We start from the raw sequence: 57,671 nt of genomic DNA, 5'->3' as shown, positions 1-57,671 counted from the left end.
TAGGTAATATTTCGATTCAATCTAAAAGTTCTGTTCAGTTTGAGGTTTATACTTGGGCAAAAAAAATGCAAGTTCAGGTTGATGAAGTGACGTTTAAAACCCACTTTTGGGGAGTGGTGATCGGACAAAATCCCTCGATACAAATGTGAGGGGGTTGATTACAAATCAGAGATACTTTACATTATTTAGTCTGACCTTTTCGGAAAGTTTCATGTCACTGAAACGAAGTCACTTAAATTAGCGACACTTAAATTAGCGACTTTTCAAGCCCTATACAAACTCGCTAAAGTTGGAAACAAGAACAAGATATTACTCCTGTTCAATTTCAACGAACAGACAAAAATATCTTGAACTCGCTCATCCAACACAAAGTTTTAAGGAATTATATGCTCGTTTCAACATTTGAGTTACTGTTAAAACCCATTACTCCAGTTGAGGGTAATATTCCCGGTTCAGCTCGTACAGTTATACAAGGTTATTTTCTAACCATTGCTAATCCCAATAATACCCCTTTACGACTGAGACTGGGGTTTTCTGCGACAACGCCTAATCTAAATTTAGATGATACAATCACCATTCGAGATGTTGTTGGTAATAATGTTTTTGGTGACTTAATTCCGACTGCTGATCCGCGAAAATTCAACTATAACATTTCTATTCCTGCTCACGATACCGCTTTAGTCATTTTACAACCCGACATCACTAAACTCAATCCTGATCAGGATCAATTAGAAATTCGGGGTTATGTAGAAATCTTTTTACAAGGACGTTTTGGAAATTTCCAACGTTTCAATGTATTGCTGACTCCTGAACATCGCGGTACTTTTGTCAACAAAGGTCTGATGAATTTATCTGAGTTTGATCAACTGGTTTATAGCCTTCCGACTGCAACCGGAAGCAGTTTGTTTGAACTCACTGGCACACCCAAAGGTTTCAAAGAAATCAAACCGGAAATCAAAGAAATTCCAGACATCAAAGTTCGGGAAATTCCAGACCTTAACAAACCCAATCCCGATAATATTACCATTCCCAATCCTGAAATTCAAGAAACATTGGGTTTAATGGCTCAAACCATTGACAATATTCAACAACGTCTCGAACAAAATGGGGAAGCTTTTATCTCCCCCGATGAACGTCCGACTGTTGGAGATCAAGCCCTAAACGAAGTATAAAAAGGAGGCGAGTAGTGCTTATTGTATTAGCCAGTTGTTACGATGAGGCTGCTCGCTTCTGGGTGGAAAATTGGACGGATGGAGATGTGACGTTACTCACTCCTGATGATTTATCAAAAGTGGGTTGGCGTCACTATCTCGGAAGCCTTCAAGACTCAACGGCGCTCATCAACGATCAAGTGATTTCTGTCGAACAAATTACCGGAGTTTTAACTCGCTTACCCTGTGTATTTGAACAAGAACTCTTGAGTATTGTTGATACGGATCGCCCTTATGTTGCGGCTGAAATGACAGCATTTTTAGGGTCTTGGTTGGCTGATCTTTCCTGTCCAATCCTGAATAAACCAACACCGATTTGCTTAATGGGAACAAATTGGCGACCTCAACAGTGGATTTATGCAGCTTCTCAAGTGGGAATGTCTGTAGAAACTCACCATCAATATATTAGCTTAAAAACTGAACCTAAACAAGCCCAAATTCCTTCGGAGCGAGTTAGTGTAACAGTAATTGGCGATCGCTATATTGGTGAGGTTGATCCAATTTTAGGAACTCAAGCGAAAAAACTTGCTCAATTTGCAGGGATCGAGTTGTTAGTTGTTCACTATAATCATCCAGAAGCTGACGCCCATTTTATCAGTGCAGATTTATGGCCAGATCTCAAATCTTCGGAGATTACCACTGCCATTTTAGAATACTTTAGCGAGATGTAATTTATGTTAACTCTACTGTGGGGATTACCCGGAGATTCACCTTTATATACTGTTTATCAAGAGTTGAATCATCTGGGTTTTCCAACGGTATTTTTAGACCAACGGGAGATTGCACATATTGAAATTTCCCTCTCTGTCGGAAGCACAATTGCAGGTGAAATTTGTACACCTAACTTCAAAATTGATCTCAATCAAGTTACAGGAGTCTATTTACGTCCCTACGAATCTCGCCGTCTTCCGATTGTTGTCGAAGCAGGTTCTAAGAGTCGAATTTGGCAACACGCCGCAGCAGTTGATGATGCGTTACTCTCTTGGGTAGAAATGACCTCTGCATTGGTTTTAAATCGTCCCAGTGCAATGGCTTCTAATAATTCTAAACCCTACCAATTACAAAAGATTCGTCAAGCAGGTTTTCTTGTTCCTGATACTCTTGTAACAACCGATCCTGATGCAGTTTCTGAGTTTTGGAAACAGCATGGAAGTGTAATTTATAAGTCGATTAGTTCGACTCGGAGTAAAGTGTCTCGTCTGAGTCCTGAACATCACAAACGTCTGGCTAATGTGGCTTGGTGTCCGACTCAATTTCAACAATATATTCCCGGACAAGATTATCGGGTTCATGTCGTAGGTGAGGCGGTTTTTGCTTGTGCGATCGCATCAATGGCGGATGATTATCGCTATCCGGGTGATACAACGGATTATCCTCAATTAAACAGTGATGTTTTACCGCTAGAAATTGAACAACGATGCCGACAACTCGCTGCCACCCTGAAACTTCCTCTAGCGGGTATTGACTTACGGCAAACGACTGATGGTCAATGGTATTGTTTTGAGGTTAATCCGTCACCCGGTTATACATTTTATCAGCAAGAAACTCATCAACCGATTAGTTTAGCGATCGCACAGTTACTCACTCAACAACAGACACAAACGATTGAAACAGTCAACAGTATGATCGGTTAACCTCATTCAGTATGAGGCTATAGATCTACTTATTTTTTGGGGGTGTATCTTCCTTGGATTGAGGAGACTTCTTAGCTGTTGTTAAACCTGCCATTGACCAAGTTAGGCTGACCATAAATGCTTTTGCAAGTGCATTTATTTCTTTGGTTTCCTCTTTTAAGTTGTCTTCGGATTTAGAGGTAAAATTTTTGTTGATGTTGTCTTCCATGATCGTTGTCTCCTCGCTTCTAACTTGATTTTTCTCTTATTTTAGTATTATCACCTGCAATGATTAACTTTGCCGTGATAAACTGGGTTAATTTTCGTGATTGACATCACTTTAATTATCTTCAAGTCATTGAACTTTTATTCCGGAAATACTACAATTTTTCTGAAGGCTTGAGGAGGTTCGGTTTTCCGCTACTTGTCTATTTTAGCTGCTTTTATCTTAGATCAGCAACTCTTGAAAAAATATGATAAAAGTCTCATTTTCCCTAAATCCAGCTTGAAAACCACATTCTGATTTTCCATTGTTCAGGAGAGAGGGGAAGACCCAAAAAAATGGGCATCCAAAAGACAAAACCGAGTAAAATTAAACCGAGTATTGTTGCCCCAATCAAGCGTAAGTGAAAGAGATTACTCTGCAACCAGCGATCAATCCACCAAGCGAGTATGAGTCCTGCAAACACAAATGCACTCATATAATGATAGAGAAAAACGCAACGGGTGACAGTCATCCAAGGTGTCCAATTTGCTAACCAATTAACGATCAGATAGAGTAATAGCCAGAACTCCACTTTGGGGAGAAAATGGGTAGAAACATAAACTGAAGTTACAGATAAAATTGATGGGTTATTCTTTATTTTAACCCAAGTGATGATCCGTTGCCATAACACCAAAATTGTTAAAATAATTGCCCCAACAGAAAACCACCACAAGGGAGGATTTCCCATGGCATGAACATCATAAATAACCGGTGTAAAATTTGGGGGAGGAACAGTCGGATCAAGATTGGTGAGGTGATCAATTCTTTCATAAAAATAGGCGAGTGGACGCAGCGTTAAGGGCCAAGTATACCAAGCCGCACAATAGGGATGAATATCTGGCCCATTTCCTAAAGTTTTGTGGTAGTTGAGAATTGTAGTTTGCAGTTCCCAGAGTCCGGGTTCAGGACTAATTTGGAGGTGTGGAATCCAAGCAATCAAGTAAAATAAAATCGGAATCACACCTAAACTTAAAACTAATTGTAGGATTGATAACTGGGTTAAATTTTCGAGGGGAGATTGAGGAGATACAGGAGTGGGTCGATTTTCAGTAGAAGTCTGGGAAAATTGAATGATCCAAGCAATGATTAACAGTAAAACAATTCCTAAAATAAATCCTAAACCATTCCATTTTACCGCTACACTTGCACCAAAGCAGATTCCTGAACTAATTAACAGCAGCCATCGCTTGACTTTTTTTGCTTTCAATGAGAGTATAAATAGGAGTTGAGCAACTAACCCAAAAATGACAATATAAATATTATTGAGTGCATAGCGAGATTCGACTAAGAAAAAACCATCGGTGGCAATTAATAACGTCGCAAGTAAAGTATAAGTTCGACGGGAAGTGAGTTGATAAATGATCGCTCCAGAAATCATGGGAATAAATGCACCTGTTAAAGCATTCATCCAACGATAACTCCAAGTTGAAAGGGTTGAACCTGCCAAATTATTAACCGTATCTTGACCAAAGGGTAAACGAGAACCGATCCAAATTCCAATCGCAATAATGTATTGACTTAAAGGCGGATGAGCATTAAAAAAAGGAGTCTGAGTCAGATAATTGTTTGCAAATTTAGCGTAATAAACTTCATCAAAAACTAATAGATTAAATCGACTTAATCCCCAAAATCGCAACCCTAACGAGACGAGGAAAATAATCATCATTCCTAGTCTAAACCTAAACTGTGAGGAGTTAAAACGTTGTCCGTCTTGGGTCATAAGTCACGACTCAATAATAACTAAGAAAACGTTTGATGTAAGTCAACGACAATGCGACCTTTGATTTTACCCTGAAGGATTTCTGAGATTTTTTCAGGTAACTGTGTGAGAGAAATTGTTGTTGCTAATTCTTCTAAATGGGTCGGTTTCCAAATTTTAGCAAGTTTTGACCAAATTTCCAACCGTTGAGACATCGAACATTGCACCGAATCTATTCCAATTAAACGCACACCCCGCAAAATAAACGGATAAACGGTTAAGTTTAAATCCGCTCCTGCAACCAAGCCACAAGCCGTTATACAACCGCCATATCGAGTTGATTTAATCGCCGTTGCTAGCAGATTTCCACCCACCGTATCAATCACTCCCGCCCAACGTCCTTTTAACATCGATTTGTCTGTGTTATGATCAATTTCTGAGCGATTGATAATTGATTTTGCCCCTAACATTTTCAGGAAATCATGGCAGGTTGATTTTCCCGTTACCGCCACAACAGAATAGCCTAATTTTGCTAAAATTGAAACCGCTAAACTACCAACACCACCCGTTGAACCTGAGACTAAAATCTCTCCTAAATCTGGTGTAATTTCATGTTTAATTAACGCATTAACACTCAAAGCCGCAGTCAATCCTGCTGTTCCCAAAATCATACTTTCTTGTAAGCTTAATTCAGGGGGAAGCGGTACAACCCACTCAGCCGGAACTCGAATATATTCCGCAAAACCGCCCCAGGTATTCATCCCCAAATCATAACCCGTAACAATCACCGCATCATCAGGCTTGAATTGAGACACCTGGCTACTGACAATAATTCCAGCAGCATCAATACCAGGAATATGAGGAAATTGACGAGTTACACCTGGGTTTCCGGTCGCAGAGAGGGCATCTTTGTAATTTAAGCTGGAATAATGCACCCGAATTAAAACGTCTCCAGGGGGTAAATTTTCCCGGTTTAAGTCAACGACTTCTTGGGTAAAATTTTGTTCTGCGGTTTGAGTAATCCGTAAGGCTTTAAAGGTTGCCGACATGAATTTTTTGAATACAGGATGATAGTTTTGAGAAAACTGAGACTTTAACTCAATCAAGATTAAATTATCAAGTTTGCTGTCGAATCTTGTCAGGAATAACAACCGGAGAAAGTTTAGCAATTACCCGTAAATTTTGAGAGCGAATTAACTCCAGAAAATCCAAACTTGTTCGATTTTCAATTTCGGCAACTCGTTCAATTGCTTGTAACAAAGCATGAGCGGCTTCTACTTCAGAATAACCCCGTCGTTGGGCGACACGAATTGCCATTTCATCGGCTTCTAATTCAACTTGAGAACTACGGTTTGATTTCCAAATTTGAGTTAAACCCAAAGCGGCTAAACTCCCGGCTAACATCAATCCGACTGCATCTTGTTGAGAGATTTCAATGACAGTTCCCACAACTCCCGCTAAGACAACACCCTGATTAATATCCAGTTTAATCCAGCGAATATTAGACACCCAACTCACGGTTCTTAACAACAGCAAATCTCGTTGAGACCGAGATAAATTTTGCCATAGTTCAAAGTTGATAAAAATTCGCCGCATGGGTTTCCAGGGAAGCGGAAATGGGCTGTCAATGACTGTTTTTTGTTGGGGTTTACTCACCAACTGAGTCATCATTCGACCCGAAGCAGGCATCAAGTCTAATAGGTGATAAATTTCAGCATCTTGGGTCATGGGTCATCTCAATTGTTAGTTTGGAGTTTTAAGAGGAATGAGTTGTTTTTGCTGAACAGTTTGTTTCACGAATACCTCAGTTTACGGCTGATTTTGTGACGGTTAAATCGGTTTTAAGGTATCCGATAAAGCCGCAATTGCTGCATCAATTTCTGTGGTTTTTTCTTCGGTTGCAGAAACTAACAACAGAAAAATATTATTACCACTTTGACGCGCTAAAATTTTCCCTTGAATGGGTTGAGTTTTAGCCCCCATTTTTAAGGTTCCCGTCCAAGGAAGTCTAACTGAACCTGTGCCTAATTCTTGATAGGAATCGGGCTGAAATCCCTCACCTCGTTCAAAGGTTTCAATGGCAATTTGTGCTAAACTTGCATTCGGAATTTGTCGGTTACTTTCTCGGGTTTTAGCGACAACAGTATAGGCTAAATTGCCTTCGGGTGATTCAATTAATGGAAAATTTCCCGCAAAACCGACATTATATCCCTCTAAAATCCCAATCTGAAATCGACCTTGAGGATCTTTATAGTTACTCTCGCTTAACGGTAGCGGTTGAACTTCGGGAGTCGGAGGAGTGAGTACGGGGGTTGGGGTGGGTGTTGGCGTTGGAGTCGGTGATGGCGAGGGAGAAGCCGCCGGGGAAGGAGATGGTTTGGGCGTGGGAGAGGCTTGTTGGGCTTGAGTCGGTAAACCTATATTGACAACTGCAAAGGAAGATTTTATAACTTTTGAAGGTTGACCGATGAGGATTAAAATTAAAGTGGTAATTGTGGCGATCGCCATCCATGTAAAGCGGCTTTTTTTCATCGTTAAATTCCTGAGTAAAATGTGAGTTTATTTGCCAAATACCATCGGATTTCCAAAGTCAAATACACCCGCAATACACCCAGTCATTAATGTTGCTAAAGTTCCCGCCCATAATGCTTTTAAACCTAAAGCAGAGACTTCTGAACTGCGAGTCGGAATCAGAGAAGATAACCCCCCAACAAAGATACCATAGGAGGCAAAATGAGTAAAACCACACAAGACATAACTAACAATCAGCATTGTGCGATCGCTAATTCCACCGCTTGCATTCAGTTGGGCTAAAGCTTGATAGGGAGGAATATTTGTTTCGAGTAAACGTCTACCAATTAACACCGAAGCTTGCCAAAGTTCTTGCCAATCTAGAGAAACTCCCGTGATAAATGTTAACGGTAAAAATAAAGCACCCAAAATATTTTGTAGCGTAATCACTTGAAAAACATTGCCAAGCGGTTGCAGAATGATCACTTCACTATCAGCCAGACTTGCTAAGGAGGAAAACAGCAAGTTGATCAAAGCAACCATACCCAAAATCGCAATTAATGCAGCGGCAATTCCTACCGCCATTTTCACCCCATCTAATGCACCCCCAATCAAGCTATCCATGGGATTTGGACGTTGTTCTAAATCTTCTTCTGGATCTTGGGGAACCCCACCCATTGTTTTCGGTTCTCCAGTTTCGGGAACGAGGAGTTTTGATAAGACGAAACAAGCCGGAATCGTCATAATAGATGCGGAAACTAAATGTCCGGTAATCGTTGGAAAAGTCGGACGTAAAAAGCCAGCATACAGGGCTAAAACTGAAGATGCTATCGAACCAAAACAACTCGACAAAATGGCACAAAGTTCGCTGCGAGTCATATCCAGCAAGTAGGGTTTAATGGCAATAGCTGACTCAATTCCCACAAAAATATTAGCCGCACCTGCTAGAGATTCGGCTCCACTAATTCCCATTGTTTTCTGAAAAACTTGAGCAAAAACCTTGACAATCGGTTGAATAATATTTAACCGATACAGCAAGCTGATCAAACCTGCAAAGAAAATCACCTGGGGTAAAGCTCGAAACGCCAGAACATAGGTAAATCCGGGGTTAATATTGTCCGGGCCAATGCGATCGCCAGGAACCGCAACATAGGGTGTACCGATAGCCCTGGCAATCCATCGACCAGCCGGCCCAGGACCCGCCGCAAAATTGGGATCACTCACCAAAACTGAATTTGGGCCACCAAATAGAAATCTAGCCCCCGCCTCAGACGCATCTAAAATGGCGTTGAGAAAGGTACTCAGTCCTTCAACCAGTTGAGGGCCAAACACAAAGACGATCAACCCAATAAATAATTGCAAGCCAATCCCCCAAGCAATTACTTTCCAGCGAATCACATCTCTATTTTCAGATCCTAACCAGGCGATTGTACATAAGCCTGCAATTCCTAACAGAGATATCAAGTTCAACAGTGGGTTCATACCATACAACCTCTCCAGCTAAGGGCATATTGCCTTATAAAGGCTTCCATGACAAGCATATTAGCGATAAACGGACTCTAATGGATCTATCTTCTCAAGCTTGAGTCAGGCGATGAGGAGAAATTGAGGAAATTGAGGAGATCGAAAAAACTCCAAAATCCCAAATTCAACTCTTGCATTCCCAATCTTCCAAAATAGGCACACAATAGTAACAGTGTTTCTCAGATGAGCCAATTTTTGACTAATGGATGCTTTTCAGCCAACTCCGCCTGCTTGGACTAATAATGCAATTCATGCTTTTGAATTTTGCTGTCCGAATTGTTCTGCAAATTCTTTAGAAGCACAACAAGTCTGGATTAATCGTCGTTCTCCGGTATATGGTGACAATCATCGTCGTAAATGGCAAGAATTTTATCAGTGTCAATGTGGGGGGACTTGGTGGGCTTGGAGTAGCGATCGCCCGCCTTCTAATCTTAAACCTCGCGATCAGGACTTGCCAATGGAAGATTGAAATTAAGAACAATCCATTTTTTACTAGGATTATCGGTCAAGTTTTGATCAAGAATAATAAATATATTAACTAGCAACGACTGCAACTTTAAACCTTTCGTTGCTATTTTTAATTCTTACATATAGTTACGTGTTTGAGATCAGATTTAAAATCACAAAGTTCGGGGAATCCCCGAAGTTGTCGGAGTTCCCCCACTGCTCAAACTCAATGCTAGAAGCTGATTCAGGCTTTGAATTCTAGATTTGCTTCGGTGCAGTTTCTCAACCTATTCTAGAGCCATACCTCGAAAAAAGGTAACAAGCATCACTCCTTCACCGGATGAACTTGGAACGAGAAATATTAGGGTGAGTTAACATCATGGAAAGAACACTGAAGATTTTTGATGATTATCGAGTCTATGAATTTGAAGGAAATCAACCCCTGCGAGTTGTAGATACTCAAGGAAAAGTATCACAGTTAATCAAAGTATTACAGTTTACCTTAGCAGATACTTTTACTGTGGAACCAACTAACCCCATTCCTCGCGGAGACATGATTCCCCCTCGCAGCAGTCGTCGAAAAATTAATCCAGAAGGAATTAAGCTGATTAAAGCCTTTGAAGGAGTCGAACTTGAAGCTTATCTGGATGCTGTTGGTGTCCCGACCATTGGTTATGGACATACGAAAGATGTGTTTTTAGGAATGACAATTACTCAAGCTGAAGCTGAGGAATTATTGCGTCAAGATATCGAAGAATTTGAAATCGCGGTTGAAGATGCAGTGGAAGTCGAAATTAATGATCATCAATTCTCAGCATTAGTTTCATTTTGCTTTAACTTGGGAGCGGGTTCATTATTCAAGTCAACTCTCCTCAAGTTTTTAAATGTGAGAAAACTGCAAGAAGCAAGCCTTGAATTTCCTCGCTGGAACAAAGCAGGAGGTCAGCCTTTACTGGGGTTAACACGCCGACGCATGGCTGAACGAGCCTTATTTTTGGGCAAACCTTGGCAACCTTTTCTAGAATACGAACTTCTCCAATTAACTCAACCCAAAATTAAAAGTGAATACGTTCGTTATGTTCAACAAGGACTGCAAAAAGCGGGATTTGATATTCAAAAAAATGGTGTTTTTGATCTCGAGACTGATGCAGCGATGAAAAAATTTCAAGCTCAAAAAAGATTAGATCCAGATGGATTAGTTGGGCCAATCACCATCACCGAATTAGGCTTATAACCTCCCTTTAGATCCATCCATTTTCTAAAAAATAGTTGAAACTTTACATCTTGACTAGCAACCTTAAAATGAGTTAATTCAAGAGGGGGTTATTTTTGTAAAAATTAACGTTTTCTCTTGATGACTCACTTCAAATTGTACAGAAAAACAACAACAAAAATAACAAAACCATGCAATATATTCTACACTTCAAAACAGATTCCTACCTGAAACGCTTTCCTTTTACTCCCGAAAAACTCTTACCTGAACATCTCCTCGTCTATAAAGCAGGTGATGAAATTCCGATTAGTGGATACACCCTCAACTTACAAGGAAATCACATTCGAGTCATCTTAGAAGATGTTGATGTGCGTTCAGTTGCGCTCGAAGATATCGATAAACAATACTATTGTTTGGCGAGTGAAGTCGAAATCTTTAACGCAGAAGTTGCTCGCGGAAGTCGTGATGCTCAAAAATTTCCACCAACACTTCTACCCAAAGTTAATTTAGCCGTTCCTTTCCACACCCAACACAATAATAAATATAACCCGGGCGGTTCTTGTAATGTGACTTGTATCGCCATGATCTTGAAATATTACGGAATTGATTCTCGCACTAAAACCGATCTTGATCAAGATGTTCAACTCGAAGATGTTCTCTATCTCAAAACGTCTCAATGGGATAAAGAAAATGGATTTTTTGGAAGCGAACAAGCACGTCATAAACCTCTATTTTTAATGCGATTGTTGCGGGAGTGGGGACAAAAATATGGTCAAGGTGCATTACAAAATTCCCATTTCAAAGAATTCGCGTCTGAAAATGAGATTAAACAGCATATTGCTTCCGGAAATCCAGTTGTCATTCATGGCTACTTCACCCACTCTGGTCATATTATTGTTGTCAAAGGTTATGACGAGACAACCAACGAATGGATTTGTAATGATCCCAACGGAAAATGGTTAGGATATCAAGGCGGATACGATAAAAATGCTAGCGGTGAAAATGTGCGTTATAGCTACGATAATATTAACGAAGTTTGTCATATTGGTGGCGGAATTTGGTGTCATTTTCCGGTTCCTCGGGTGTTGCGTTTGAAGCAAAAATTCATAGAAGGTTCGGACGTTATTCAGGTACAAACCGCATTAAAAAAACTGGGTTACTTGGTAGACCAAAACGGAGTATTTGACAAAAAAACCGATGATGCTATTAAGCAGTTTCAACAAGAAAAAAACTTAACTGTTGATGGTGTTGTTGGCCCCGCAACTTGGGCAAAATTGCTTGTAAGTTTTGCTTAAATTTTGACCTCTCCCCGAAACCCTTCTCCTGCTTTGCAACTTTTAGTTCAATCTTGACCTCTCCCCCAACCCCTCTCCTGCGAGGCGAGGGGAGTAAGGAGAAAGAACTCAAAAAGATTAAAACTGATTTAGAATTGCTACAGATGAATATCCGCTTGTTTAGCAATTTTATTCAATCCAAAAACACTCAAAAGGAACACAAAACATGACCACTAACCTCTACGCTTTACTCATCGGAAATGACTGCTATCTTCCCAACAAATTACCGGATGGTGGTAGCTTTGGAAGTTTAAAAGGTTGCGTTCGAGATATTACGTTAGTTGAGGAATATCTCAAGAATAGCTACAACCTCAAAGACGAGAATTTATTAAAATTAACCTCTACCAATGATCCAAATAATCCCAATCAACCCTTAGAAGATTCGAGCCTATGGCCAAGTTATAAAAACATGATCGCCAAATTCCAACAAATCACAGAAATGGCTCAACCCAATGACCGAGTTTATATTCATTATTCCGGTCATGGGGGACGTACACCAACAAATTATCCAGATTTAAAAGGTGATCAGGGAGTTGATGAAACCTTAGTTCCAAATGATCTTGGTATGGAAGAAGGGCAATATTTGCGGGATTTAGAGTTAGCCGAATTGCTGCAAAACATGGTCAAAAAAGGATTAATTGTTACCGTTGTATTGGATAGTTGTCATTCGGGGGGAGCAAGCCGAGATGAAGAAAATCAAGATTATGATGTTCGCGGTTTAAATATTATTGACACTACTCCACGACCAACAGAAAGTTTAGTTGCTTCTCCCGAAAAATTAATGCAAACTTGGGAGAATTTAACAGCAGGAGGACGCAACGTTACAGCAGCAGGTTTGCTTCCTCAACCCAAAGGTTATACGCTGTTAGCAGCCTGTCAGGATAATCAATCTGCTTACGAGACAACTTTTGAAGGTCAACGTCACGGAGCGATGACCTATTGGCTGATTAATTCCCTCAAAAAATTGGGATCAGAAATCACCTATCAATCCCTTCATAATCGCTTGCTAGCTAATATTAACAGCGATAATAATAAGCAAACTCCGATGTTGCATGGTGAAGGCGATCGCTTATTTTTAAGCAGTGAAGGAACATCCTATCAATTGGCGGTTCCGGTGATGAATATCGATGCCGCTAAAAACCGAGTACAGTTGCAAGTTGGGGAAGCAACGGGTGTGTCTAAAGGTGCAGAATTTGTGATTTATTCACCCGGAATTAGCGATTTTAGTCAAACGGATAAACGAGTCGCAATTGTTAAAATTGCAGAAGTCGGCGCGGTCGAGTCTTGGGCAGAAATTAAACAATTTTTCGGTGAAAATACATTTGAAAACATCGAAAAAGGAGCCAGTTCATTACTTCTAAATCCCGGCGTTAAACTGGTTAAAAAAGTTCGTTTATTACCGACAGCTTCAGACTTCTCTGAACTAGAAAACGTCAAATCAACCGTTCAAGGTCATAATTGTATTGAGTGGGTATCCGGCGATCGCGTTGGCGATGATTTTGCCTATCAAGTTCGTATTAATGAAAGCGGCGAGTATGAAATCCTCAATAAAGTAGGAGAACCAATTTCTAACATTCGACCCGCTTTAAAAGTCGATGAACCCCAAGCCGCAGAAACTCTGATGAAACGTTTAGTTCATCTGGCTAAATATCAAACCGTAATGCAGCTTGATAACAACGATCCAGCATCAAAATTAGCTGGAAAAATTAAAGTCGAATTGTGCAAAGCAGGAGAAGGACGCGAACTTATACCTTTCGATGAACCCGGTAATATTCCCACTGTCGATGTCGATGAGTTCGTCTATCTTCGTATTCGCAATGAGTCTCCTCAAAATCTCAATATTGCTGTACTTGCAATGCAGCCAGATTGGAGTATTGGTAAGCTTCATCCTGATGGTGCAGACTATGAAATTTTAGAACGTGGACAAGAAACTCTTGTTCGTTTCAATACCAGTCTTCCAGAAGGTTATACAGAAGGGGATGACATTCTTAAAGTCTTTGCAACGGCTAAAGGAACGAGTTTTGATTGGTTACAATTACCCGCCTTAGATCAGCCAAAAATTGAAATAACGGGTAAATCAGCGAGTAATCCTCTTGAAGAATTATTCTCTGCGATCGCAGATGAAAACCCCGATCCTAAGAATGTAACTCGTGCAGTTTTTGCGAGTGATGAATGGACAACAGAACAGGTTAAATTAGTGGTCAAAGAAAGTCTCTAATTTCCGTCCAAAAATCCCCCCAAACCCCCTTTTATCCCCCTGGCCATCAAAAGGGGGAGGTTAGGCCATTTCAGTCCCCGATTATTGGCCCCCAGTCAAGAAGGTTTGGGGGGTTCATGGCCAATTTCGGATCAAGTTAATATGTCGCATATTTGTGTGACTTTACCGTTGGAATTAATTTGAAGATACTTAAAGTATTAGCTAGATTAGAGTCCCCGTTTAATTAGGAATTAAGTTTGTGATCAAGAATTTATTTATGAGCGAACAATCCAACCCTAACCAACGTTTAAATATTGATGGTGCATCCATAGAAGGCTCTCAAATTGGCCAGGCTGGACGTGACCTCATTCAGACTGTAACGGTCTATGAAAGTTTGAGTTTTGCAGGTTTATTTCGTCGAGAAGTTAAACCCCCAACCCAACAAGAATATCGCTTCCGACAAAAACTGCTCAACGAAGTTAAAGAGTTTTGGGTGGAGAATGTTTTAGAAAGGTCATTGCATAATAAGGCGATAATTGAACTCGGACTGGAAGAACGACCCGATTTGGTAGAGCGTCCTTTTAGTAATGTTCAAATCTCCCCAGATGAGTCCAAACAATCTTTATCTATACATCGAGGAATCACCACTGCATTTAATCGGATGGGAGAAGGGCGAACGCTGCTGATTTTGGGTGAACCCGGCGCCGGAAAAACAACGGTATTGTTGAAATTAACGCGGGATTTAATCGCTCGAACTTCGGACAATTTGAATCAGCCAATACCTGTGGTTTTTAACTTATCTTCTTGGGCGAAAAAGCAGCAAAAAATCGCCGATTGGTTAGTGGATGAACTTCAGAGCAACTATGGCGTTTCTAAGTCTTTGGGTAAAGCATGGGTAAAAGACCAACAATTGTTACTTTTACTGGATGGTTTGGATGAGGTGCGAGCCAAACATCGAGAAGCTTGTGTAGAAGCCATCAATGAGTTTATGCAAAACTATGGGTTAACTGAGATGGTCGTCTGTAGTCGAATAAAAGACTATCAAGCCCTCTCAAATCGTCTACAAGTGCGGGGTGCTATCTGCGTTCAACCTCTGACATCAAAACATATTAATCAGTATTTAGACGAAGCAGGGGAACAACTTCAGGGAGTCAAAACTCTATTGCAACAAGATACAGCGATGCAGGAAATGATGAAATCTCCCCTGACTCTCAGTATTGTCAGCATGGCTTACAAAGATATCTCTGTTGAAAATTTACAGCAATTCGGTTCCATTGAAGAACGTCGTCGCCATCTTTTTGAAACTTATATTGAGCAAATGTTTCAGCGTCATGGTCGAGCTATGAGGATGAAATATACGCCAGAAAAAACCAAACATTGGATCGGTTGGCTGGCGACTCGGATGGTACAGGAGTCTCAAACTGTATTTCTCATCGAAAAAATACAACCTTCTTGGTTGGAAATAAAAGCAGAACGTATCTTTTATCGGATTACCAGTGGATTAACTTCTGGGGTAATTTTTGCGGTAATTGTTGGGCTAATTTTTGGACCTATTTATAAGCAGATTTCTGGGGGATACTATGGGTCAAGTTCTGCGCCCATTTTAGGAAAGCTTTTAGGAGCAATTCCTGGGCTGATCTTAGGGCTGATTGTAGGACTATATGAAGGAGAAATAAAAACCGTTGAAAGCTTAAAATGGTCGGGTAAAGAATTTCAAAACAGTCTGAAGAAAGGGCTGATTTTGGGAGGGCTTGGATGGGTAACTTTTGGAGTAATTTTTCAGCCAATTGGAGGGCTATGTTATGGGCTAAGTTCTGGACTATTGTACTGTATCAATCAAGGAGTAAAAGGAGCAGAAGTAGAGAACAAAAAGGTTTCAAATCAAGGAATAAAAACATCTGTTTTTAACGCTTTAATTATTGGTAGCATCGGAATGGTTATGGGAGGAGCAGTCGGATTTTTGGCTTCACAATTTTTTTATTATGTAGAGGATAGTTTTTGGATTTGTCTAGGAGGATTTTGCCTGGTTTTGGGACTAATTATCGGAGGCTGGAATGCTTGTATTAAACATTTAACTTTGCGTTCAATGCTATATAAAAAAGGTGTTGCACCCTGGAATTATGCTCGTTTTCTGGACTACGCGACAGAACTAATATTCCTGCAAAAAGTTGGGGGCGGTTACATCTTTATTCACCGGATGCTACTCGAACATTTTGCTCAAGTTGAACCGGAACAAGTTCCAGAAAGTTCGGTGAAAGTTTCTCAGTCAATAGATTTGATTAATGCGGTTAACTCAGAAGAACTTGAGACTTTAAAAACCGTTAAGGCGTTAGAACCCGAATCAGTCTCTAATAAAATTTGTGGAAATTGCCAACATGAAAATCTACCTCACTTTAACTTTTGTTCCAAGTGTGGAACCGCACTAAATTATGATCTTATTTCTAACTAAACTCGTAACATCAAGGAGATTTAACCATGAAGACTATTTTGATTTTATTATCCAATCCCAAAAATTCTGTTCAGTTACGTTTGGGAGAAGAAACACGCGAAATCAAAGAAGCATTGAAACAGTCAAAAAATAGAGAACAATTTCAAGTGGAGAGTGAGTCAGCCGTTCGGGTGAAAGATTTGCGACGAGCATTATTAGAATATGAACCTGCAATTGTTCACTTTTCGGGTCATGGTTCTGGGAGTAACGGACTGATATTAGAAAATGATTCGGGAGAAACTCAACTCGTCAGTAGTGAGGCTTTAGCCAAGCTGTTTAAACAGTTTCAACAAGAAGTTCAATGTGTTGTTCTCAATGCTTGCTACAGCGAAGAACAAGCCCAAGCTATCCATGAATATATTGATTGTGTGGTGGGGATGAATAAAGCGGTTGGAGATGTTGCGGCGATTAACTTTTCGACGGCGTTTTATGAAGCTTTGGGCGCCGGAAAAACCTATGATCAATGTTTCAACTTTGCTTGCAATGCTATTGATTTAGAAGGAATACCGGAGTCGGATACCCCACAAATTCGGTATCGTCCTCGACATTATATTTCCGATATTCAGGACGCTAAAGAAACTCAAAATAAAGATAATTCATCCTCTCAACCTATGTCTGAACAACCTAAATCTCAATCTATGAACTTTAGTGGCGGGACTTTTTCAAAAGTTCAATTGGGTCAAGCCGGACGCGACCTGACTCAAACTCAAAAGTTCAATTCCGATAACTCTGAAAAACAACTAACCGTTACAGAAGTTGTAACGTTAATTCAGAAAATTGAGGCGATTTTTCGCAATTCAGATTTACCCGAAAAACAGCAGGAAAAAGCTCTAAATTACCTAGAAAATACTCAAGAAGCAGTTCGGGAAGACGAACCCGATAAAACTTATGCAGCCAAAAGCTTACAAAAAGCCACCAAAGTTCTCAAAGACTCTAATGTGTGGCTTCAATTCCAGCCCAAATTAGAACCTTTATTCACTGAGTTAGAGCCTTGGTTAGAAGTTGAAGCTAAAACCTTATCTAATTCTTGATTGTCCAGATTTTTACTTTAAAAGCAGGAAATTATGACTCAAGAAACCCACTCAAACCAACGCTTGAATGTTGATGATGCTTCCATAAAAGAGTCCCAGATGGGTCAAGCTGGACGGGATTTAACTCAGACGGTCGTCTACAATTATTATTATGAAAAACGCACCGTTACCACATCCACTGAAGATGATTTCGATGATAACTTAATCTGTCCCTATCAAGGTTTATATCATTTTAGTTACGAGAATTCAGAATATTTCTTTGGGCGGGAAGTCTTTGTCGAAGAACTCTTTGAATATACCGAAACCCGCAATTTTATTCCCGTGTTGGGTGCGTCTGGGAGCGGTAAATCTTCGGTAATTTTAGCGGGATTAGTGCCGAAATTGGTTCAAGCTGGACGCTGGCAATTTACCCATTTTAGACCGGGAAATGACCCTTTTAATGCACTCGCACAAGCGTTAGTTCCGCTCTATGAACCGAATTTGAATAAAACAGAACTCATTGCACAAGCGCGTCAATTAGCGGGATATTTTAAAAACAATACTGTTTTATTATCCGATGTTTTTGCAACAATACAACAGAATAATCCTCAAAATCGGACTTTATTAATAGCCGACCAATTTGAGGAACTTTACACCCTTTGTCCCGACGAAAAAATCCGTCGTCAATTTCTAGATACACTGTTAAACACTTTTAAATCTTTCGCGGAACAATCTTCTTTATCAACGGTGTTAGTTGCCACGATGCGGGCGGATTTTCTCGGAAATGCGCTTTCTTATCGACCTTTAGCTGATGTCTTGCAAAAAGGTAATATTATGCTGGGGCCGATGAATGAAAATGAACTGCGAGATGTGATTGAAAAACCCGCCCAAAAATTGGGGGTGAGTTTTGAACACGGACTGGTTGAACGCATTCTCGATGATGTGGATAAAGAACCGGGAAATTTACCCTTATTAGAATTTGCTTTAACTGAACTTTGGAAAAAACGCCAAGGTAAACAATTAACCCATAAAGCCTACGAAGATATCGGAGAAGTTTCCGGCGCCTTAACGGGTTATGCTGATGAGAAATTTAGTAAACTTAAACCAGAAGAACAGCAACAAGTTCGGCGAATATTTGTGCAGTTAGTGCAACCGGGGGCGGGAACAGAAGACACCCGCAGAGTCGCGACTCAGGCCGATTTCAACGAGAGCAATTGGGATTTGGTCAAACAATTAGCAGATGCGCGGTTAGTTGTCACCAGTCGTACAGAAAATAATGCCGAACAAGAAACCGTTGAAGTCGTCCATGAAGCTTTAATTAGAAATTGGGGGCAACTGAGGAAATGGATGGAAGTAGACCGAGAATTTAGAACCTGGCAAGAACAACTGCGTTCGGCAAAGAAACAATGGGAAGAAAACCATCGAGATCAAGGTTCTTTGTTACGAGGAGCGGCTCTACTAAAAGCAGAAGAAAAACTGCAAGAGCGTCCCGAAGATTTAGAAGCTGAGAAACTTTTTATTCAGGAGAGTATTCAAGATCGCGATCGCCTCCAACAACAGGAGGAAGAACGAAAAGAGCAATTAGCCAAAGCACAGAAAGAAGCTCTAGAAGCATCGCAAGCCAGGGAAGCACAACAAAAACAAGCCAACAAAAAGCTGCGGATAGGAGCAATATTTCTCAGTGTTTTATCAGTGGCCGCGATCGCTGCTGCTGTAGGGGCCTGGTATCAGACTGTACAAGCCCAGAAGCAGACAAAAAATGCACAACTGAATCTAGCAAATTCTCTCGGTCAAACTTCTAAGGCTCAATTGACTGAAGGAAAGGATTTAGAGGCTTTTTTGGAAGCCATTCGAGCCGGGAAAATCTTGCAAAAATACCGAGCCAAAGACCCACAGGTGTTGGGTGCTTTAATCGGTAATGTTTATGAAGGCAGGGAGCGGAACCGTTTGCTGGGACACCGTAGCCCAGCCTATAGCCTCAGCATCAGTAGTGATGGCAAAACCATTGTTTCTGGCAGTTGGGACTACACCATCAAAGTCTGGAATAGAGAAACCGGAGCAGAAATCCGCACTCTCAAAGGACATGATAACTATGTCTGGAGCGTCAGCATCAGCAACGATAGCAAAACCATTGTTTCTGGCAGTGGTGACAACACCATCAAAGTCTGGAATCTTGAAACCGGAGAATTAATCCGCACTCTCACCGGACACCGTTACGGGGTCAGAAGCGTCAGCATCAGCAACGATAGCAAAACCATTGTTTCTGGCAGTGATGACAAAACCATCAAAGTCTGGAATCTTGAAACCGGAGAATTAATCCGCACTCTCAAAGGACACGATAGGGAGGTCAGTAGCGTCAGCATCAGCAACGATAGCAAAACCATTGTTTCTGGCAGTGATGACAAAACCATCAAAGTCTGGAATAGAGAAACCGGAGCAGAAATCCGCACTCTCACCGGACACCGTTACGGGGTCAGAAGCGTCAGCATCAGCAACGATAGCAAAACCATTGTTTCTGGCAGTGGTGACAACACCATCAAAGTCTGGAATCTCCAAACCGGAAAAGAAATCAGCAATCTCACCGGACACAATGGCCAGGTCTGGAGCGTCAGCATCAGCAACGATAGCAAAACCATTGTTTCTGGGAGTGAAGACAGCACCATCAAAGTCTGGAATCTTGAAACCGGAGAAGAAATCCGCACTCTCAAAGGACATGATAACCATGTCTGGAGCGTCAGCATCAGCAACGATGGCACCATTGTTTCTTGCAGTTGGGACAACACCATCAAAGTCTGGAATCTTGAAACCGGAGAAGAAATCCGCACTCTCACCGGACACGGTGGCCAGGTCTATAGCGTCAGCATCAGCAACGATAGCAAAACCATTGTTTCTGGGAGTGATGACAACACCATCAAAGTCTGGAATCTCCAAACCGGAGAAGAAATCCGCACTCTCACCGGACACGATAACCCGGTCACAAGCGTCAGCATCAGCAACGATAGCAAAACCATTGTTTCTGGGAGTGAAGACAACACCATCAAAGTCTGGAATCTTGAAACCGGAGAAGAAATCCGCACTCTCAAAGGACACGGTAGCTATGTCAGAAGCGTCAGCATCAGCAACGATAGCAAAACCATTGTTTCTGGCGGTGATAACAACACCATCAAAGTCTGGAATAGAGAAACCGGAGAATTAATCCGCACTCTCACCGGACACAATAGCCTGGTCTATAGCGTCAGCATCAGCAACGATAGCAAAACCATTGTTTCTGGCAGTTGGGACAACACCATCAAAGTCTGGAATCTGGAAACCGGAGAATTAATCCGCACTCTCACCGGACACGGTAACCCGGTCAATAGCGTCAGCATCAGCAACGATAGCAAAACCATTGTTTCTGGCAGTTGGGACAACACCATCAAAGTTTGGAATAGAGAAACCGGAGAATTAATCCGCACTCTCACCGGACACGGTAGCCGGGTCTCAAGCGTCAGCATCAGCAACGATAGCAAAACCATAGTTTCTGGCAGTTCAGACAACACCATCAAAGTTTGGAATCTGGAAACCGGAGAATTAATCCGCACTCTCACCGGACACGGTAGCCCGGTCTCAAGCGTCAGCATCAGCAACGATAGCAAAACCATTGTTTCTGGCAGTGCAGACAACACCATCAAAGTCTGGAATATAGACTTTGACTGGTTAATGGAGCGTAATTGCGATTGGGTGAGGGATTATTTGCAGCATAATGCTCCAGAGAAGGATAAGGGGGTGTGTGAGGGTGTCGGGAGCTTTTAGAAGTCAGAAGTCTGAAGTAGACGAAAACAAGCTTTCAGCGTCCATGTAGTGCTATAAGTTCTAGTTTTAACTGAGGTACATTGAATCATATCTACTCAAAAAATAAAGGATTAAAAAGGATGATCAAACAACTCACAACTGATATCCAACCAGAAATTACCTACCCAGACAGTGACGGTCAACCGATGGCAGATAATACAAAACAGTTTCGCTGGATCGTGAAAATCAAAGAAAACCTAGAAATATTATTTGCTGAAGTTGCCGATGTATTTGTTGCTGGAGATCTCCTCTGGTATCCCGTCCAGGGCAATAATAAAATTCGGGTTGCTCCTGATATTATGGTGGTTTTTGGCAGACCCAAAGCTGACCGTGGTTCTTATCAACAGTGGGAAGAAGACAATATTGCACCCCAGATCATCTTTGAGATTTTATCGCCGGGAAACCGCCCTCAAGAAATGATGAACAAGCTGCTATTTTACCAATATTATGGCGTAGAAGAATACTACGTTTATGATCCTGATGATATCAATCTTACAGGTTCAATTCGAGTTGAGAATCGCTTAGAAATCATCGAAGAAATCAATGATTGGGTGAGTCCCCGTTTAGGAATTCGCTTTCAACTCACACCCGAAACATTGGAAATTTATAGACCGGATGGAGACAAGTTTCTGACTTCGGTTGAATTAGACCAACTGAGAAGACAAGAAAAACAACGGGCTGACCAACAACAGCAACGGGCTGACCGACTAGCAGCATTACTTCGGGAAAGAGGGATCGATCCGGATGAATTATTGTAGATTTTAGCGACTTTATCTAAATCTTTAGTGTACTCCTTTTACTTTATGCAATTATGGAAAAACAATCTTCTTTCTACGCTTTACTCATGGGGATTAACTATTATTCCCCTAATACTTTACCTAACGGTTCATCCTACAAAAGTTTGAAAGGATGTGTGCGGGATATTAACCAAGTCGAAGATTTTCTCAACCAATTAGCCACACGTCCGAACAAAATTGTTAAACTGACTGCATCCAACCCAGAAAACAACTCACCCGTTGAACCTCCCGAAAAATTACCGACTTATGAAAATATTGTCAAATCCTTTCAACATATTACTCAAATAGCGAACCCAGGCGATCGCATTTATATTCACTATTCGGGACATGGCGGACGCGCAAAAACCATTTATCCAGAATACAAAGGAGAATCTGGACAAGATGAAACCCTCGTTCCGACTGATATTGGTAACGAAAACGGACGCTATTTGCGAGATTTAGAATTTGCCTATTTATTACAGCAAATGGTCGATAAACAATTACAGGTTACTGTTGTTTTAGATAGTTGTCATTCGGGCGGTACAACCAGAGGGGAAGATGAAGATGTTCGAGGTTCAGGTATTGTTGATAACACAGTTCGTCCTCTAGAAAGCTTGGTTGCATCTTCCGAAAAATTGATTGCAAATTGGCAAAATATCACCGGACAAACCCAACAAAAGGCGGGAACTCGCAGTAGTGTTTTTATGAAGGGAATGTTACCGGAAGATGCCAAAAAAGGTTATGTATTGTTGGCGGCTTGTCGTCCCCATGAGGCGGCTTATGAATGTGCTTTTGAGGGAACAGAACGGAATGGGGCGTTGACCTATTGGCTATTGAAAACGTTAACGCCAGACCCCTCTAAACTGATGATTACCTACCAAATGTTACAGGATTATATCAAGCCAAACATTAACAATCAATTCCGTCAGCAAACTCCCATGTTAATTGGTGAAGGCGACCGCTTAATTTTTGGATGGGAGTCTATTCCGAGTGAATATACCGCCAATGTGACTGATATTAAAACCGGAAAAAAACAACGAATTGAATTAAATGTTGGGGAACTTCAAGGTTTAGAAAGAGGGGCTGAATTTACTCTTTATCCCTTTGGAACAACAAGTTTTTCAACAAAACAACAGTTAGCTTTAGTTAAACTAATTTCAGTTCAAGGATCGACTTCTTTGGGAGAAGTTCAGACGGTTTTTTCGGAACAACCAATTAAAAGAGGTGATTGGGCAATGTTGACTTTAGTTTCCTCCAATTTAATCCGCAAAGTTTACCTACTAGAAAATGATACCTTACCGGAGGAAATTAATCAACAGGTTGCGTTACAAAACGTCAAAACTTCAATTTTTATGAAAACGTGGATTGAGTTTGTTGATGAGGTTGAACAAGCTGATTATTTTGTTCGCGTGACAATTTTAGATGCAGAAAAAGCCGCAAAATACCAAGCGGAAGTGAACGATATTATTTATGAAGTTTGCGACAACACTCAAACACCTATTCTGTTACGCCCTGCGTTGAAAGTCAATGAATCTCGATCAGCTTATAACGTCACAAAACGTCTGATTCATTTGTCTAAATATCAAGCCGTTGAAAATCTAAAAAACCACGATCCTTGTTCAGAGATGGGTGATAAAATCGCCGTTCGTCTAACAGCACAACCCGATCCAAATCTAGTTTTAAACTCCGCAGAAAATCCAACTGAAATCACGATAACTGAAAATAAAACCTATTCGTTAGAAATTCAAAATCACTATTCACAACCCGTTTATGTCGCCGTGTTCAATTTACAGCCAAATTGGGCAATTTCTTCTGTTTTATCGGAAACTCCCGGACGGGGGATGGTTATATCCCTCGACCCCAAACAAAAAGAAACAATTCCTTTACCAAATCTTGAAAAAAAAGAAAATTGGCAGAATATTTATAAAGTTTGTGTTAGTGTTGATGATACTAACTTTCGGTTCTTGGAATTACCTCCTCTCGATCAACAGAAACAACCAGTACGAGACACGCCTAAAAATCCCCTAGAACAACTGTTACAAGAAATGACCGCAGAACAACCGCCCGATCGCAATGTAACCCCAGCACCGTTACCCAGTTCAAGGTGGACAGTTGTTCAATTTACGGTTAATTAAAATTAGAACGAACAAACCCAACTCGGCAAAGCTTTTGACTCCTCAACACTCTGAATATTGCCCCCATAATTGGGGGTTTGGGGGCTAATATCAATCATTTTTCTATCACTTTCTCCCAACTCGAACAAATCGTTTCCCCGACAGACTTGGCGATTTTTTGAACAATTAACGTTGACACAATCGCTGCAACTGCGGGTGCTAACCCAAAATTCGCCACTAAAATAGGCGTAATTAAACTGGCGGCTTTTGTTGTATTTTCGTTCATTGCCGTTTCAATCGTTTGCAACATTTCTCCCTGATCTCCGAAGGGATTTCCACACAACAAATCATAGGATTCTGCATTCAATTTTGTTAATAAACGTTCACCCATTGCCAACGCTTTATCCGCCATCGGCCCTCTCGGAACCCCTCCCCGACTCACTTCTTCTAAATCATCAATGGCACCCCGTTCATTCAAATTATCTCCCAATTCTTGTATATACGTCCCCAATTTTATCTTGAGTTCGTCTTCGTCAAACTGTTGCAAATTCTCGATTAATTCATTAATATTTGACACATTAATTAACCTCGTTATTGTGTATTTTAAATAAGTGGGATAGGGCGGGTTTATTAAAGTTGTTTATTGGCTAAATCTATGCGAACTCACCCCTACTATGAACTTAAGGCTATTTAAAACTTCCTTTTCCCTTTCCTCGTAGGAGAGGGTAGCCAGAGGTACTGCATAAGCTCATCCTACAATTTACTACAAATTTGGCTGTATCGCCATTTTTTTATTACGATTTATACTCAACTGACTTGAAATCTAGAGATTCCCTTGAAAAACTGAGTTCTTGCGTGTATTTTTGAGATATTAAATAATTCAGGGATCTATCTATGCCAAGACCTAACTATGGCCCACAGTCCCAAAAACGGACAAAGTGCCTTTTGGAAGTCTTGATCACCTACGCCAATGGAGAGTTTGAAGAATGCGATCGCTTTGAGTCTCAAATTCAGGTAAACTGGCAAACTGAAAAGCAGTTAGTTATCCGTACAAAGGTGAGATATCTCGAAGCCTTGATAGCCGAGACAGGAACAAAAGAAAAGTTAAATTGTACTCAACTCAAAGATAGTCTAAAACGTCTCAAAGATTTTCTCGAAATATTAGAAGATAATCGCTGTTCGACTCAAGGATCAGATAGCTGGCATTTTACTTTAAAATTGTGGCATCATCGCCTTGATCTTCCCGGAAATTTAGTAGAATTTGATCGACAGTGGGAACAACGACGTTCACCGAAATCTAAGCAGTCAACCCGGGAAGTAACCCGAACACAAACGACTGAAATCTTACCCAACAATAATATTAGTATCAATCAAGTTAGTTCGCGTCAAGATTGGGGAGAAGCACCCAATTGTGTAGAATTTTATGATCGGCAAACTGAACTTTCTACTCTCACGAATTGGATTTTAGAACAGCGCTGTCAATTAGTCACCGTGTTGGGAATGGGAGGAATGGGAAAAACTGCCCTTTCGGTGAAACTAACCCAACAAATTCAAGGCGAATTTTCGGGATTAATTTGGCGAAGTCTCCGCAATGCACCGCCTCTTGAGAAATTACTAACTGAGTTAATTAAATTCGTCTCCAATGAACAATTAACTCAACTTCCCCAAACGGTTGATGAACAAATTTCTACCTTAATTCAATATCTGCAAAACTCTCGTTTTTTACTGATTTTAGATAACGTTGAATCAATTCTTGACAGCAACAAACGGGTGGGGAGTTATCGAGATAGTTATGAACGTTACGGACAACTGTTTAGAAGTATTGGAGAAACACAACATCAAAGTTGTTTGCTATTAACCAGCCGATAAAAACCCCGAGGAATTGGATATCGAGAGGGAAACAATCAACTGATTCGTTCTTTGCAACTCGAAGGTTTACAAGATGCTGGTCAATATATTTTACAAGAAAAAGGCTTTGAAATATTGCCAGAATATGCTAAAATATTAATTGAATCCTATGCTGGAAATCCTCTCGCCTTAAAAATTGTCTCGACCACAATCGCCGAACTGTTTGAGGGAGATGTTTCTCAGTTTTTAGCGGAAGGAACAATTATTTTTGGAGATATTGCAGACTTACTCGATCAACAGTTTAGTCGCTTATCCTCTCTCGAACAACAGGTGATGTATTGGCTAGCTATTCATCAAGAATGGATGTCTTTTTCTCAACTCAAATACGCTTTAGTAACTTCTTTTTCTCAACGAGACTTATTAGAAGCCCTAGACTCTTTACAACAGCGATCGCTGATCGAAAAACAATCCGCCCAATTTACACAGCAACCCGTTGTAATGGAGTATATCACCGAACAACTGATCGAGAGAGTCTTTGCAGAAATCACCACAGGAGAAATTAATCTTTTTGAAACTCATGCTTTAATAGAAGCCCAAACCAAAGACTACTTAAGAACCGCCCAAATTCGTCTTATTCTCAAACCTCTCAGCGAAAAATTATTAACCCTATTTTCTCATTCTGAAGCCGTCTATCAATGTTTAACCCAACGCTTAGAACAATTGCGATCGCGTTCCGTTCAAAAACGAGGATATGCAGCCGGAAACCTTCTCAATCTTCTGATAGAATTAAAATTATCCCTCAGTGATTTAGACTTTTCCAATTTAACCGTTTTGCAAGCCTATTTACAAGGTGTAAATTTACATCGAGTCAACTTTTCCCACGCCGATCTCAATCAATGTGTATTCACTCAAACAGTGGGCGGTGTATTATCAATTTCCCTCAGTCCCAATGGTGAATTATTAGCCACTGGAATTGATGAAGATATTGTATTTTGGCAAACCAAGGCAGGTCGATCTTTATCTATTCTTCCCGGACATAAAGCTTGGGTTATGGCTGTTAGTTTTAGTCCGGATAGCAATATTCTCGCCAGTGGAAGCAATGACCAAACCGTTCGACTTTGGGATGTAAAAACAGGTCAATGTTTGAAAACCTTACGAGGTCATAAGAGTCGAGTTCAGTCTCTCACTTTTAGCCAAGATGGGAAAATGATCGCGAGTGGAAGTAACGATAAAACGGTTCGACTTTGGGATGTAGAAACCGGAAAATGTTTACAGGTTTTAAAAGGTCACTATCGACGAATTTTAGCAATTGTGTTTCATTTAAAATACGGTTTAGTGATCAGTTGTGGTGAAGATGAAACGGTGAGATTTTGGAATATTACCACCGGAAAATGTGTGCGGGTTTTAAAAACACAAGTCAATTGGATGTCTTCAATTGCACTTCATCCAGAGGGTGAAATATTAGCAACAGCAAGTGATGGAAATACCGTTAAATTTTGGGATGTAGAAACCGGAAAATGCACGAAAATATTAGCCGGATATCAAGAACGAGTTTGGGCGGTAGCGTTTAGTCCAGACGGTCAAAAATTTGCAACCGGAAGCAATGATCAGACGATTAAAATCTGGAATTTTAGTACAGGTGAATGTGTCAAAACCTTACAAGAACATCGTCATTTAGTGTGGTGGGTTGGGTTTAGTCCAGATGGTCAAACGTTAATCAGTGTGAGTCAAGATCAAAGTGTTAAATTTTGGCAAGTCGCTTCGGGTCAATGTTTAAAAACCCTAGATGCTTATAGTAATTGGGTGTCGTTTGTGACGTTTAATCCTGATGGTAAACTGTTAGTCAGTTGTAGTGAAGATGGTTTAGTCAGACTGTGGAATATTCATACTAAAACCTGCGAAAAAACCTTAACAGGTCATACAAATATTGTCTCCTCAGCCGCCTTTCATCCCCAGGGTAAACTATTAGCAACAGCCAGTGATGACAGTACCATTAAACTCTGGAATGTGACCACTGGAGAATGTCTAAAAACCCTTTGGGGTCACGAAAGTTGGGTGCATTCGGCGAGTTTTAGTTGTCAGGGTTTATTGGCGACAGGAAGCCGCGATAAAACCATTAAAATTTGGGATATTGAAACTGGAGAATGTTTACAAACTTTAGCCGGACATTTACATCGGGTGAAGTCGGTGGCGTTTAGTCCTTGTGGTCAAATATTGGCAAGTGGAAGTGATGACCAAACCCTAAAAATTTGGGATATAAAACAGGGAATTTGTTTACAAACTTTGTCTGAACATACGGACTGGGTATTGGGTGTGGCGTTTAGTCCAGATGGTAAAATGTTGGCGAGTGCAGGAGGCGATCGCACAGTTAAACTCTGGGAAATACAAACGGGAAACTGTGTGCAAACATTAAGGGGACATCGACAACGAGTGCGGTCAGTTGGGTTTAGTTATGATGGGAGTAAAGTAGTCAGTAGCAGTGATGATCATACGGTAAAAGTGTGGAATTTGACCACTGGAGACTGTGTTTATACTTGTCATGGACACAGCCAAACCGTTTGGTCTGTCGCCTGTTCTCCTGAAGGTCAAATTTTTGCCAGTGGTGGTGATGATCAAACGATTAAATTGTGGGAAATGACAACGGGAGAATGTCTAAATACGATGATTTTAGCCCGACCCTATGAAGGGATGAAAATTACCGCAACAACAGGTTTAACTTCTGCCCAAAAAGTAGCGCTAAAAGCGTTAGGAGCAGTTGAGGAGTAATTCAGAGTATAATACTAAAATGTTTGCATTGAATGAGCTACTATTTTAATATGAACGAAGAAAAAAAGCTCGATCAAGAAAATCAAAACCCAGAAGAAACTTTTCAAGAACGGGGTGATCCAGGTCGCACAGATAGAGGCCCAAGCAAACCCACCCCGGAAATAACTGAAAATCCTGGTCAAGATAGAGGCCCCAGTAAACCCACCCCGGAAATAACTGAAAATCCGGCTAAGGTAGACCGAGGCCCGACGTCAAATGAAAAAAAGATTGAACCTGACAGTCCAGGTAAAGGAGATAGAGGCCCCAGTTGATCATAGGGTAAAATTTTAAAGTTGAGAGGGGTGAGGTCAATTTCACAGAAATTATCTAAATATAGCGAATCTAAAAACTTCTCTCTCTCAACAATTGAAAAACTTTCAAATAGACAAAACCAAGTACAAATTCTAGATCTTAGTCAGATTATTATAGAAACAGTATTTATTAATGATTAAGTAGAACAGAAACTAAAAAGCTTTAATTTCTGTTTAAGAGTTCGGGAAAACAGACGAATCTAGGATCATTGCTCAGACAGAAGTTCTCAATTGATTTACAAATACGTTTATAATTGTAGACGGTTTGATGAGATTTGCAAAATTAGCTTGTATGGCAGACACAACTCCAATTATTTTAGGACGACTGGAACTCATTTTAGCTATAGGATCTGCACTCGCTTACACCGTTGCTTGTCTTATTCTTCGCTTCGCTCAAAGTCAATTTATTTTTTTCCCCTCTAGAAAAATCAAAGCGACACCAGAGGAATTTAATTTATCTTATCAAGAAGTTTGGCTACCGATAACCACAACAAAGGGGAAACAAGAACAGATTCATGGATGGTGGATTCCTTCTAATTCTACCTCCTTAAAAGAAGAACGAGTGGTTCTAGATTGTCATGGAAATGGCAGCAATATCAGTGCAAATTTAGATTATGCTCAACAATTTCATCAGATGGGTTTATCCGTGTTTTTAATTGATTATCGAGGATATGGACGCAGCACAAAACGTATCCCCTCAGAGACAACAGTTTATCAAGATGTCGAAGCCGCTTGGACTTACTTAATCAATGAACGGGGTATTGATCCTCATAATGTTTTTGTTTTTGGTCATTCTCTTGGGGGCGCTATTGCTATTGATTTGGCTTCTAAACATCCAGAAATAGCAGGATTAATTATTGAAAGTTCTTTTACTTCAATTCGGAAGATGGTTGATTTTAAAAAAATATATTGGATGTTCCCAATCGATCTTTTGTTAACTCAAACTTTTAACTCGATAGCCAAAGTTTCTCAGCTAACAATGCCGATTTTGTTTACTCACGGCACCAATGATCGCATTGTTCCAGTCGAAATGAGCCATGATTTATTTGCCAGTGCCACTGAACCCAAACAACTTTTAATTATACCCGGTGCGGGTCATAATGATGTTCGTCAAACCGGAGGTTCTCGATATCGCGAGGCTTTGCAGCAGTTTCTAGAACAGTGTTAATTAAGTTTGCTTATCAGTCCTACAAAAAATTTATATTTTAAAACCTGAAATAAATCGCTCTATTGTTTGTAATTTTAGCTAAAATGAATTACAATTAATAGTCTAAACTAATCAGGTACAATTATGGATACAGGTTTATTATCAGGTTTATTGCTCGCTTTTGTTAACGGCATGATCTGTCTAGTTTTACCCCTGATTTTAGCTGCCACTCAGCGCAAACGTCAGCAAGCAGAAGATTTAACTGCTCTTTCACCCTCATTTAATTCATCTGAATTAATTTCCCAAGAAGTAAATTAGTCGGATTTCTTGACTCTCAGTTGAGCTTGATTCTAGACAATGGTTAACTCATACATCAAGTCGTCATGAGTTTAGGGAATAACCCAAAAAGCCATTTAGATTTTAGGTTATCCCCAGTGTTTTTCTTCAGAAATGCTAGAAAGTCAGATTATTTCCAACCCGCCCTATCCATCAACCGAATAGCTTCAGCATTATTCTGACCATAAGCAGCAACATTCATAGAGTCATTTTTGAACGTTCCATATTGAGCTAAAGCAGGTGAAACCGGAACGCCACTAACAACAGGATATTCATAATTTCCTTGAGCAAATATTTTTTGAGCTTCTGGACTCACCAAATACTCTAAAAACTTAACCGCCCCTGCTTTGTTGGGTGCTGATTTAACAACTCCGGCACCACTAATATTCACGTGAGTTCCTCGTTCTCGTTGATTGGGGAAAAACATCCCCACCTTTTGAACCACGGCTTTATCTTCAGGATCATTAGAACTCGCTAAACGAGCCAAATAATAACTATTTGCAATGCCAACATCGCCGACACCCGCAGCCACCGCTTTAATTTGAGCCGTATCATTTCCTTCTGGGGGACGAGCAAAGTTTGACACAAAACCCTTAGCCCATTTTTCAGTATCTGCGGCACCATGAACTTCTAAAAGCGATGCGACTAAAGATTGATTGTAAATATTATTAGACGAGCGAATCACTACCTTTCCTTTCCATTTAGGGTCAGCTAAATCTTCGTAGCTAGACAGTTGAGCCGGATTCACATTGTTTTTATTGTACATGATCACTCTCGCCCGTTTGGATAGACCAAACCATCGATTTTCTGGATCTCGTAAATTTGCAGGAATCGCATTATTTAAAACCGAAGAAGAAACAGGCTGAAATATGCCTTCCTGTTGCGCTCTCCAGAGATTCCCAGCATCAACGGTAATCAGAACATCTGCTGGGCTATTGGCGCCCTCGCTCTTAATCCGTTCAATTAATTGGGCTGCATCCCCTTCGACCAGATTAACCTTAATCCCAGTCTTTTGTGTGAAGCCATTATAGAGTTGATTATCTGTATCATAATGTCGGGATGAATACAGGTTAATCGTTCCCGGGTCGGCAAAACTACCCCTCTTATTGAGAAGTTCTCCTAATGTTACTGTAGCAAAAGCAGTTCCACTTGCTAAAAATATCCGTCGTGTAATTTTACTCATTGCGGCCTTATTCCTTGATATAAAAGACTTACAGAGCTTTAAGAGTCTAGACTCTGTACATAGACTTAAGCTGTTAATGCAACTAATTCTTAAGTTTAAGATTCGACAAATGATTGTATCACAGGAAATCTATTTTTATCAGGAAAGTTTACTATTAACCGCAGAGTCCGAGCCACAGAACGAAAAAAAAGACACCCCGCCATCAGCAAGGGTGAAGCATTGAACTTAAATCTAGAAGCTTTCGAGGCTCGCCAGCGCCATTTACTGACAATAGAGCGTATCGCGAGTATCACGCCCCGTCACTGGGTTAGTTCCCTCAGCCAAGGCACAAAGCTTTTCTTGCATATCTCGACGCAATAAAACATCGGTGAAATCAGCCCCGGCGATCATCGCATCAGAAAAATCAGTATTATAGGCAAAAGCCCCTTCAAGAATAGCGTTAGTGAGGTTTGCTCTATTTAAGCGAGCAGTATCTAAAGTGGCATAGCTGAGATCCGCCGCTTCAAAATTGGTTCGTTGTAGCTTCGCGCCAAACAAACTTACACCCCGCAAGTTACTATGACTGAAGTTGCTGTCTCGTAGGTTAGCAAAGTCAAACTCAGAGTCTGTGAGAACCTGTCCAGAAAAATCAGCCTCTATCAGGGTTTGCTTCTCGTAGTTTTCCGCCTCTGCACTTTGAGCCGTCATTCCAGTTAGAATCAGCCAAAGTCCAACGAGAATCGCTAAACTAATCCTTTGAAATCGTGAGAACATATTACTATTGATATCCCAACTCTTTCGAGGTAAGAGTCCCATCACTATTAATCAAGTAAACCAACAAATTTGAAGTCAACCTTTATCCTACCGTGACTATTCCCTTTTCGAGCCGTAATTCTTCTAGCCAATCTCAAAAAATTGGGACTTTGGGAGAACAACTCGTACAAGCCTGGTTAAAACAACAAGGTTGGGAGATCCTCTTTCATCAGTATCGCTGTCGGTGGGGAGAAATTGACTTAATTGCGCGAGAAGTCAAAGATCCAAAAGTCCAATCAAAATTAGACTCAACTGTGATTTTTGTAGAAGTGAAAACCCGCAGCAAACGCAATTGGGATTCGGATGGTCTTTTAGCCATTACCCCAAGCAAACAAACAAAACTGATTAAATCAGCACAAATATTTTTAAGCGACCACCCCGAACTTGCTGACTCCCCGTGTCGGTTTGATGTCGCTTTAGTTCGATGCGATCGCTCTTTAGCTTTTAATTTTAACTCTGATTCTAAAACAATGGCTCAGAAGCCATCATTTCCAACCCTAACTCTCAGCCAACCTATAGAATTTAGAGGCTATCAACTTATCATTCAAAACTATATTCAATCAGCATTTGGAGATGACAGCTAGCGACTGCCCAAGTGGAAACTGTACTGAACAACAGCCCTAAGCCAGAGCTTCAGGACAATAACCTAGACCTTGAACAAACTGAGTTCGGAAAGCTTCAATATCTTCTCGATTCGGTTTGCCATGAGACACCACAGCCACTTGATAGCGACGCATCACACTCAAGGGAGACTGTCCGGTTTCTAAGCCCCACAATGCCATTTTAATGCGAATATTGGGTTCGTAAGGGATTCCCAACTCACTCATAAACGCTCTAAAATCTCCATGCTGTTTAGCCGTTAGAGACTGACTCATTTTGACTTTGACAATCCATCCATCAATTTGGTGGATTACTGTAACTAGCCGAACAGGGAGTTGAGTATGATTACATAAATGATCCACAACTCTCAGGGTCAGGCTGGTATTGGCAATGTAGTAAAGGTATTCCATCAATCTTCTCCCGCATAATCCACCCGCCATTTAATCGCTTGACTTGGTTTTCCAAGAGCTACAATTCGGAGCAAACAGGGCGGGTTCTGTGCTTCTATCGTTATTACTGCTTTATACTTATATGGTCGCAAGATTAACTTATTCTTGCCAGGGGAAAAGCACCCGATTTAAGATGGGGGATCCTACCCAAAGTGATTTTGAATGGGGTAACAAATTTTCGACCGACTTCCTAACACTATGGAAACAGACAGACTCGATTGGACGACAGAAGGTTATGACTACGAACTTCCTGAGGAACGAATCGCCCAAAATCCGGTGGTTCCTCGAGATCAATCCCGTTTATTGGTCATTGACTCACTCACTTCTCACCATCACCGTGTTTTTCGGGATCTTCCCCATTGGCTGAAGTCAGATGACTTATTGGTTTTCAATAATACTCAGGTCATTCCCGCTCGTCTTTACGGTCACAAATCGAGTGGGGGTTCTGTTGAAATCCTATTGCTTGAAGAACAAAAACCTAATTGTTGGTTAGCTTTAGTTAAACCTGGAAAATATTTCAAACCCGGTGTTAAAATTGAGTTTGAACCGCTTCACCCAGCTCCTGATTCTATTCTACAACCTTTGAGTGCGATTGTTGTAGACACAGATGAAACCACAGGTGGACGGTTATTACAGTTTTATCTTCCTCAAGGACAATCTTTAATTGAACAATTAGATCAGTTTGGTCATATACCCTTCCCCCCCTACGTTAACCAATCGCAAGCTTTTCCGCAACAATATCAAACAATTTATGCCCAACGTCCAGGGGCTGTTGCAGCACCCACAGCGGGTTTACACTTTACTGAAGAACTTTTTGAACGCTTACACCATCAGGGAATTAACAAAGCGTTTGTCACCTTACACGTCGGAGTTGGAACGTTTCGTCCAGTAGAAGTCCAAGATATTACCACTCATCAAATGCACGCGGAATGGATCGAAGTCTCCCCAGAAACGGTAGAACAAATCCAAAAAACAAAAGCCAATGGGGGGCGAGTGATAGCAGTCGGAACTACTGTAGTCCGAACCTTGGAAGGAGTAGCGATGGCTGAGGGTAAACTCACTTCCTACCGTGGAAAAACAGATGCTTTTATCTATCCCGGTTATCAATTTCAGGTGATTGATGGATTAATTACTAATTTTCACCTTCCCCGGTCTAGCTTAATGATGCTAGTTGCCGCTTTCATTGGTCGTCCACGACTGTTAGACTTGTACCAAGATGCGATCGCTCAAAGTGCGGAAGGCTTTACTCATCCCTATCGTTTTTATTCCTTTGGGGATGGAATGTTAATTTTGCCTGAAGCCCGAATTTCTTAAAGACGGCGAATGTTAGATCAAAAGCAAATGAGGCTGGCAAATGCTGCCAACCCCTACGTCTAGCAGTACAATAGCCTTATTCTTCGTCGTCTTCTTCTTCTTCGTCACTCGGATAGACAAAGCTCTTAGAACGACCAGTCAGAATTGATTTCCCCAAAGAAAGGGCTTTTTCAGCTTCTACTGATGCTTTGCGCTTCCAATGCGCTTTCCGCATATCACGCTTAGATCTGGACTTTTTCTTCTTGGGAACCGCCATGAGAATTACTCAAATTATTGTTACAAGACAAACTATTATACTATCTCATTTGAAGACCGTTTGCTCAAAGACTGCGGTACTTGTTGACATTCCAACCTACTACGAGAAAACAGATGCAAGATCGCGTTCTTTCCACTCTTGACCAAGCTGCGGTGCGCTTTATTCGGATTCTGTGGTGCGATAACGCCAACATCATTCGAGCGAAAGCTGTTCATCGTAATCGACTCCGAACCTATTCTACTTATGGTGTTGGTATTTCTGCTGCTCAACAAGCCATTCCCGTCATGTTTGATGCGCCTGTTTCTGGAGTCGGACTCGGGCCTGTCGGAGAAATTCGCCTTGTACCCGATTGGAATACCCTAACGATTATACCCTATGCCACAGGTCACGCTCGGGTCATGGGAAATATGGTCAAAGATGGACAACCTTGGTCCTTTTGTCCCCGTGATTGTCTCCAACGAGCGATCGCCACAGCGACAGATCTGGGGTTAGAAATCAAAGCCGCTTTTGAGAATGAATTTTATTTACTCAAATCATTATCCGGTGAAATTGTTCCCGCAGATGACACTGTTTTTGCAACAACTTCATCAATGGACTTACAACAACAAACGATTGATGAAATTGCTGAAGCCTTAATTGCTCAAGGAATTTCTGTAGAACAATATTATCCTGAATCTGGCCCCGGACAACAAGAAATATCTATATTGTACACTGATGCAGCGATCGCCGCCGATCAGCAGATTATCTTTCGAGAAACTGTCAAAGCCATCGCCCGAAAACATGATCTTTATGCCTCTTTTTTACCTAAAATCTTCCCCAATCAAGCCGGAAGTGGCGCTCATTTGCATCTGAGTTTGTGGCAAGGAGAAAACAATTTATTACCCGATAAAACCGGAAAACTTTCCCCCCTAGCGCGTCATTTTGTAGCTGGCTTACTCAAGCATCTAGACGCATTAATGGCATTAACAACTCCGAGTCCAAATTCCTATCGACGTATTCAACCTCAAACCTGGAGTGGTGCATTTTGCTGTTGGGGATATGATAACCGAGAAGCCGCCATTCGAGTTCCCCAAAACCCCGAACTCCCTAGTCCAACTCACCTAGAATTTAAAACCGTGGATGCGACGGCTAATCCTTATATTGCTCTTTCGGGTATCATTGCTGCGGGATTAGATGGAGTGCGTCACAAATTGGAATTACCCGAACCTGTAACCGTTGATCCTGCGACTTTAAGCGAATCTGAACGGAATGAACGAGGAATCTATCGTTTACCCAGAAATTTAGGGGAAGCCATCCAAAAATTGCAGCATAATCAAGTGTTAATTGAGGCTTTGGGTTCAGATTTGGCGGCGGCTTATTTAGCTGTTCGTCAAGCGGAGTGGAATGCCATGAAAGATTGGCAACTTGAACAAGAAGTTAAGTTATTAATTGATCGCTACTAGCAACAATTTTCCCGAATCAAGAGTATCTTAGAATAGGGAGGATATCAAACAACACCTCCTTCCTTTAAACTTTGACCCTGAAATTTGCCATGATGAATCTTTGGGATATCCCCGTCATTGACCATCACGCTCACAATTTATTAACGGCAGAATCGTCTTTAAACTTGCCCTATGTGGCTGCATTTACAGAAGGATATGATCCCGATATTCTCGAGCATCATGCACGTCATAGTTTGTTTTATCGACGCAGTATTCGTGATATTGCTCAACTCTTAGACTGTGAACCCACAGAAACCGCTATTTTAACTTGTCGTCAGAATTTAGGTTTAGAAAAACTCACTCAACATTGTTTAAACGCTGCTAATTTAGAAGCCTTATTCCTCGATGGTGGATTTTTAGCAGACAAAATTTTACCCTGGACATGGCATCAACAATTTATTCCCACCCAAAAAATTTTAAGATTAGAGGAGTTAGCCGAAAATATATTCAGTCAAACGTCTAAGTTTGAGACTTTTTTAGAACTGTTTTTACAAGCCATTGATCCACCACCTAAAGAAGTCATTGCCTTGAAAAGTATTGCGGCTTATCGTACAGGTTTAGATATTCAAATCACTCCGATTGATTTTGCGCGTTCCCGTTTTATTTTACTCAAAAAGGCAGCCGATCAATCTCTGATTCGCTTAGTGGATAAACCCTTAATTGATTTTTTGATTACTCAAGCCTTAGAAGTCGCCGCTAAACATAAACTTCCTGTGCAATTTCATACAGGTTTTGGTGATCCAGACCTAGATTTATTTGTCGGAAATCCTGTGCTGTTGCGTCCTTTACTCGAAGAAAAACGTTGGCGTGATGCTCCCATTATTTTACTTCATGCGTCTTATCCTTATACCCGAGAAGCCGGATATCTCGCCTCAGTTTATCCCCAAGTTTACCTGGATTTTGGTTTAGCGGTGCCGTTTTTAAGCGTGATGGGGATGCGTTCAACTTTGCGACAATTACTCGAACTTTCTCCGACAACAAAGTTAATGTATTCTTCTGATGCTCATAATATTCCTGAACTCTATTATTTGGGTGCAAAATGGGGACGAGAAATCTTAAAACAAGTTCTCGAAGAAAGTATTAAAGATGGAGATTTAACTGTTAGTGAAGCGGAAGATATTGCTCGAAGAATGTTATCTGAAAATGCCAGAGGACTGTATTTCAACTTCAACGCTCAGAAGTTAGATTAGGTATTGTTCTCAATAGCAATTGGATAAAGTATTTCCAATTTTTTAGGGGTGGCATCTTGGAGGGGAATGACTTGTGTTGTTGCCAAAGGTAGGGTATAATCATTATACTGCACAAAACTCAAATCCTCTAAACTGAGAGCCAACTCTAAAGGCGATCGCATTCTCAAGTATTCCTGGATTTTTTGCTCAACTTCTTGACTTTTTTCGGCTGAAATAGTAGAGTTTAAAATTCCAATTCTTAGATAACAATCATTATCAATATTATCTGGATTTCCATGATATTTATGCAGTAAATTATAGTTCTCAGCCGAACGACGTAGATTATCAATATCCATGATAATTGTTTCGACCTTCATCGGCCATCCCATCAAAACAGCAATCTCATTTTGAAAGCAAAAAGATCGTTCATAGGGATGTTTATGACGACTGGTAAACCCATAGTCTACTGAAAATTGATAGCCACCAAACCGAATATTGATTGGAAGTTGAGAACAATTCTGTATAGAGTTAAGAAAACCCAAAAAATCAATTATCCGAGATTCTTCTCGTCTTTCCAAAAACCACCGACTCAAAATTCCCCGTTCAGTTTTTACACCTTCACACCCTAAAAGTGTGGCGTGAATAGACTCTAACGCATAACGTTCAAAAATACCCGGAAGTAATTTGGATAGATACTGCTGTAACTCTAGAATTAATTTCGTAAATTCTGGAGATTTTTTTCCATAAAAAGCAACCAAACTAACATTCGGAAAATTTGGAATTAAGTCTTGAGACATTATTTGTCAGAAACTGTAGAATGTGTTAACAATAGCTTAACCCATGACCAAAAAATTATTCACAAAAAACTGTCGTCCCCAGTCTTGACAGCTATCGGGAGAAAGATGAGGACAACAGTATTCAGGGGGTGAAGAAAGATCAACTATCCCTTCACACAAACAACTTGTCTCAAAGTTGCAACAATTTCTACTAAATCAGATTGTTGGTTCATCACTTCCTCAATGGGTTTATAAGCACCGGGAATCTCATCTAAAACCCCGTGATCTTTTCGACATTCAATTCCAGCAGTTTGCTGAACTAAATCATCAACCGTAAACTGTTTTTTAGCTTTATTTCGAGACATTAGACGTCCGGCACCATGCGAACAGCTACAATAACTTTCAGCATTTCCTTTCCCTTTAACGATGAAAGATTTTGCACCCATTGAACCAGGAATAATTCCATAATCATTTTCTTGCGCCCTGACTGCACCTTTACGAGTCACATAAACATCTTCCCCAAAATGTACTTCTTTTTCAGCATAATTATGATGACAATTTACTTCTAAAAGCGGTTTTGTTGGCTTTCCTCCCGCAATTGCTTGTTCAACAATTTGTTTAAATCTTGCCATCATTACTTCTCGGTTATAACGAGCGTAATTTTGCGCCCATTGTAAATCTCGCCAATAAGCAGAAAATTCAGAAGTTCCGGCAATAAAATAAGCTAAATCTGGGTCAGGAAGCTTTGTTTCTGCCAGTTTTGCTAACGCTTTGGCGCTGTCAATATGACGTTGGGCAAGCATATTACCAATATGACGAGAACCGGAATGCAACATTAACCAAACGGAATTTTCACTATCAACACAGAGTTCTATAAAGTGATTTCCTCCGCCTAGAGAACCGAGTTGTTTTAATGCTTTTGATTCAAGATTCTGTACTTTTGAATGCAAGTCTTTAAACTGTCGCCAACCTTGCCAATTACTAACGGATTTTTCGATATCTTTATTGGCGTTAAACCCCACTGGAATAGCTGCTTCAATTTCCAGACGAATTTGCTTCAGTTTTCCTTCTAATTGTTCGCCCGAAAACGGCATTTTCACGGCACACATTCCGCAGTTATGAACGAAGACTCCATCGGTTAGAGCAAAGTTGTGATATTCCGGTACTGTTAAACAGTAAACATCTTGTTTTTCTGATAGGAAAATTACCCCGACAACTTTGTGGTTGTACCCGTGTTCTTTTCGCCGATGGTTGTGTAATCCAATGGGACTTTTAACCTCGGTGCCGCAGGTTTCCAAAGGGTAAATCCGATTGGCAATTTCCTTGTTTATAAATTCCAAATTTTCTGGCCTGTTATCAACCGGGTCAAAATTCTTCTGATGAATCACAGTTCTTTGACCGGGAAATTTAGGAATTTTACCTAACAAACCAGAGCGTGCAATCATCCAGTGGGCTTTTTGGTATCGACCGGAATAATTCTGCTGAATTAAGGTATAGCCATCCTTATCCTTTTTGGAGTAAAAAGGCATTAAAGACGTACCATTTTTTAAGTCTTTTGCTTCTTGATAACTACCATCGCGCAACATGAATTGATGGTCGGGAGTGCATTTAATTTCCGCACCGTTGTCGAGAACTACTTTTACTAATGGCGCATTGCGACGAGTCAAGCGAGCGCTCGCTTTAGCTGCTACAATTCGACCCGTGTCGGTGCAGGAGTAAACCACAAACTCTCGCCGCCAGGAAGCTAACTCGACCAAGGGATAAGATTTGCCGTCTGCTAGAGGAACTAATGTATCCCCGGTGAAGCAACCAATATCCACCCCAACTGCGGCGGGAATAATCGCATCTTTTGTGGCAATGACAGACCCCACTAACGCGCCTTTTCCTAAGTGTACATCGGGCATTAATGCCACGTGTTTGAACACAAAAGGTAGGGAAGCGACATTTTTAGCCATTTGGGTTTCTTGGGAGGCTAATGAATGATTTGCCCAAGATAATACGGGTTTTGGTGTTGATATTTCTAAGGGTTTGTAGGGCATGGTTGTAATAGTTTGTTTTTATAACAGCGTTTGTATGGTTCGATTGTAGTATTTTTGTATTATGTTTGTCAAGTGGGTGTAATATCTGGGCGCAAACCTTGCACCCCTACAGGTTTTCCAAGACAATTAAACTATCTAGAGGTTCTGAGAGAGAAGGGGAAACATCGGTTAACTGACGGTGCATTTTGAAGATAATATCTTCGGGAACTTGGCGAAGGCGGTTTTGGTTGCGTTGAAGACATTGTTCTAGGGGAGTATTCACCCAAACGGCAAAAATGGGATCAAAACCAATTTCTCGTGCTACAGTAATCACATCTTTACGTTGACGACGTTGGGTATTTGTGGCATCATAAATAGCATCTGTGCCTTCTCCAACGGCTTGTTTAAATTGATGTTGGACTTGACTCCAAACCCTTAACCAAGGCCCTTGAATTGCCTCATCACCAAATAGTTGCGCCCGGATAGTATCCGTCGAAATAAGTTGATAGTCAGGATGATTGACTTGAAGTTGGGTTGCGAAAAAAGACTTCCCGCTTCCAGGAAGTCCAATCATTAAAATGAGTTTGCTCATTGAAGAACGCTAAACCTAAATAACTGTTCCATCCGGAATAACAGCATTTTTCAAGATAGTCACAATTCCACTGCGGATATAGAACCCAAGTTCCTCGCGCTCTGCTTGTTCGACATCTTCTTTATTGGTGATGGTAACATTACTACCAATGCGAGCATTTTTATCAACAATAGCCCGACGGATGGTCGTATCTGCACCAATTCCCATTGGAATTTTACCTTGTTGGATATTGGATTGACGTTCGGCGAAAGGTTCGTAATAATCCGAACCCATAACCAAAGTATCTTCAATCACACAACCGGCTTCAATGCGAGAACGCAGGCCTAATACACTGTGACCAATGCGGCATTGTTTAAGAATGGAACCTTCGGAAATAATCGATTCTGTAATTTGACAATCGAGAATTTTAGACGGAGGTAAATACCGAGAACGGGTGTAAATGGGGGCTTTTTCGTCGTAGAAACTAAAGGGAGGTTGGGGTTGCTGCGTTAACGCCAAGTTAGCATTGTAAAACGCTTCAATGGTTCCGATATCTTCCCAATAGTCGTTAAACAGATAAGCCTGAAGGTTGTAGTCTGGGGCGGCATTCGGCAGAATTTCTTTACCGAAATCAGTTTGTTCAGTTTCCGTCAGTAATTTAATTAAGACCTCTCGGTTGAAGACATAAATCCCCATCGACGCAATATAGGGGCTTTCCTTCGCTTCTTCGGCGGAGAGTCCTAAAGTGGTGGTGTCAACGGCCATTTTTTTCAGGGCATCCCCTTTAGGCTTTTCGCTAAAATCAATAATACGACCAGTATCATTAATCTTCATCAACCCAAAATCAGAAGCCCGTTTCTCATCAATGGGAAGTACAGAGAGGGTAATATCGGCTTTCGTATCAATGTGACGCTGAACAAACTCTCGGTAGTCCATGCGGTAGAGATGGTCGCCTGATAAAATCAAGAAATAGTCAACATCCCACTCTGCAAACAGCCAGATATATTGACGAACAGCATCAGCAGTACCCTGGAACCAATTGGGGTTACTTGCAGTTTGTTGGGCGGCGAGAACCTCTGTAAACCCATCCGTGAAGCCTGAAAAGTTGTAAGCCCGAGAAATATGGCGGTTCAGAGAAGCGGAGTTAAACTGAGTCAGAACATAAATTTTAAGAATTTCCGAGTTGATACAGTTACTGATAGGAATGTCAATCAGTCGATATTTACCTGCTAAGGGGACTGCTGGCTTGGCCCGTAGCTTAGTTAGGGGATAAAGACGAGTACCAGCACCGCCACCTAAAATAATCGATAAAACTTTTTTCACAAAAACTACCTCTTATCTGCCAATGTTTTTCCAAGTTTAGTGTCCGACTGTAAGCCCAAATTGACAAGGGGGAACAGGAAAAATGTCAGTTAAGATTGGGTTATGATTTCACCCAAACTCAGATTAGACGTAATGGATCAACTCTATTCGACTACAAGCGCCCTGTTCCGTTCCCCAATTCCAAAATGCAGTGATCAGCAGAAATATTCCCTAAAACCCTGATTGCTACAGTTGTCTAAGGAATAGATTTCTAGCCCTACAACTCTAAACACTTCACGCAATCGGTGATTCAATACATTTATTTTTTCGGGTTCAGTTTACCACTGTCTCCCGGAATTATTCCTCTATCATCAGACAGAGCCAGACCATAAATCAAGACAAATGGACATCCGTTCGCTGAATCTCGCAATTCGGGACTTTCTAAAACGCACCGATTAGCGCACTAGAAAGCAGACTCAACTCAACGGGGATCACTGCTTGTTTGCCTGCATATCATACCATCTGCGGGGGACTCTGGTAAGAAGTCTCACAAGAAGGCAATTTTCTAACCTTTTTTAACGAAATCTCCCTCGAAAACCGGATTTTTCGCCAACAGCATGAAGAAAACAGTGGTTGACTCTGACAACTTCGCCAACACTCTAAAAATATTTCCTGAACAAAAAGTGCATATTATTCTCAAACCAAACGTATTGAACAATACCGAGAGTGGTTACAGCGTAAACATCGCGCTTATTCTATCAGACCGACCTATTTATTTCTCTCATAGGAGATGTTCCGATGACGTTCTTACTAGCTGAAACAACTCAATTGAGGTTGGAAATCTCCCCAACCTTACAAAATCAAGCCTGGCAGCAAAGTATGCCCTACTCAACTCCGAGTCGTCGCTGGAGTGCATATCTCAATCAACTCTGTCTCGATACAGTGGTTCCTTGGTTACAGGAAGACTATGATTGCACAATTCAATCTTCAACTCTACTCCCCAATATTGGAGAACGGGTTGAGGGTGCTGTAATTACCCTTGCTGACCAAACCCGACTGATTTTAATTCCGAGCGAAACCATTGACACCGATGAATTTCGGGTTCCTCAAGAATGGGTTGATGTTCCCAGTTTGATTGGAGATTATTACTTCGCTGTTCAAGTCAATCCCGATGAACAGTCGGTGAAGGTTTGGGGATACACCACTCATGCTCACCTGAAAACTGAGGGTGACTACAACTGGAGAGATCGCACTTACAGTTTAGATGGCTCCGAACTGATCAGTGATCTTAATGTTCTCTGGGTGGCCCGTCAACTCTGCCCGACTGAACAAACTCGCAGTGCAGTTGCCCCCCTATCGACATTAACCCCCACTCAAGCCGAAAACTTAGTTCAACGGTTGAACCATCCCGATGTTTTGGTGCCTCGACTGGCTGTTCCTTTTGAACTCTGGGGCGCTTTGATCGAATACAATCAAAGACAAGTCACCCATAACTTAGGCCGTTGGTTAGACAATCTCTTTGATACGGGTTGGCAGTCGATAGAAGCCCTATTCCCAACCTCCCAATCTCTGGCAAATAGCTTCCGTCGGACGGCAAATGCTCCAGAACGAGAAGTTCAACGCATTAAACAAATTACTTTAGGAAACGAAGATGCCTCGAATAACGTCGTTTTGCTCGTCGGATTGAGTACCGAAAGCGATAGCCGCGTCGGAGTGCGTGTACAGCTTCATCCTCAACCGAATAGTTCTTATCTTCCCGTTGAAACCTGCTTAACGTTACGCTCAGAATCGGGTGAAGTGTTGCGCTCTGTGGTTGCCCGCACTCAAGATAACTATATTCAAATCCCTCGATTTAAGTGTTCATCAGGATTTCGCTTTAGTGTCGAAATTACCAAAGAAGATACAACCGTAACTGAATATTTCCAAGTTTAAATTTTCTTCACTCCGATCGCGGATCAGCCATCAGAAGAAAAATTTTAAGCGGAGCATCAATACAGAATTTGGAAATTGTGATCACTGTCTCATGCCTAGTCTAACGTCCTCAATCATTCGCCCAAAATCTGTCAAATCAGAAAGTCTTTCTGTTGTCTTAAATTTCGGAAACGGCAACACTCAACAAGGCTGTGACATGATTGTGGCTAATTTGTGGACTTCGGGAAATCATCCCCCCATTCGATTAACGGGGAGTTTGCCTCCGGCTTTAGAATTAGCTGAACTCTATCAACGTTGGCGCACGCTCTACGAAGCTTTAAATCAGCGTTTGAGTTGGCGACGGGGAGTTGTAGATACACGGATTGAATTTGACGAGCAAGAAATCGCTCAAGTTTCTCAAGTTGAGTTTTCAGACTTATCAAGACAGTTAAAACGCTCTCTCAATCGTTGGTTAGATTCGGGATCGTTTGGCCGCATAGAACGGAAGTTACGCACCCAACTCTCGCCTCACGAAGAAATTCGCGTCATTATTGAAACAGACGATCCCTTACTCCGACGACTTCCTTGGCATCTGTGGAATTTTTTTGAAGACTACCCCACATCAGAAGTCGGTTTGAGCAGTACCTTAGAAGCTGAACGCATCGAACCGATGCACCGATCTCCGGGGGGGGCGGTGAGAATTTTAGCCATTTTGGGTAACTCTCACGGAATTAATATCGAACAGGATCGCGCCTTGCTAGAACGCTTACCTGGCGCTAATACCGTTTTTTTGGTTGAACCGCAACGCAGTGAACTCAACCGCCTTCTCTGGGATGAACAAGGATGGGATATTCTCTTTTTTGCTGGACATAGTTCGAGTCATACCAACGGCGCGACGGGATATATAAATATCAATCAATATGAAGCGATTACGATCTTTGAATTAAAATTTGCCCTCCAAGCTGCGATCGCCCGAGGGTTACAACTCGCTGTTTTCAACTCCTGTGATGGCCTCGGACTGGCTCGACAACTGGCAGATGTCCAGATTCCTCAACTGGTGATCATGCGCGAACCTGTACCGGATCAAGTCGCACAAGCGTTTTTGAAACATTGGTTGAGTGCTTTTTCTAAAGGAACATCTTTTTATCAATCTGTCCGAGAAGCCCGAGAAAAATTACAGGATTTAGAGCCAGAATATCCCTGCGCTTGTTGGCTCCCGGTAATTTGTCAAAATCCGACTGTTATTCCTCCGACTTGGCAACAACTCCGAGGCACTCAGCAGCCCTCAGCCCCTCATATTATGGGTTTAGGGGTGATTGCAACGGTTTTAGTGATTGCGGCGCGATCGCTTGGTTTAATCCAAGGATGGGAACTGATTGCCTATGACCAATTATTACGACTACGGCCAGCAGAAAGCTTGGAAAATCGAGTCTTAGTGGTCGAAGCGACTGAAAAGGATATCCAAAAATACGGGGGTTTTCCTCTCCCCGATCAGACTTTAGTGAAACTGCTCAACAAACTCGAATCTTATCAACCCCGAGTCATGGGAATCGATATTTATCGAGATGTTCCCCGAGAACCCGGTCACACAGAGTTGACCAAGCAGTTGACTCAAAATCCTCACTTGATTGCGGTTTGTAGTGCGTCTCATGTCAACGATGCCAATAAACCGGGGGTGAGTCCTCCTGCCAATGTCCCCGAACATCGCCAGGGATTTACGGATGTTGTCGTAGACTCTGATGATATTCTGCGTCGCCACTTATTGTTTATGACGCCCGAGGGTAACTCTCCTTGTCAAACCGAATTTTCTTTGAGTTTTCAACTCGCCCAACATTTCCTCATCCAAGAGGGAATTACACCCAAATTAAGAGCTGACGAATCGGTTCAACTCGGTGAAGTGGTCTTAAAACCACTCGGCGAACGTTCAGGGGGCTACCAAAACTTCGATCATCAGGGATTTCAACTTCTACTCAACTACCGCACACAAAACAGTCAACCTCAACGAGTCACCTTTTCTCAAGTTCTAGAAGGTGAAATTGATCCCGACTGGATCAAAGATCGTTTAGTTTTAATTGGTATTAGTGCGCCGATCTCTACTGACTACTTTTCTACACCTTATAGTCTTCATGCGACTGAGTATCAAAAAATGCCAGGAGTGCTGCTACAAGCTCAAATGATTAGTCAAATTCTCAGTAGCGTACTGGACGGACGCCCCCTCATTTGGGTTTGGAATCAATGGGGGGATTGGGTTTGGATTGGAAGTTGGTCTATAGTAGGAGGTATTATTGCTTGGAACTGCCGTCGATTTGACCGTTGCGGAGCGACAGTTACCGTCGCCGTTTTCATGTTATCCGGTGTCTGTTACATCTTCTTCCTGTGGGGAGGATGGATTCCATTAGTACCGTCTAGTTTAACTTTGGTGATCACTGCTGTTTGTCCATTTTTGTTGAGAAATCAGTAAAATAAAGCAGTTGAGAAAGCCTTCAGAAAGCGATCGATTGTTTGTGCATCAAATCGTACTGAATAGATCAAAGTAAACGCAACTCAACTCAAAGTTTTCAACTAACCTCATTAAATTCCAACTCAACTGGATTGGGGAAATATTAACAAAGCATTTACGAGTCAACCAGGGAGTATAAATAGTCATGCAGTCGTTAAACCGATCCTGTCAGTCCATTCAACTCATTGGACTGTTCATTTTAGCCGGAATTGAGTGGGCTAACCCTCAGTTAGCACTGTCTCGTCCTAGCCAAACCACTGTTAGTCAACCCTCTACTCAAGAAAATGTTCGGGGGTTAGAAGCCGAAGATGACGATCCTAGCTCACTAATTGTACAGACTTTTGATTTTCAGCCTCCTGACCGAGGTGCGCCCGGAAACCGAGCGGATGCGGGGAGTCGAGGGGGATGTTCTCCGTTGAAAAAACCGATGACGGCTTTGATCCCGACCACAAACTGGGGTGAAACCATAGCAACTCATCCGACGTTTTGGTTGTACCTTCCCAGTCAAGCTGCGGCGATAGAATTTATTCTCAAAGACGAAGCAGGTCAGAAAGAGTTGTATCAGGTTGATTTTCCGGTCACACAAGGGCCTGGTATTGTTAGTTTTCGTCTACCGGATACCGCTCCTCCCCTCCAAGAAGGCAAAGCTTATCGCTGGATGTTTAACTTTACTTGTGCATCTGAGTCAAACGATAACTCAACTAATGCTGATATCCAAAACCCAAGTGTGAGTGGAATTGTCGCTCGTATTGCTCCCTCTGCCAAACTCAGTCAACAGTTGGAAAATGCTTCTCTCAGTGAGAAAATCGCTCTTTATGCCCAGAATGGTCTTTGGTATGAAATGCTGACTCAACTGGCCGAACTGCGACGCACTCAACCTAACAATCGAGAAGTGACTGCTCAATGGATTAGTCTACTAGAACATGAAGCAGTTCGCTTGAATAATATCACCCAAGAACCGATATTAACTTGCTGTCAGGTTGAACAAGTCAATTCCCTCTATTTTCCGATTAAACAAACGGGATCAAAAGGGGAAGTTGGGAAGTAGGGAGGTTGGGGAAGTAGGGAGGTGGGGAAGTTGGGAAGTAGGGAGGTTGGGGAAGTTGGGAGGTTGGGGTAATTCTCTTTTTGAGGGGGCTTGGGGGAGCTATAAGACCCACGCCGTACCTGTACTCAGGTCGGCGTTGGGATACATGGACTCCCCCAGTTAAGTTGACGGGACTCAATGTCCCTAAACTTAACATTTAGTGCTGCACCGTTGTCCAGTAAATCTAGTATAATGCTGGGATGCTGACACTTACTCACCGCTACCGAATCTATCCAAATACCACTCAGGAACAACAACTCCCAATCGTGGATGGAAATTTGTCGTGGTGCATTTAACTATGCGTTGCGAGAGATCAAAGATTGGTGCAATAGCCGTAAGTGCTTGATTGATAGATGTTCTATCGAAAAGGAATATATCCTTCCTGTTGAAAAGAAGTTTCGGGAGCGAAATTCAACAACTCAATAACTTGCCAAAAGCTAAGAAAGAATTTCCTATATTGAGTAAAGTTCCTTCTCAAGTTCTTCAGCAAGCCATTAAGCAGTTACATAAAGGTTGGGAATATTTTCAGAAAAGGGGATTCGGTTTTCCACGCTTCAAGAAATACGGGCAGTTCAAATCGTTGCTTTTTCCTCAATTCAAGGAGAATCCAGTAACAAACTTGCACATTAAGTTGCCCAAGATTGGAGCAATACCAATCAACCTGCATCGCCCAATCCCAAAAGGGTTTGCGGTCAAGCAGGTGAGAATCTTGAGGAAAGCGGATTTTTGGTACGCATCTATCTCCTTGCAATGTGAAGTCAGTGTTCCTGACCCAACGACCCACGGTCATCCCATCGGGGTGGATGTTGGGCTGAAAAAGTTTTTAGCAACGAGTGACGGCGTTCTTGTTCATCCGCCCAAGTTTTTTAAAGAGTTGCAAAGCAAGCTGAAATCGCTGCAACGTAGACTCTCCAGGAAACAGAAGCGGTCGAAGAATTACGAAAAACAGCGACTCAAAGTTGCTCGACTTCATCACCAAATCGACAATACGAGGAAAGATTTTCACTACAAACAAGCTCACGCTCTTTGTGACGCGGGTGATATGGTCTTCATGGAAGACTTGGATTACCGAATAATGGCTAAAGGTATGTTCGGAAAACAGACTCTTGACGCTGCATTCGGACAGTTTAGAGCCATCGTCAAATATGTTTGTTGGAAACGTGGAAAGTTTTTTGCCCAAGTTGATGCAAGGGGAACTTCTCAAGAGTGTCCTGAATGCGGCGGTGAAGTCAAAAAAGATCTGAGTGTAAGAATCCATGATTGTCCTCCGAAGTGGATACAAAACAGACCGCGATATAGCAGCGGGTCAAAATATTAGAAATCGAGGAATTAAGTTAATTAGTACCGCAGGGCTTGCGGGACAGGAAACCGCCTGTGCAGACGTTCTACCGGGGACTGTTAAAAATCAGTCTAGGCAAGTGTCGAAATCCCGCAAGGGAAAAACCAGGAAATCAAAGAAGTGATTCTTTGGTGCGCCCACACTGTAATCTTTGATTCAGTGTGGGAGGATGTCACTTTGAAAGCCAGGGACGACTAACTTGTTCGAGTTGGTCGAGTTCGGCTTGGCTCATTTCCCACCCTAAAGCCCCGGCATCATCTTTAACTTGAGCGGCGTTTTTAGCTCCGGCGATCGCAATCACTCCTGTTTGAGCATTAATCCAATTTAACGCTACTTGAGCGGGTGTCCGTTGATATTTGGCGGCAATTTGACGCACTACAGACATGACGGGTTCTACTTGTTGGAGTCCGGCTGGTGAAAAGCGAGCATCTATCCGCCGCCCACCCACAGGCGGGTTACTCGGGGTATATTTTCCGGTCAGGAGTCCTTGGGCTAACGGACTATAAGCGAGTAAAGTCACGCCCAACTGACGCGCCTTCGCTAAAATTCCTTTTTGTTCGATTTTGCGGTTGAGTAAGGAGTATTTCACTTGATTTGTGGCTAACGGTATACCCCGTCGTGCTAAAACATCATAGGCGAGTTCCATTTCCGAAGCCGAATAGTTACTCACCCCAACGGCTAAAATTCGTCCTTGTTGCACTTCATCGGCGAGGGCATTCATTAACGTTTCCTGGGTCATAAAAAAGGTAAACGGCCAATGAACTTGGTACAACGCCACTTGAGGCACCTGTAACCGTTTCAGGCTTGCTGTGATGGCATCAGCTACCGCATTTTCCCAAATTCGCCAGGGTAACGGGCCATACTTGGTTGCCATGATCACGGGCTGATTGGTTTTTTGCATGAACTTTCCGAGTAACGCCTCAGATAAGCCCTGTCCATAGACTTCTGCGGTATCAAAAAAGTTGATCCCCAACTCTAAAGCGGTATTAAATGCAGCTTCAACTTCTGCTTCACCGAAGCTTTTACCATAGTCCCAGAAGAAGTTATCACCCCAAGACCAGGTGCCAATACATAGTGAGGGAACGATGATTCCTGTTTGTCCGAGTGTGGTCGTGGTTGTCGTGGATGTCACAGTCAAATACTCCTGGCACTGTTTTTCTCGTTTCTTTCATATTGTGCCGTGATCCCCAGAAAAAATCCTGGTCTACTGTGAACTGATAACTTTAACTTATGATTGATCAGATCAAACAAAATTGCTGATTTGGCGCAATGTACTTGACAAATAATGCTTAATATCCTTATTTACCTCTACTCAATTACAAATAACTTGTATAATTGAGAGATAATAAATGAATAAAATATTTTGAAATACATAATTCTCCGTTTTTAAAAAAGCTGTTCACAAGATTTTCACTTTTTTGTTGATTGAAATTCAAAGTTTAAAGAAGTCTAATTTGTTTGATTTATTGTTTGATTTGTTTGATTTATTTACAGTTTTAACAAAAATCAACAATTCTTGATGATTTGGTATTCAAAGTGTTCTACAAATGATACAATCCAACTACAGATAGTTTTTTTGGCTGTTTAAGACCTTGGTGAGTAGACTCAACTTATCAATTTAAGTTGATTAATTTCCTCAAACTATAAAATTTACGCTATATTTGTATATCTTCAACAAAATCAAGCAAAGAGAATCCAGGATTGGGTATAGAATTAGTGAAAATCTAAGTTGTCTATCCCAAAGTAAAAAGGTAAGAATTTTATGTTTATTAAAATCTATCAAACAAGCATCAGAAAATATACTTAGTCACTCTCAAAATCAGAGAATCTATTCATGATCTAAAAGTGACAAATATACTTATCACCCAAAAATCTTGTCATCTGTTTATATGAACTTTTTTTGGGTATATATTAGGAGCGATTCTATGTCTAAACGATCACTGAAAACCTCCCCTGATGGAGCAAAAAAGGCGAAAAAAGCTTTTTTATCCAAAGGCTGGACACAAGAACAGTTAGCCGCAGAAGTTAATCTCAAAACTCGTCAACCCATTTGGAGATTTTTTACGAACCGCTCGATAGAACGTCATACTTTTTTAGAGATTTGCAATTTACTGAATCTAGACTGGCGAGAGATTGCGGAAAATCCACCTGCTGACCTCTCAGATAGTTCGTCATATCTTCAACAAACCTCAGAAAACCTTGATATTAACGTGATTGTTCAGCAGGTGCGATCAAAACGCTACGAAAAAATAGAAGATCGATGTGGCAGTTTAACATTGTTAGAGATGAACCGTCCGATCCAGCTTGATGACATTTATATTGATGTGGATATCTTAGAAGACGTCAATAAGAAATACTGGGTCGATCTCAATGACTTCAATCCTAGCCTCGAAAATCCGACATCAGAAGAACTTGAACGCTTAGGTTTAGGTGATGTAACCCAGAACAATATCTCCGGAATCGAAGCCCTACAAACCTACTCTAAACTGAGAGTATTAGGCATACCGGGAGCAGGTAAAACCACCTTTTTACAACATCTAGCGATTCAATGCAATCGAGGTCGAATTTTAAATAATCGAGTTCCGATTTTTATCAACTTGATGGATTTTGCTGATGAATGTGAAGAAACCGGAAAGATTAGTCTATTAAACTATATTTCGACAGAATTTAACACCTCAGATCTGAGCAACACAACACTATTAATGATGTTGCTGCATACAGGTCGGATGTTTATCTTGCTGGATGGATTTGATCAAGTTGTCTTGAAAAATAATCAAGCGATGATCAAAGAAATCCGTCGTTTTTCCGATAAATATCAAAACAACTTGTTTGTGGTTAGTTGTCGAAACGCAGCCCAAGAAGTCAAGCTCAGAGGCTTCACCGATGTTGAAATTGCTCAGTTTAGCGAAGAAAAAATTGCCAATTTTGCCCAGAAGTGGTTTATCGCATTTACGAAGACTGATGTTGATGATGCTTTAATACAAACATCTCAATTCATCAAACAGATTAACAAACCCGAACACCTACATTTACGTCAACTGATTGTTAGACCTTTGTTTCTACATCTGGCTTGCTGGATATTTAGCTATGATCAAAAATTTCCTCTCCAAAAAAGTGTACTGTATAAACAGTGTCTAGACTTACTGATCGGCAAGTGGGATCAAGATAAAAATGTGAGTGGAGATCAAGCGTATCAAAGGTTATCACTCTCTCAAAAGCTAAAGTTATTTAGTAATTTGGCAGCAGACACATTCCAAGCAGGGAAATTCCTGTTTAAAAAAAGTTTGATCTTGCAATATATCGCGGAGGAACTGTTTGATTTGTCTCAAGATTCGATTAATGCCGAGGAACTTATGCTCAGTAGTGAAGCAATTCTCAAGGCAATTGAACTCCAGCATGGAATCATAGTAGAACGTTCACCAGGTCTTTTTTCCTTCTCCTTTTTAGCATTTCAAGAATATTTTACAGCTCGAAAAATTGTCGCTGATTATAATTTGCGACAACGGGATCAACAGTTACAGGATTTGGTTCAGTACATCAATGAACCCCAATATCGAGAAATCTTTTTGTTAACCGCCTCTATGTTGCGGAGTGCAGATACTTTTATGGAGTTAATCAAGCAACAAATTGATAGCATCCTTGCTGAAGATTCGTTTCTGCAAGAGTATTTGACTTGGGTAAGCCAAAAGTCTCGGAAGGTTGCGAATTCACCCCCTTTAGAGGCGACTCGGGCGTTTTACTTTGCGTTGACTAAATCTCCTGAATTAGCCCCTGATTTTACCCTAGCTTGTACCTTAGATCAGGGAATATTCTTAGATGGGTTATTGAGTGATTTAGTCAAAAAGACTCAGAAACATGATCAGATTGATGTTCAGGTTTTTCGCGAAGCCTTAGATAATGTGTTAATTGTTGTGGTTGATTCAGAGTTTAAGTCTGTTTTGCAAAAACTCAAACAGCAGCTCGTTGATTTATTGTCAAATCAAACAAGCTTTCCCGAAGAATTTAAAGTAAATTATACAAATTGGATAGAGCAACTCCGCAAAAAGATTTTGCAGTATCGAAATATTCAACACAATTGGAACTTTAGTGTTGAACAACAGGAAACTTTACAGGGTTATTACCAAGCTCATCGATTGTTGCTGGACTGTCTCAATAGTGTCTCAAATGTAACGGAGGTTGTACGCCAGGAAATCAAAGAATCTTTGCTATTGTCTATCGATGAACTTGAACAGAGGGAGTGGGCGTAGAGCTTGATTGATTGATATAAATTTGAAGATGTTTGAAAAGATAAAATCCCTGATGACTTGTGAATTTTCCTAACAAACAACACAACTTTTACAACTCATACAATAATTCTTTGGGGGATATACTTCATCTTAAACAGGGGTGTATTAGAGTAAGAGTTATCAGACAACTCAGCAAACCATAAATTACACACCATTACAAGATCAGGAAACCCAAGAAACCATGACTACTTTTGAACACCCTCAGACAATGGCTCAGAAAATCAAGTATTATGCTGAAAAACTGTTCGGAACTTTTCTGGAGGAAAAAATCGAAACTAAACAGCAAAAAAAAACGACTCTAGTGTTCGATCAATCTTTACTCGATCAATCTGTAGAAGATCAATCTGTAGAAGATCAACTAGAGTTTGAAAAAGATCTATTCACCGAGGAGGCTGAAGAAATTTTTACCTCATATTTAGAGAAGATGGGGTTAGCCTGTTGGATAGAGGTTGTGACTGAATCTCCAAAATGTATTTACTACTTTGGCCCGTTTGCCAGTGGAATTGAGGCTCAACATTCTGTAGAAGGTTATCTAGAAGATTTGCAGTCGGAAAATACTAAAATTTTTGAGCTGAATATTAAACGCGGCATTCCGAAAAGCATGACAATTTTACCCGAAGAAATGCGGAATTTTTGTGTGGATTCAGAGTTTTCTACCTTTATTCCATCTTATCTGAGTCCTTAACGTCAAACTGAGAACAAATCCTTCTTAAACGGCCTGAAGCTGAGTTAAGCAAGGCTTCAGGCTTTGAAAGCCAGGCTGTTTGCTATGACTTCGCCATAAAAACATCCAAATCATCAAATTTTGATAAAAGTGAATAGTCCTGCTCAAAAAGAGCTTAATGTTTCCAATCGGGAAAAACAAACTTGTTCAGCTTGTCATTCTCACAATAGTTTACCTCGTCATATCCTTTTAAGTAAAACTTATTGGCGTTGTAGTTACTGTTGTGTCGTTGTCGATCTGCTGTAGCTTGTTTTTAGAATATGAAATCAGAGTAATTAAGGTAGACTGAACCTTCTATTTTGCGATATCATTACTCTGTATGGTCGTAAACCCCGCACAAAAGAACCTGATCAGGCCTTAGCCGAGTTACAACTCTTTATGAATTTTGTTCCGACTCGCCCCCTTTCCGAAATTGCCCGAGAATATGTTGAAGGGTTTTAGATACTCTATGATTACCCCAAACATTCCGAGAAGTTAGCCGTGTGATGACTTAAACATTATTGATGAAGATCAGAAGATCGGGAAATTTTGACCTCACGACTTCTAACTTCATATCTACTGATCTACTCTGTCATTCGGAGATGCTGGAGCATGATCTTGTAATCTTCTATTGAGAGTGAATACTTCTTGCTGACAACTCCGATCATTGCAGGCTAGAGAGGTTATCAACTAACGATATTTGTTGAATAACGCCGAAACCCATTTTCTGAAATCATCTAAATTGCTAGGAGAATTAAAAGTGGCAGAACAAACACCTAAATACATTGAAACACGCACCATCGAATCCCGCATTGGTTCCCTGGAATTTGAGCGAGGTTTTCCTACACCGAAAGCCGTCAAAACCTTGTTTGAGTTTCGTACCTTTTACCGTGCTGTAGAAGTCTTCACCCAAAACACCTTTGGAGTTTCCCTCTACGCTATGCGAAAATCATTGGCCAATGCAGGTTTTGGTAAAGCCAATCAGGTTTCGGTTTGGAAGAACCGGATGGACTCCAAATCAATATTGCTCACAGCCAATAGCGAGACCGTCTATGCCATGACTTTCCTCGATCTCAAAGGTGATGGACCAACTGTGATCGAGTCTCCGCCTAAAGCTTTGGGGCTGATCAATGATATGTGGATGCGCTACATCGGTGATATGGGAATGATGGGGCCTGACAAGGGAGAAGGTGGTAAGTTTCTCATCCTTCCTCCTGGCTATGAGGGCAAGATACCAGAAGGCTACTATGTTATGCAGTCCAAAACTTATAGTGTGTGGTGTGCAATTCGCCTGAATCTTGTAGACAATAAGCCGGATGTTGCCAATGCTCTCTATAAAGAGCATCTCAAGATTTATCCTCTTAGTAATAAGGACAATCCTGAACCGACTGAACTGATCAACGCCAGTGGAATGGAGATTGATACCGTTCACTCTGAGAATTATACTTACATGGAAGAATTGGGTCATCTGGTTGAACAAGAGCATCCCGATGCCCTTCCTGATGGACAGAAGTTCCTCCTCGCCTCAATTGGCATGGAATTCGGCAAGCCTTTCCAGCCCGATGCCCAGCTCAAATCTACCCTTGAGGAAGCTGTCGCGGTTGGTGCTGCCATGCTCCGTGCCAATATGTGGGATTATGTGGGCGACGACAAATGGATATATAAAGATCGCAAGTGGTGGAATCCTTTTGTGGGCGGTAAATACACTTTCGATCCAGCAGGCTATTTTAATTATGACGCTCAGGCTTTATTTGCTGCTTACGCTACTGCTGTGACTCCAGCAATGGCATCGAAGACAGTTGGTGGTGGTTCCCAATATCTCTGCAGTCACCAAGACAAAGATGGCAACCCGCTTAATGGTGACAAAAATTATCAACTGCATATTCCGGCTGGTATCCCTGCCAAGAACTTTTGGTCTCTGATAGTTTACGATTCAGCTTCCCGTTCTATGATTCAGGTGGCTAAACCTATGCCTACTATTAGTTCCTATACCGACCCAGTTATCAATGAAGATGGTTCAGTTGATCTTTACTTCGGCCCAGAAGCCCCCGCAGGAAAAGAGAAGAACTGGATCGAAACCTTACCGAATAAAGGCTGGACTGGTGTTTTCCGTCTTTATGGTCCGCTAGAGTCCTTCTTTGACCAGACTTGGAAATTGAACGATATTGAGGAAGTCAAGTGACAAATAAACTGACTCTGAAAAACTTCTCTATATCTGTTAATTTTCTTATTCTACTTCTCGGAGAGTGACAGAAGAGGGTTATAGCACTACGCATATTAGTTAAGACATTGCCAGAAGCTGAAAAGCCCTTATAATCAACTTTTGACTTGCGCGTAGTGCTATACCTATTACCCAATCGATTAAATCAAAAAGTGGAGTAGTGTTGGTATGTCTAGTTTAGCGATTACCGTGACTGTTCAACTGTTTGCGATCTATCAAGAAGTCTACAAAGTTCGTAAACTGGTTTTAACTCTGCCCCCTCAAACTCCGGTTTCTCAAGTTCTCGAACATTGTATTGGGGAACATCCCGAACTGGAACGCTGGCGTCCTCTGACTCATTTTGGTGTGAATTTACAGTTTGTTCCTCCAGAAACTCCTCTGAGTAACGGTGATGAGGTAGTTCTGATTCCGCCTGTCAGTGGAGGTTAAACAAATCTGAGAAATTTTTCATCCGGAATTCATGACAAACTCACCGAAAATCGAATAGAGTAGTAAATATAACTCTAAAAACGTTATGGAAACCATGAAACGTTTGAATCCTCTTGGGATTGGTGTGTCCGCTATTGTTGCTTTTGGGTTTGTTACTGCTAGTTCGGTTTCGTGCTTATTCAAACAGTCTATAGAGACTGCTGATTCTTCGATCGCAATTTCTCGCTCTCAAGTTGTTGACCCAGAGACAGGATTGATAATACACGTTTCTAGTCTAAAGCGCAACTAATTAATTCGATTAGCAATTTCCGAGGTTCTCCCCAGAGGTAATTCTCCGAAAGTGATAGCCCTTTTAAAATAAACTTTAACGTTTCCCTTCAAAACCAGTTTTAATAAACCTGTATCGGGCTTTGAGATGTTGAAGCCCGATATTTGAGTTTGGCTAGAACCTCTACCCCAACCCCTCTCCTAAAACCAGGGCTGTTTCATTCTCAATTAAAAATTGCCGAGGGTTCCTGGGGTGATGGGGTGGTGGGGTGAAGATTTCTTTCCGATGAAAAATAGCTTTTTATTCATAAAAATCCTCCCAACCTCCCAACCTCCC

Annotated in this window: 49 protein-coding genes (1 of these 49 running past the window's edge); 33 read left to right on the top strand and 16 right to left on the bottom strand. The window is 41.2% G+C overall.

The features are described from left to right. The 4 genes from L8106_RS19690 to L8106_RS19675 form a co-directional block, all read left to right on the top strand. A protein-coding gene (locus L8106_RS19690) for a hypothetical protein (protein ID WP_009786178.1) crosses the window boundary here: on the top strand, positions 1–149 show its 3' end. 664 nt of this gene lie to the left of the window's left edge; the window shows 149 of its 813 coding nt (coding positions 665–813); its start codon lies beyond the left edge, outside the window; its stop codon occupies positions 147–149. Between the two features lie 237 nt (positions 150–386). Further along, positions 387–1,172, top strand: a complete 786-nt coding sequence (locus L8106_RS19685) for a hypothetical protein (RefSeq protein WP_009786177.1) — start codon at positions 387–389, stop codon at positions 1,170–1,172. Between the two features lie 14 nt (positions 1,173–1,186). Continuing rightward, on the top strand, positions 1,187–1,882 hold the full coding sequence (locus L8106_RS19680) for a hypothetical protein (RefSeq protein WP_009786176.1): 696 nt from the start codon (positions 1,187–1,189) through the stop codon (positions 1,880–1,882). Positions 1,883–1,885: 3 nt separating this feature from the next. Beyond that, the gene (locus tag L8106_RS19675; RefSeq protein ID WP_009786175.1) at positions 1,886–2,845 is read left to right on the top strand and encodes a RimK family alpha-L-glutamate ligase; all 960 of its coding nucleotides are present in this window, start codon (positions 1,886–1,888) and stop codon (positions 2,843–2,845) included. A gap of 25 nt (positions 2,846–2,870) precedes the next feature. On the opposite strand, the gene L8106_RS19670 is transcribed toward L8106_RS19675, so the two are convergent. From L8106_RS19670 to L8106_RS19645, 6 genes are all read right to left on the bottom strand, one after another. Next, positions 2,871–3,053: a hypothetical protein gene (locus L8106_RS19670; protein WP_009786174.1), complete on the bottom strand. Its 183-nt coding sequence runs from the start codon at positions 3,051–3,053 to the stop codon at positions 2,871–2,873. A 265-nt stretch (positions 3,054–3,318) separates the two neighbouring features. Then, positions 3,319–4,809: a dolichyl-phosphate-mannose--protein mannosyltransferase gene (locus L8106_RS19665; RefSeq protein WP_039896757.1), complete on the bottom strand. Its 1,491-nt coding sequence runs from the start codon at positions 4,807–4,809 to the stop codon at positions 3,319–3,321. 20 nt (positions 4,810–4,829) lie between these two features. Next, a complete protein-coding gene (locus L8106_RS19660) occupies positions 4,830–5,837 on the bottom strand; it encodes a YhdH/YhfP family quinone oxidoreductase (protein WP_039896756.1) in 1,008 nt (335 codons plus the stop codon). Positions 5,838–5,904: 67 nt separating this feature from the next. Then, complete coding sequence (locus L8106_RS19655) at positions 5,905–6,516, bottom strand: DUF3318 domain-containing protein (RefSeq protein WP_009786171.1); 612 nt, start codon at positions 6,514–6,516, stop codon at positions 5,905–5,907. 102 nt (positions 6,517–6,618) lie between these two features. Then, on the bottom strand, positions 6,619–7,320 hold the full coding sequence (locus tag L8106_RS19650; RefSeq protein ID WP_009786170.1) for a hypothetical protein: 702 nt from the start codon (positions 7,318–7,320) through the stop codon (positions 6,619–6,621). A gap of 27 nt (positions 7,321–7,347) precedes the next feature. Then, positions 7,348–8,781 carry a NupC/NupG family nucleoside CNT transporter gene (locus L8106_RS19645; protein ID WP_009786169.1) on the bottom strand — a complete coding sequence of 478 codons (1,434 nt, stop codon included), beginning with the start codon at positions 8,779–8,781 and terminating at the stop codon, positions 7,348–7,350. 244 nt (positions 8,782–9,025) lie between these two features. Between L8106_RS19645 and L8106_RS19640 the strand changes: the two genes are divergently transcribed. The 9 genes from L8106_RS19640 (at position 9,026) to L8106_RS19600 (ending at position 24,254) form a co-directional block, all read left to right on the top strand. Then, complete coding sequence (locus tag L8106_RS19640) at positions 9,026–9,292, top strand: hypothetical protein (RefSeq protein WP_009786168.1); 267 nt, start codon at positions 9,026–9,028, stop codon at positions 9,290–9,292. A gap of 357 nt (positions 9,293–9,649) precedes the next feature. After that, positions 9,650–10,504 carry a glycoside hydrolase family protein gene (locus L8106_RS30830; RefSeq protein WP_009786167.1) on the top strand — a complete coding sequence of 285 codons (855 nt, stop codon included), beginning with the start codon at positions 9,650–9,652 and terminating at the stop codon, positions 10,502–10,504. 170 nt (positions 10,505–10,674) lie between these two features. Continuing rightward, positions 10,675–11,778, top strand: a complete 1,104-nt coding sequence (locus L8106_RS29830; protein WP_009786166.1) for a C39 family peptidase — start codon at positions 10,675–10,677, stop codon at positions 11,776–11,778. Between the two features lie 205 nt (positions 11,779–11,983). Next, entirely contained in the window at positions 11,984–14,035 is a 2,052-nt protein-coding gene (locus L8106_RS19625) for a caspase family protein (protein ID WP_009786164.1), read from the top strand. A gap of 256 nt (positions 14,036–14,291) precedes the next feature. Next, positions 14,292–16,463 carry an NACHT domain-containing protein gene (locus tag L8106_RS29825; protein WP_009786163.1) on the top strand — a complete coding sequence of 724 codons (2,172 nt, stop codon included), beginning with the start codon at positions 14,292–14,294 and terminating at the stop codon, positions 16,461–16,463. 26 nt (positions 16,464–16,489) lie between these two features. Further along, positions 16,490–17,533 carry a CHAT domain-containing protein gene (locus L8106_RS19615; protein ID WP_009786162.1) on the top strand — a complete coding sequence of 348 codons (1,044 nt, stop codon included), beginning with the start codon at positions 16,490–16,492 and terminating at the stop codon, positions 17,531–17,533. 33 nt (positions 17,534–17,566) lie between these two features. After that, positions 17,567–21,304: a WD40 repeat domain-containing protein gene (locus tag L8106_RS19610; RefSeq protein WP_009786161.1), complete on the top strand. Its 3,738-nt coding sequence runs from the start codon at positions 17,567–17,569 to the stop codon at positions 21,302–21,304. A gap of 119 nt (positions 21,305–21,423) precedes the next feature. After that, on the top strand, positions 21,424–22,101 hold the full coding sequence (locus L8106_RS19605) for a Uma2 family endonuclease (RefSeq protein WP_009786160.1): 678 nt from the start codon (positions 21,424–21,426) through the stop codon (positions 22,099–22,101). A 53-nt stretch (positions 22,102–22,154) separates the two neighbouring features. Next, positions 22,155–24,254, top strand: coding sequence for a caspase family protein (locus tag L8106_RS19600; RefSeq protein ID WP_009786159.1), 2,100 nt, complete (start codon positions 22,155–22,157; stop codon positions 24,252–24,254). 94 nt (positions 24,255–24,348) lie between these two features. Here L8106_RS19600 and L8106_RS19595 read toward each other — a convergent pair whose 3' ends face one another. Continuing rightward, complete coding sequence (locus tag L8106_RS19595) at positions 24,349–24,810, bottom strand: hypothetical protein (protein WP_009786157.1); 462 nt, start codon at positions 24,808–24,810, stop codon at positions 24,349–24,351. Between the two features lie 317 nt (positions 24,811–25,127). On the opposite strand from L8106_RS19595, the gene L8106_RS29820 reads away from it, so the two are divergent. The 5 genes from L8106_RS29820 to L8106_RS32395 all read left to right on the top strand — a co-directional run bounded on the left by L8106_RS29820 (position 25,128) and on the right by L8106_RS32395 (position 30,662). Further along, positions 25,128–26,102, top strand: a complete 975-nt coding sequence (locus L8106_RS29820; RefSeq protein ID WP_050779153.1) for an NB-ARC domain-containing protein — start codon at positions 25,128–25,130, stop codon at positions 26,100–26,102. 51 nt (positions 26,103–26,153) lie between these two features. Then, entirely contained in the window at positions 26,154–28,847 is a 2,694-nt protein-coding gene (locus L8106_RS19590) for a WD40 repeat domain-containing protein (RefSeq protein ID WP_009786155.1), read from the top strand. Between the two features lie 50 nt (positions 28,848–28,897). Further along, positions 28,898–29,158 (top strand): hypothetical protein, encoded by a 261-nt coding sequence (locus L8106_RS19585; RefSeq protein ID WP_156803752.1) that lies wholly within the window; start codon positions 28,898–28,900, stop codon positions 29,156–29,158. Between the two features lie 331 nt (positions 29,159–29,489). Next, the gene (locus tag L8106_RS19580) at positions 29,490–30,365 is read left to right on the top strand and encodes an alpha/beta hydrolase (protein WP_009786153.1); all 876 of its coding nucleotides are present in this window, start codon (positions 29,490–29,492) and stop codon (positions 30,363–30,365) included. 123 nt (positions 30,366–30,488) lie between these two features. Continuing rightward, entirely contained in the window at positions 30,489–30,662 is a 174-nt protein-coding gene (locus tag L8106_RS32395; RefSeq protein WP_009786152.1) for a hypothetical protein, read from the top strand. 148 nt (positions 30,663–30,810) lie between these two features. Here the strand turns inward: L8106_RS32395 and L8106_RS19575 are convergent, their stop codons facing one another. Together L8106_RS19575 and L8106_RS19570 are read right to left on the bottom strand one after the other, a co-directional pair. After that, on the bottom strand, positions 30,811–31,863 hold the full coding sequence (locus L8106_RS19575; RefSeq protein ID WP_009786151.1) for a Fe(3+) ABC transporter substrate-binding protein: 1,053 nt from the start codon (positions 31,861–31,863) through the stop codon (positions 30,811–30,813). A 261-nt stretch (positions 31,864–32,124) separates the two neighbouring features. Then, on the bottom strand, positions 32,125–32,658 hold the full coding sequence (locus L8106_RS19570) for a pentapeptide repeat-containing protein (protein ID WP_009786150.1): 534 nt from the start codon (positions 32,656–32,658) through the stop codon (positions 32,125–32,127). A 50-nt stretch (positions 32,659–32,708) separates the two neighbouring features. On the opposite strand from L8106_RS19570, the gene L8106_RS19565 reads away from it, so the two are divergent. Continuing rightward, complete coding sequence (locus tag L8106_RS19565; RefSeq protein ID WP_009786149.1) at positions 32,709–33,239, top strand: YraN family protein; 531 nt, start codon at positions 32,709–32,711, stop codon at positions 33,237–33,239. A 36-nt stretch (positions 33,240–33,275) separates the two neighbouring features. Here L8106_RS19565 and L8106_RS19560 read toward each other — a convergent pair whose 3' ends face one another. Beyond that, complete coding sequence (locus L8106_RS19560) at positions 33,276–33,665, bottom strand: hypothetical protein (RefSeq protein WP_009786148.1); 390 nt, start codon at positions 33,663–33,665, stop codon at positions 33,276–33,278. Between the two features lie 237 nt (positions 33,666–33,902). Between L8106_RS19560 and queA the strand changes: the two genes are divergently transcribed. Beyond that, a complete protein-coding gene (gene queA, locus L8106_RS19555) occupies positions 33,903–35,018 on the top strand; it encodes a tRNA preQ1(34) S-adenosylmethionine ribosyltransferase-isomerase QueA (RefSeq protein ID WP_009786147.1) in 1,116 nt (371 codons plus the stop codon). Positions 35,019–35,094: 76 nt separating this feature from the next. Here the strand turns inward: queA and rpmF are convergent, their stop codons facing one another. Continuing rightward, a complete protein-coding gene (gene rpmF, locus L8106_RS19550) occupies positions 35,095–35,274 on the bottom strand; it encodes a 50S ribosomal protein L32 (RefSeq protein WP_009786146.1) in 180 nt (59 codons plus the stop codon). A gap of 113 nt (positions 35,275–35,387) precedes the next feature. Between rpmF and L8106_RS19545 the strand changes: the two genes are divergently transcribed. Then, positions 35,388–36,716, top strand: coding sequence for a glutamine synthetase family protein (locus tag L8106_RS19545; protein ID WP_009786145.1), 1,329 nt, complete (start codon positions 35,388–35,390; stop codon positions 36,714–36,716). A gap of 89 nt (positions 36,717–36,805) precedes the next feature. Further along, positions 36,806–37,945 carry an amidohydrolase family protein gene (locus tag L8106_RS19540; protein WP_009786144.1) on the top strand — a complete coding sequence of 380 codons (1,140 nt, stop codon included), beginning with the start codon at positions 36,806–36,808 and terminating at the stop codon, positions 37,943–37,945. Here the strand turns inward: L8106_RS19540 and L8106_RS19535 are convergent. From L8106_RS19535 to L8106_RS19520, 4 genes are all read right to left on the bottom strand, one after another. Next, positions 37,942–38,721 (bottom strand): hypothetical protein, encoded by a 780-nt coding sequence (locus L8106_RS19535; protein ID WP_009786143.1) that lies wholly within the window; start codon positions 38,719–38,721, stop codon positions 37,942–37,944. The genes L8106_RS19540 and L8106_RS19535 overlap by 4 nt on opposite strands. A gap of 143 nt (positions 38,722–38,864) precedes the next feature. Beyond that, on the bottom strand, positions 38,865–40,739 hold the full coding sequence (locus L8106_RS19530; protein WP_009786142.1) for an RtcB family protein: 1,875 nt from the start codon (positions 40,737–40,739) through the stop codon (positions 38,865–38,867). A 106-nt stretch (positions 40,740–40,845) separates the two neighbouring features. Next, the gene (locus L8106_RS19525; RefSeq protein WP_009786141.1) at positions 40,846–41,310 is read right to left on the bottom strand and encodes an AAA family ATPase; all 465 of its coding nucleotides are present in this window, start codon (positions 41,308–41,310) and stop codon (positions 40,846–40,848) included. 15 nt (positions 41,311–41,325) lie between these two features. Then, a complete protein-coding gene (locus L8106_RS19520) occupies positions 41,326–42,612 on the bottom strand; it encodes a glucose-1-phosphate adenylyltransferase (protein WP_009786140.1) in 1,287 nt (428 codons plus the stop codon). A 777-nt stretch (positions 42,613–43,389) separates the two neighbouring features. On the opposite strand from L8106_RS19520, the gene L8106_RS19515 reads away from it, so the two are divergent. The 6 genes from L8106_RS19515 to L8106_RS19500 all read left to right on the top strand — a co-directional run bounded on the left by L8106_RS19515 (position 43,390) and on the right by L8106_RS19500 (position 49,407). After that, complete coding sequence (locus L8106_RS19515) at positions 43,390–44,523, top strand: DUF1822 family protein (protein ID WP_009786139.1); 1,134 nt, start codon at positions 43,390–43,392, stop codon at positions 44,521–44,523. Between the two features lie 91 nt (positions 44,524–44,614). Further along, positions 44,615–46,963, top strand: coding sequence for a CHASE2 domain-containing protein (locus L8106_RS19510; protein ID WP_009786138.1), 2,349 nt, complete (start codon positions 44,615–44,617; stop codon positions 46,961–46,963). Between the two features lie 184 nt (positions 46,964–47,147). After that, positions 47,148–48,050, top strand: a complete 903-nt coding sequence (locus L8106_RS19505; protein ID WP_009786137.1) for a DUF928 domain-containing protein — start codon at positions 47,148–47,150, stop codon at positions 48,048–48,050. A gap of 239 nt (positions 48,051–48,289) precedes the next feature. Beyond that, on the top strand, positions 48,290–48,385 hold the full coding sequence (locus tag L8106_RS33810) for a helix-turn-helix domain-containing protein (protein WP_232228532.1): 96 nt from the start codon (positions 48,290–48,292) through the stop codon (positions 48,383–48,385). Then, entirely contained in the window at positions 48,360–48,515 is a 156-nt protein-coding gene (locus L8106_RS33805; RefSeq protein ID WP_232228531.1) for a hypothetical protein, read from the top strand. Before L8106_RS33810 ends, L8106_RS33805 begins: the two co-directional genes overlap by 26 nt. Before the next feature lies 1 nt (position 48,516). Next, positions 48,517–49,407, top strand: a complete 891-nt coding sequence (locus L8106_RS19500) for a transposase (RefSeq protein ID WP_232228530.1) — start codon at positions 48,517–48,519, stop codon at positions 49,405–49,407. 193 nt (positions 49,408–49,600) lie between these two features. On the opposite strand, the gene L8106_RS19495 is transcribed toward L8106_RS19500, so the two are convergent. Further along, positions 49,601–50,560 carry an aldo/keto reductase gene (locus L8106_RS19495; RefSeq protein ID WP_009786135.1) on the bottom strand — a complete coding sequence of 320 codons (960 nt, stop codon included), beginning with the start codon at positions 50,558–50,560 and terminating at the stop codon, positions 49,601–49,603. A 793-nt stretch (positions 50,561–51,353) separates the two neighbouring features. Here L8106_RS19495 and L8106_RS19490 point away from each other — a divergent pair. The 5 genes from L8106_RS19490 (at position 51,354) to L8106_RS32390 (ending at position 57,356) form a co-directional block, all read left to right on the top strand. Continuing rightward, on the top strand, positions 51,354–53,675 hold the full coding sequence (locus tag L8106_RS19490; protein WP_009786134.1) for an NACHT domain-containing NTPase: 2,322 nt from the start codon (positions 51,354–51,356) through the stop codon (positions 53,673–53,675). A 220-nt stretch (positions 53,676–53,895) separates the two neighbouring features. Beyond that, complete coding sequence (locus L8106_RS33800) at positions 53,896–54,399, top strand: DUF1816 domain-containing protein (protein WP_009786133.1); 504 nt, start codon at positions 53,896–53,898, stop codon at positions 54,397–54,399. Between the two features lie 778 nt (positions 54,400–55,177). After that, a complete protein-coding gene (locus tag L8106_RS19480; protein ID WP_009786132.1) occupies positions 55,178–56,599 on the top strand; it encodes a DUF1254 domain-containing protein in 1,422 nt (473 codons plus the stop codon). A gap of 207 nt (positions 56,600–56,806) precedes the next feature. After that, positions 56,807–57,067: a MoaD/ThiS family protein gene (locus tag L8106_RS19475; protein WP_009786131.1), complete on the top strand. Its 261-nt coding sequence runs from the start codon at positions 56,807–56,809 to the stop codon at positions 57,065–57,067. 85 nt (positions 57,068–57,152) lie between these two features. Further along, positions 57,153–57,356, top strand: coding sequence for a hypothetical protein (locus L8106_RS32390; protein WP_156803750.1), 204 nt, complete (start codon positions 57,153–57,155; stop codon positions 57,354–57,356). Positions 57,357–57,671 lie beyond the last annotated feature (315 nt).

It is taken from the genome of Lyngbya sp. PCC 8106, assembly GCF_000169095.1.
Lineage (GTDB): Bacteria > Cyanobacteriota > Cyanobacteriia > Cyanobacteriales > Microcoleaceae > Capilliphycus.
Note: the sequence above shows the minus strand (reverse complement) of the source record. Positions and strands in the feature narration are given on the sequence as shown.

Excerpts from the sequence above, each read along its gene's own strand:
- L8106_RS19685 (WP_009786177.1), top strand. The coding sequence starts at position 387 with ATGCTCGTTTCAACATTTGAGTTACTGTTAAAACCCATTACTCCAGTT.
- L8106_RS19675 (WP_009786175.1), top strand. The coding sequence starts at position 1,886 with ATGTTAACTCTACTGTGGGGATTACCCGGAGATTCACCTTTATATACT.
- L8106_RS19670 (WP_009786174.1), bottom strand. The coding sequence starts at position 3,053 with ATGGAAGACAACATCAACAAAAATTTTACCTCTAAATCCGAAGACAAC.
- L8106_RS19665 (WP_039896757.1), bottom strand. The coding sequence starts at position 4,809 with ATGACCCAAGACGGACAACGTTTTAACTCCTCACAGTTTAGGTTTAGA.
- L8106_RS19660 (WP_039896756.1), bottom strand. The coding sequence starts at position 5,837 with ATGTCGGCAACCTTTAAAGCCTTACGGATTACTCAAACCGCAGAACAA.
- L8106_RS19655 (WP_009786171.1), bottom strand. The coding sequence starts at position 6,516 with ATGACCCAAGATGCTGAAATTTATCACCTATTAGACTTGATGCCTGCT.
- L8106_RS19650 (WP_009786170.1), bottom strand. The coding sequence starts at position 7,320 with ATGAAAAAAAGCCGCTTTACATGGATGGCGATCGCCACAATTACCACT.
- L8106_RS19645 (WP_009786169.1), bottom strand. The coding sequence starts at position 8,781 with ATGAACCCACTGTTGAACTTGATATCTCTGTTAGGAATTGCAGGCTTA.
- L8106_RS19640 (WP_009786168.1), top strand. The coding sequence starts at position 9,026 with ATGGATGCTTTTCAGCCAACTCCGCCTGCTTGGACTAATAATGCAATT.
- L8106_RS30830 (WP_009786167.1), top strand. The coding sequence starts at position 9,650 with ATGGAAAGAACACTGAAGATTTTTGATGATTATCGAGTCTATGAATTT.
- L8106_RS29830 (WP_009786166.1), top strand. The coding sequence starts at position 10,675 with ATGCAATATATTCTACACTTCAAAACAGATTCCTACCTGAAACGCTTT.
- L8106_RS19625 (WP_009786164.1), top strand. The coding sequence starts at position 11,984 with ATGACCACTAACCTCTACGCTTTACTCATCGGAAATGACTGCTATCTT.
- L8106_RS29825 (WP_009786163.1), top strand. The coding sequence starts at position 14,292 with ATGAGCGAACAATCCAACCCTAACCAACGTTTAAATATTGATGGTGCA.
- L8106_RS19615 (WP_009786162.1), top strand. The coding sequence starts at position 16,490 with ATGAAGACTATTTTGATTTTATTATCCAATCCCAAAAATTCTGTTCAG.
- L8106_RS19610 (WP_009786161.1), top strand. The coding sequence starts at position 17,567 with ATGACTCAAGAAACCCACTCAAACCAACGCTTGAATGTTGATGATGCT.
- L8106_RS19605 (WP_009786160.1), top strand. The coding sequence starts at position 21,424 with ATGATCAAACAACTCACAACTGATATCCAACCAGAAATTACCTACCCA.
- L8106_RS19600 (WP_009786159.1), top strand. The coding sequence starts at position 22,155 with ATGGAAAAACAATCTTCTTTCTACGCTTTACTCATGGGGATTAACTAT.
- L8106_RS29820 (WP_050779153.1), top strand. The coding sequence starts at position 25,128 with ATGCCAAGACCTAACTATGGCCCACAGTCCCAAAAACGGACAAAGTGC.
- L8106_RS19585 (WP_156803752.1), top strand. The coding sequence starts at position 28,898 with ATGAACGAAGAAAAAAAGCTCGATCAAGAAAATCAAAACCCAGAAGAA.
- L8106_RS19580 (WP_009786153.1), top strand. The coding sequence starts at position 29,490 with ATGGCAGACACAACTCCAATTATTTTAGGACGACTGGAACTCATTTTA.
- L8106_RS32395 (WP_009786152.1), top strand. The coding sequence starts at position 30,489 with ATGGATACAGGTTTATTATCAGGTTTATTGCTCGCTTTTGTTAACGGC.
- L8106_RS19575 (WP_009786151.1), bottom strand. The coding sequence starts at position 31,863 with ATGAGTAAAATTACACGACGGATATTTTTAGCAAGTGGAACTGCTTTT.
- L8106_RS19570 (WP_009786150.1), bottom strand. The coding sequence starts at position 32,658 with ATGGGACTCTTACCTCGAAAGAGTTGGGATATCAATAGTAATATGTTC.
- L8106_RS19560 (WP_009786148.1), bottom strand. The coding sequence starts at position 33,665 with ATGGAATACCTTTACTACATTGCCAATACCAGCCTGACCCTGAGAGTT.
- queA (WP_009786147.1), top strand. The coding sequence starts at position 33,903 with ATGGAAACAGACAGACTCGATTGGACGACAGAAGGTTATGACTACGAA.
- rpmF (WP_009786146.1), bottom strand. The coding sequence starts at position 35,274 with ATGGCGGTTCCCAAGAAGAAAAAGTCCAGATCTAAGCGTGATATGCGG.
- L8106_RS19545 (WP_009786145.1), top strand. The coding sequence starts at position 35,388 with ATGCAAGATCGCGTTCTTTCCACTCTTGACCAAGCTGCGGTGCGCTTT.
- L8106_RS19540 (WP_009786144.1), top strand. The coding sequence starts at position 36,806 with ATGATGAATCTTTGGGATATCCCCGTCATTGACCATCACGCTCACAAT.
- L8106_RS19535 (WP_009786143.1), bottom strand. The coding sequence starts at position 38,721 with ATGTCTCAAGACTTAATTCCAAATTTTCCGAATGTTAGTTTGGTTGCT.
- L8106_RS19530 (WP_009786142.1), bottom strand. The coding sequence starts at position 40,739 with ATGCCCTACAAACCCTTAGAAATATCAACACCAAAACCCGTATTATCT.
- L8106_RS19525 (WP_009786141.1), bottom strand. The coding sequence starts at position 41,310 with ATGAGCAAACTCATTTTAATGATTGGACTTCCTGGAAGCGGGAAGTCT.
- L8106_RS19515 (WP_009786139.1), top strand. The coding sequence starts at position 43,390 with ATGACGTTCTTACTAGCTGAAACAACTCAATTGAGGTTGGAAATCTCC.
- L8106_RS19510 (WP_009786138.1), top strand. The coding sequence starts at position 44,615 with ATGCCTAGTCTAACGTCCTCAATCATTCGCCCAAAATCTGTCAAATCA.
- L8106_RS19505 (WP_009786137.1), top strand. The coding sequence starts at position 47,148 with ATGCAGTCGTTAAACCGATCCTGTCAGTCCATTCAACTCATTGGACTG.
- L8106_RS33810 (WP_232228532.1), top strand. The coding sequence starts at position 48,290 with ATGCTGACACTTACTCACCGCTACCGAATCTATCCAAATACCACTCAG.
- L8106_RS33805 (WP_232228531.1), top strand. The coding sequence starts at position 48,360 with ATGGAAATTTGTCGTGGTGCATTTAACTATGCGTTGCGAGAGATCAAA.
- L8106_RS19490 (WP_009786134.1), top strand. The coding sequence starts at position 51,354 with ATGTCTAAACGATCACTGAAAACCTCCCCTGATGGAGCAAAAAAGGCG.
- L8106_RS33800 (WP_009786133.1), top strand. The coding sequence starts at position 53,896 with ATGACTACTTTTGAACACCCTCAGACAATGGCTCAGAAAATCAAGTAT.
- L8106_RS19475 (WP_009786131.1), top strand. The coding sequence starts at position 56,807 with ATGTCTAGTTTAGCGATTACCGTGACTGTTCAACTGTTTGCGATCTAT.
- L8106_RS32390 (WP_156803750.1), top strand. The coding sequence starts at position 57,153 with ATGGAAACCATGAAACGTTTGAATCCTCTTGGGATTGGTGTGTCCGCT.